The sequence below is a fragment of the Pseudomonas sp. H1h genome (assembly GCF_000633255.1).
In the GTDB taxonomy this organism is placed as follows: Bacteria; Pseudomonadota; Gammaproteobacteria; order Pseudomonadales; family Pseudomonadaceae; genus Aquipseudomonas.
The window spans coordinates 113,199-170,004 of the sequence record NZ_AYMJ01000017.1; the positions used below are offsets into that span (position 1 = coordinate 113,199).

Here is a 56,806-nt window from a genome sequence, read left to right on the forward strand (position 1 = left end):
GGCAACGGCGAAGTGTTCGCCGGCAGCTGGGCCGACAGTTTTTTTGGCGCCCGGGCGGCGCTGCAGATCCCCACGGAGCTGTTCGACGGCTACCAGGGCAACCAGAGCGCAATGGTGGCGGCCCTTCCCGGGCTGCGACCAGGTGCAACGATCAACGCCGGCGAACGTGTCACCAGTGTGGCACTCGCCAATGACCAGATGGCAATCCGATGGAAGATGCAATCCGCCGCGCTGTAGAGCGCCAATTTCCCGAACTCACCGGTGGCTATCACCTACCGCGATTCGCCCAGGTCACCGCCGTGGCCGATGCGCCGGTGGACGCTGGACTGTGCGACGACTTCCGTCCGCGCTATGCCGTGGACATTGTTGTTCTCGGCCCCGACGACGAGCCAGACCCGGCCATCCCGCCGCTGACCGGCGTCCCGCTGCCACTGCCCACCGGTGGCGAGGAAATGGGCATATACGCTTTTCCGGAGGAAGGCACGCGGGTGGTGGTGTGTTTCGCCTACGGCTTGCCGAACAAGCCCTACATTCAATCGATCTTGCCTCACGGGCTGAGCATGCCGAAGGTGCCGAAGGGTGACCAGGTGTGGCAGCACAGCGGCACGGCACAGCAGCGCGTCGATGCGGACGGCAATTGGTTACGCCAGACCGATGGCAAGATCCGGGATCAAGCGATCGAGCGCGAGGTTGAAGCCCTGGACAACCGCGAGCAGTTCCAGAGCCACACGCGGGCGGTTGATGACCACTCAACTGAGTCGGTGGGTGGTGTGAAGACGATCGAGGCGCTGGGCGCGCTGAAGCTGCTGTCAGGTGGATCCGCGAGCCTGGCGGCGGTGGACGATCTGCACCAAGCGACCGGCCGGGATCTGAACATCGTCGTCGGACAGAAGTACAACGCCACAGTGGGCGGTGATATGCAGGAACGAATCGAGGGCTTGCGTCGGAGCGTAGCGGGAATCAGCCAGAGTATGCAGGCGCCAAAGAACTGGATCGGGTCTACTGATGTGAATCTGTTCAAAGTTGTTTGTGATGCGCTTGACCTTCTGCACGACATGAACACACAGCTTGCATTTCACACTCATGGGGCTACCCCTCCGCCAGCAAATGCTGCGGCATTCACAACAGCAGCAACTACTTCGACTTTGCTCGGAATGAAATTGAAACTAATAACGCAATAGCTGCCATCCTTTCAATGGTAGGAGGCCAGACCAAAGGCTGCTCGTATCTGAGGATTTTTTCTGTTTTTGAACCCTCGGCAGTTCAAGGCACCTAGGAAAAATAAAAAACTGATGGCAAAAAAAAGCTCGCATGCGGGCGAGCTAAAAAAGTAAAGGAGTAGGGATATCAGAATCAAGATGGTCGACCTCACCAGTACTACAGGGACGAGCTGAGGGCCGCACTGGCAAGGTAGACACGATCCGAAATATAGTCGGTTTTGCGCGATTTTCCACCTTCACACCAATCTTGAACGGATGGATCTATGAAATGGGAGCTCAAATTTTTCACGGTTTATTTCAGCATCTTGGCCGGGGCTGGGTGGGCGTTAATAAAAATCACGCCTTGGCTCGCTCACCATGTGCATTTGGCATGGATTCTATAATCATCGTCTAAAGGGAATAATGCTAAGACCGCCTGATCGAATTTGCGCAGCATCCTCATTTAATCGGCTGCACTGTTCTTCTGCATGAGCCTCATTTAGAAAGTTAGCCATTAGGGACTCACCGGTACGGGTGTCGACTATTCTGAAGTAGAAGCCCGCCTCTAGCCCGCCACACGGCCTTCTTTGCACGATGAACAATTCTTCCATGGCACCACTCCTTGCTGAATAACCCCTTAACATTAGCAGAGAATTATTATGTCGCTCAATTTTTAAGGAGTAATCGGCGCTTTTTTGAATAAATTAGCTGAGGGATATTTCAATGGTGCAGCTAAATCCATCTGCATCGAACCGGCGTTCTACTTTTGACTTTGGAATGCAGCGCTGAATCAATACGGATCCTAATCCCTTGCGAATGGGTGCCTGGACCTTGGGGCCTCCGCACTCCACCCAATCTACAATGATTGCTGAGGGATCATCTTGCAAGCGCCAGCTGAGTGCCACAGTGCCTATATCACTCGACAGCGCGCCATATTTCACGGCGTTAGTGGAAAGTTCATTGATGGCGAGCGAGAAAGGTAGGGCTGTTTCAGCGCTGACCGTCGCCGGCGGCCCTACAGCAAACAAGCGTCCAGCGGCGATGAACGCGGCAAGTTGTTCCTCAACTAGACTCTTAATATCAGTAGATATTCCCGTACCTTTCATAATGGCCTTGTTTGCGCTGGCCAGCGCAAGCAGTCGATCGCCGAATGTTTGGCCGAGTGACGCTAAATCTTCGCTCAATTTCAATGATTGGTAAAAAATTGCAGAAATTACGGCAAGGATATTATTGACTCGATGTGAAAGCTCGCCTGCGACTAGCTCATGCATTTTAACCTTAGCATCGCGGGCGCTGATATCCTGCATCACGCCGACAAACCGATTACCCACACCCATACTGTTGCGGATTATTGATCCACGATCCAAGACTACGATGTATGACCCATTGGCAGATCGGAAGCGGAATTCGTCCTGCCAAAATGTTGAGCCATTCTCAATCGCTTGCGCCATGCTGGCGGTTACCCGGTCGCGATCATGAGGATGGATATTATCGTGACGCCACTGTGTATTCTTGCCTATCTGATCAGCGCCGTAACCGAAAAGTTGTTGCGTGCCTTCGCTCCACCAAATGTGATTATTTGTTAGATCAATATCCCAGAGTGCATCGCTATTAGATTCAGTTATTGCTGTGAGTCTTTCTAGGCTACCGCGCTGTACAACTTCGTTTGCATACTGTTCAGTGATGTCTCTGGAGATAACCGCAAATGTAGGAGATGGCCCCGGGACGGCAGCGATCGTAACATCCCACCATTTCAGGTTTCCTTTTGCCGTAGGACAAGGTGCTCTGAAGGAGGCGACACCCTTCGCCTGGGCCGTTGCTAAGCCTTCGATCGCTAATGCTCTGAGATCTGCAGGCCAAAGATCGGGCCAGAAAAAACCCAGAACCTGATCGAGATGGTCGAACTCCATGATCCGCAGACCATCATCATTGAATGAGACAATCTTGCCGACCGTGTCCAACACTTTGACGCAATCTCGGGAGAATCCGCAGACGCTGAGATCGGGGCTATCGGTTTTTTCTGGAGTATCCATTGTTTTCTAGGAATGGTTGAGGTCTGTGTAGACTTTAGCAGCTTGCCTTCAGATGAGGCATGGTGGCACATCGAGTCTGTGAGCTTTCGAGTCGCCCGAGAAGACAAATGGCGGAGCCGCTATCGGCCTGAGGCGGGGTTTATGAACCGAAAATCAAGGTCAATTGGCAGTTTGAGATCTACTTTTAGGGCTTTTTACCCTGTTCAAGGTATTTTCCGCACAGAGTGATTGTCGTGAACGAGGCTGCCAGCACGAGTGCGTAAATTTCGTACGTTCCTTCGACCTCCAGACCCCAAAGGATCGCTAGCCCTAGTGCGCAGAATACGCACAGTATTTGAGTGTCGTAGATAATATCGGCTAGTGATTTAACCCGCATAATTTCCCCTCGAAGACTCCTGGTCTTGCTGTCCGTAGGATAGCTGAGCAAGACCAGCGTCCTTCAACGTGACGCCCCTGCTTTCAATGGAGCGAGAGTTCGCCTGACCTACTTAGGCATCAAAACGGTATCGACGACATGTATGACGCCATTCGCCTGCATGACATCGGCGATGGTGATCGCTGCTTTACCGCCTTTGGCGTCCTCAACCCATAACTTACCCTCGTGAAGCCATACGGTCAGGGGCTCACCCTGGACACTTGTAAGCATGACCTTACCGCCGTGCATTTTGGCGTCATCCATCAGTTGCTTGGCGGTATGAGTACCGGGTACGACATGGTAGGTGAGGATCTTGGTCAAGTCGGCTTTGTGTTCTGGCTTGACCAGCATATCGACTGTCCCAGCAGGCAACTTGGCGAAGGCTTCGTTGGTGGGAGCGAAGACTGTGAACGGCCCTTTACTGTTCAGCGTATCGACCAGGCCGGCGGCTTTGACTGCTGCAACAAGCGTCGTATGGTCTTTAGAGTTGACGGCGTTCTCTACGATGGTTTTGTTTGGATACATGGCAGCTCCGCCGACCATCACGGTATCGGCAGCAAAGCTAAGTCCGGTGTTGAGGCACAGAAGGGTGAAGCATGCAATCGCAAAGCGTTTGATGAGCGTGTGCATGATGCGTCTCCTTGATTAGTAGCCCCTTCAAATGAGGGGTGATGGATTTACGTAGGAGACAGCGAACCGGATGCGCTCAAGCGAAAATAATTTGGAGGCTGCTCTCTCTGAAAAGCGCCTTAAGAAAAAAAATTGATGGAAAAAGCACTTATCCCCCTCCCGCCGACGGGCTCCACGTCATGTTCTTATGCAAAGGAGAGGGAGGTGCAAACGATGTCGCGATCTACGCCAGCGGTGGCGTCGACGTTGGAAGAGGGTATTGCATTAAGTGCAAAGTTTTGAAAAGAAACGTAGTTCTGGCTTTAATCGATCCGGTAATAAACCATTTGAAGATATGCCGAAACACCCCCTGTTTACGGCATGAGAGCCATAGAAAATCATGATTTTTCGGGCTTTTTCGATTCTGAAATCGTCTTGGCGGGGAGTTCGAAGTGCCGCTGAGCAGGGCGGGGCCCGCACCTCAATCCCACGTAACGCTTGGCAGGGCTGCCTACTGAACCTGTTTCATGTATTTCAAAATCCGGGTCAAGGCGTCAGGCACTGAGATTCCACTGGAAGGCCGCGTTCCACGCAACTATTGGGACGCGACCTGGGTATGAATCCTCAATTTTCCTCAGTTGACGCCTTTGTAGCTTCTATCCGAGTGACCAAATACGAAGTTAGGCTCAGGATATCTAAGCAGTCTACCTCGGAGAAAGTATTGGGAACGAGCGTGTCAATAGGTGAATGGTTCAGAGGGTTTCTAAACCCCATGAAAAGTCCCCTAGATAACTGATCCTGCCCTTTCTGGATGTTATCTCCAGACTCGGTAGTTAAATCGGCAACCTGAATTGCCGGAGGTCGTGTGCCAAAGGCTTTGCCTATTAGATCTGCGCCATCCACCTTGAGGCCAGAAATTTTTCGAATGGTTTCAAAGTAGATTTTGACCCCTTGGTCAGCGGCATCTCCATATTGTTCATTCTCGTAATAGCTGCGAACGCGGTCTCTAAGTACGGAATGCAGGTGCCGCCAATGTAGTTGCGGGTATTCTGGGACTAGCTCGTGCAGTGCTTCAACGATGGGGACGTACTTTGTAATGGACTCATCGTTATTCAGAGTGTCAAGGATTATAGAAGTCTGCTCCCTGACTTTTTGGGGCATCGTAGACATCCACTTTTCAGTATCGATGCCGGTGGCCTCTTTAATTGTCGTCCCCTTTTTTTCTCTTCTCTTTTCACGCCAGCTGCTATTGACTTTGGAAATGGTGTCGGAAAGAAATTCCCGAAACTCCGCCATCTCAATGTTGTCCCAGTTTATAGATTGGCGATTGGTTGAGATTACGTCCTCGTCAAGCTCGTCAATGAAGTCAGCTCGAATCCAGCCTGTGAGGTACTGATAAAAGTGGCTAGACGTGCTGCTTGAGAAAAATTCGGGAGCATTCACAAGTTTTCCGCGCGAAAAAATAGAAATGCCGCGCAAACCAGAGTTAGGACGTATTGGAGTTTCAGCGGTAAAGAGCTTGCCAATTACATCCTTGTATTTCGAATCGTCGTCTATGTAGTCGTTAAGATCCCATTCGAACTCTTTGTTGAAGTTTTTGTATCTCCGTTGTTCGTTGACAATTGCGCGCTCTGTTCCTTTATTTAGGATGATATTAAAAGTTGTGTCGGATACAAATATCTTAGACAAGCTGTCAGCCAGCGCTTCAAGGTCGAAGCTCGATTGACGTTTTAATTTTGATAGCGTAATGGTGGTGCCGGATGTGCGAGTGGTTTTTTTGTTGTTGATTTCACGAGTGGGTGAGTACTCACCTTCAGAAGTCATTAGTGTGTCCCAGTTTAAACTAAACCGGTTCTGCAATCCGTCCTTAACCGTATCGATAGTTATGTGTTTCGATAGCCCAAAAAGAGCAAGTTTCCCTAAGCCCTTTTTACCCGTTGCGAGCCGATTGAATCGGGTTGTGGGCTCATCGCCTTCTTTCTGTCGGCGGTTTCTGCCAATGACCAGAAATTTTTCCTGAATGTCGAGGGCACTCATTCCATGCCCGTCGTCTGTAACGCTGATAGATGATGGCCCTGACGCGGTCTCGGTGAGCTTTATTTTCACCTCTGACGCATCCGCGTCATATGCGTTAGAAATCAATTCAGCCAGAGCCGGGGGAAGCGTAGAGTACATTCGAACCCCCAAGTGTTCGATTGTCTTGGGGTCAAATTTCATCACAAAGCGCTTGGTCATTTTACATTCCCTGTCTCAACCGACTTTAAATGCTGTATATATTTTTTTGCGTGGGCCTTAATCAACAAGGGGGGGAGCGCGTTACCTATCATTAGCGCGGCGTAATCTTTCCCTCGCTTCAGTGAAAACTTATAGTCTTCGGGAAAAGTCTGGAGCAAAGCGGCTTCGCGAAGTGTAATTGATCGGTTCTGATCTGGATGAATAAATCGCCCTTTAGACGGGTTGGTACAACCACCTGTGATAGTTGGCGCCACGTCATTCCAAGACATTCGCCCATATACGTCTTTGTAAGAGCCTGGTCGTTTGATATGGCATGGTAGCCAAAGCTCAAGCGGAAGATCACTTCTCGAGCCGCCGTCGGTAGGGACGTTCTCGATTATCGTGGATACTTTTTTGCTTCTCGAAACAGGTAGATCGTGAAGTTCGTCACCTGAAAAGCCAGGTAAAGGTAATGCGCCGATCGATTGCTTTACCGTTGTTCTGGTTTTTATCTTTTCAGGCTCATTGATAATGCCGAAAAGTGAGGCCTGTAGAATCATGCGCTTTCGGCGTTGTGGTACGCCGAAGTCAGCAGCATCTAAGACTTTGACGGTGTTGTCATTTATTACGTAACCAAGAATCTCAAGTTCGGCTTTAAGTTTTGACATGCGTTGGTCTTTGGCAAGCCCAGGCACGTTCTCCAACATAATGGTTTTCGGTAGAAATACTTTGATGTAACGCAGTACCTCGAAAACTAAGTCATTTCTTATGTCTTCTACCGAGCTTGATCTGTTGCGTGTTTTGTGGGTGGAGAAACCTTGACATGGCGGGCAGCCTGCGAGGAGATCTAATTGTCCTTTATTTAATCCCAAACTATCCATGACTTCCTTAGGATCTATTTTGGAAAGATCACCAATGAAAAGCCTTGATTTTTTATGGTTTAGTTTGTAGGTGGCTGCCGCAGTTTCATTAAGTTCGAACCCTGCAAGGACTGAGAATCCAGCTGCCTTTAATCCAGTTGTGAGTCCACCTGCTCCACAAAACAGGTCGATTGCGCTTGGTTTCTTAAGGGTCATATAAATGGACTAAAGCTCAAAAAATAAAAAAACGTCAGTGTATTCGGCTAAACAACGTGCTCGCTGAACGCTAGCAGAAAGCCATCCTTTGAGCCAGAGACCCAGAAATGAACCTCGGCTACCACGCTTCCTTTCGTAAAGAAGGTCGTCGATTCTTGCATAGTCGTGTTGATCATGCACGGGGCGAGGGGCCCCTACGCCGGTGATGGCCCTACCCCGGTGATTGTCAGTTTGCTGGCGGGCTCATCTGTTGGAGCAACCAAGCGCCTATTTTTTTTCTATTGATCTCAGGCGGGCCAAGCCCTGTTTGATGAAGCCTGCGTTTTCGCCGATCCGATCTAATGCGCCCCTGGCGTTATCACCAGCTTCAGCAAAGCCTTGCTGCTCTGCTAGCAGGGTCAGCTCCATCAGAGCCGCTTCAATCGCAATTTGGTTCTCATACATCCTTTCGAGCGTCGAGGAGAGGGAATACTCGTCGGCCATATCTTTGACTCCATTCGGAAAGGAGGAAGCATAGCAGGCACCTGGGCGGCTGATTTTCAGTTCAAGGCTGGGAAAAAGGTAATTTTGGTAAGACGGTGCGAAAAACGGGCTGCAGCCCTTATAGACCATGGCGTTGAGGGATTACCTTTGAAGGTAATATTTGGTAAGGCTGGAGGTAATATTTCACCAAGTGCCTGATTTTAAAGGGGTTCGTAGGTGGGCGAAATTACTACGACTAAGGGTAATTTTCTAACCTCCCTATTACCCTATTATTACCTTTGCTAAATCGATCTAACCTACTGATATTATTGGTTTTTTACGGTTGTAAAAAACAAAATTACCAAAATTACCTTTTTCCCAGGGGTCAACCTGAAAACGGGAGTGAAGCACAGACGGGGCGATTCGCTGGCCTTTCGTGCGCTCGGTTTTAACACTCACGAAACACGCCTGAGCCGACGATAGACAGTGCCAGGATTGGAGCCGAGAACCGCTGCTTAAAATTTGCTAACGCAGTCGGCAGAGGCGATGGGAAAAGGAGGGAGGAGAACAGAGCTGGTACGCAACTGGTACGCGGGTTGGTGGCGAGGCGTTTGGGCCTTTATTTGCGGGAGGTAAAAGAAGGGTCAGTTCGATCCATCATCGGAGTGACGGACAGCGACTCAAAAAGGATCGCAGTGGTCTTTGCAGTGGTGACAGTAGGCGGTTCTATCAGCGTGCCCGCAGAGCCTTCCCAAACAGAAAAAACACGTTCGTTTAAATAAATCCTGCGATTGCAGACTCGCTCCTATACCACCTTGCGCGACTCCCTACACCTAAGACAGAATCCGCCGGCCTGTGCGTCTAGCTCGCGGGTTCTATCGTCCCTGTGTCACTGCAAACCAGTGATCGGGTTTGGTAGCCCGCTTCGTTTCTAGACTCATGGCGTCACCGTGTGCAGTCCTTTCCAGGACTTCGATGTCATGGTGGTCATGCGTGGGGCTCATTCGTGGGCGCCGGGTTCTAGTGCGACCGGTCTACCAACCTGCGTATGGCCTCCACCCTTCGTTTGGTAGCGAGAGTGATGGCTCCTTTTCGTTTATCCGTCAGGAGTTACACCATGTTCAAACCAACCCCAACCCCCCCAGAAACCGACCCCGCATCCCCCTACGAATTCCTCGATTCCCGCAAACTCCACGAAGCCGCCGAGCGCGCCCTCGATCACTACCTCACCCCGGCCAGCCAGATCATGGCCAGCGGTGATCAATCCAAACCGATGTTCCTCGCCAACGCCAGCGAGTCCCTGGGTTCCGCCACCACCATGCTCAACGATTTCGCCGCGTTGCTGGATGTCCCGCACCGCAAGACGCTGCTGGGCATTGCGCAGGTGGTGATGTTGGGGGAGTTGGCGGTGAATCAGGCGTTGGATAACGTCGAGCTCAAGGCGTAGATCGTTGCCCTCCGTGGCGAGCGGCGAGGTCGTGGTTGCGGAGGGCGCTGTGTCGATTCTCGAAACAACCACTCAAGACGGCGGTTTTTCAAGGCTTTCGTCGCCAGTAGCGATGTGCCACAAAAAATGATGGCAATACGTCATCACGCACGCGAAAAAGTTCACTGATTGTACAAAAATATAAAGTTGTACAACTTTTCCCAAAATTTATAGCATCTGTTCCAACACCTTTGCTGAAACGATAAATCCAGCGTGAAATCTGGATTTGGTCGCTGATGCCTGCGCCGTCGTTACGGCTTTTCGCATCAGCCTGTTGCAGCCGGGACAGTTGGAGCTGTCCGCCACTTGCTCAGGATGACGCCCCCCGAATATGCGCGGCAACCTCGGTTGCCTGAGATGAATTTTTTTGCCTGGCGTTGAACGGCGTCAGGGCGTTAGAGGCTGAACATGGCAGAAGCATCGAGTTTCCTGGGCGACATCAAGGTGTCCCGAAAGTTGGGGGCCGGGTTTGGTGTTCTTTTGCTGGCGGTGGGGGCGGTGGCCTTCATTGGCTATAGCAGCAGCAATGTGCTGGTGGATCGTCTGGATACCACGCGTTTGATCGGCACGCTCAACGATGCGTCGCAGGACATGCGGCTGTCGGAGAAGCAGTACGAAGCGGCGGCGGATGCGGCGTATGCCGAGTCTTATCAGTCGCAGCTGACGGTGTTGCAGGGGCTGATCGCCAAGGCGTTGCAGACCCTGACTCGGGCGGAAAACCAACAGGCTTTGAAGCGCTTGCAGGACACTACGGTGGCCTACGATCAGCAGGTCAAGCGTTTGGTCGAGGCTGACAAGGCGACCACCGATGCGCTGAAACCGTTGGGGGCGATGTCGGACAAGTACGCCGAAACGTTCACCCGGATGTTCGAGAGCACCACGGCCAGTGCGCTCGCGTCGGCCGATGTCGCGCGCGTGGCGGACTTGCGCACGGTGGCAGATTTGCGCAACGGCATGACGATGTTTCGTTTGATGTTGCGACGTTACATCGCGGTGCCAAACGAGGCGAACAAAAAGGTGCTGTTGGGCACCACCGATGCGTTTCTCAGTGACATGAGCAAGGCGCAACGCAGTTTGCCTGCAGGCCTATCGAGTCAGTTGGAGGAGGCGCAGGTTGGTATCCGTCGTTATCGCGACGTGCTGGTGCAGGTAGCCGCGCTGTTCGAGCAAAAGCACAGCCTGCGTCAGCAGGTGGATCAGCAAAGCCAGGCGATGGACAGCATCATGACCGGCCTGATGGACACTCAGCAGCGTCTGGCGCGGGATGATCAACATCGGGCGTTTATTCAGATTGCGGTGTTGACGATGTTGGCACTGGTAGTGGGTTTGGTGGCGTCGGTGTTGATCTCGCGACAGATCACCGGGCCGCTGGCGCTGACGGTGGAACTGGCGCGACGGATTGCCAAGGGCGATCTGACGGTGCAAGCCAAATCCAGCCGCAAGGATGAGTTGGGCGATCTGCAGAATGCGATGCAGGACATGGCGCAAAGCCTGAATACGCTGGTGCAGGGGATCGGTAACGGCGTGACGCATATTTCGACGTCGGCCGAGAAGCTCTCGGCGATGAGCGAGCAGACCAGCGCCGGTGTGCGCCAGCAGAAAGTCGAGGTGGATCAGGTCGCCACGGCGATGCACGAAATGGCCTCGACGGTGCAGGAGGTGGCGCGCAACACCACCGACGCATCCGCCGCCGCAACACTGGCCGATCAGCAAGCACGTCACGGCAGTGCGGTGGTCAAGCAGGCGACCGTGCAGATCAGCGAACTGTCGGTGGCGATCGAGGATTTGGGCGCGGCGATGAACGTGCTGTCCCAGGACAGTGAGCAGATCGGCAAGGTTATCGACGTGATCAAGGCTGTCGCCGAGCAGACCAATTTGCTGGCGCTGAACGCGGCGATTGAAGCGGCGCGGGCAGGTGAGCAGGGCCGTGGTTTTGCGGTGGTTGCCGATGAAGTGCGCTCGCTGGCGCAGCGCACACAGGATTCGACCAAGGAGATCGAAGCGCTGATCGTCACCTTGCAACAGGGCACGCACGCGGCCTCGGCGCTGATGACCTCCAGCCGCGAACGCACGCTGGACACCGTGGTGCTGGCGCAGAAGGCCGAACAGGCGATCACCGAGATCAACCATTCGATTGGCACGATCCAGCAGATGAGCCTGCAGATTTCCGCCGCCGCTGAGCAGCAAAGTGCGGTGGCCGATGAGATCAATCGCAGCATCGTCAGTGTGCGCGATGTGGCGGATCAGTCGGCCGTCGCCAGCGAAGAAAGCGCCGCCGCGACCATTGAGCTGGCGTCGCTGGGACAGGACCTGCAACGCATGACGGCGCATTTCCGTACCTGATGGCACTTCGCAATGAACTTGGCCGCAATTGTCCGGTCAGCCTGTATAAGCGGGGGCCGCCAAGCGGCGCCACCCGGTCCGTGCAGTCATTTTTTCTGGGCCATGGATGGTTGCAACCCGCTCTCAGGGGGCGTCATGACCAATACACCCATTTTCCCCCAGCCCAGCGGGGGGTGCCAAGGATGCCGGCAAAAAGGCGAGGCCGATATGGCGTTCTCCTTTGCTTTCCAGCCGATTGTCGATGTGCGTGATCAATCGACCTTCGCCCACGAGGCGCTGGTCAGGGGCGTGCAGGGCGAAGGTGCGCTGTCGGTTTTGCAGCAGGTCGATGACCAGAACCGCTATCGCTTCGATCAACTGTGCCGCGTGCGGGCGATCTCCACGGCAGCGCAGTTGGGGCTCACCGGGTTTCTTTCGATCAACTTCCTGCCGAACGCCGTTTATCGTCCGGACATGTGTATTCGCAGCACGCTGGAGGCGGCGCGCGCGCACGCGTTCCCGCTCGATCGGCTGATCTTCGAGGCGGTCGAGGGCGAGCACGTCGAAAGCAACAAGCACCTGATGAACATCCTGCGCGAGTACCGTGAGTTTGGCTTCAAGACCGCCATCGATGATTTTGGCGCCGGCTACTCCGGGCTGAACCTGTTGGCGGACTTTCAGCCGGACCTGATCAAACTGGACATGGCGCTGATTCGCGATATCCACCGTGATCGCGTGCGTCAGGCGATTGTCCGTGGCGTGGTGGGCATGTGTGCCGAGTTAGGCGTCGAGGTGATTGCCGAGGGCATCGAGCACCCGGAGGAGCGGGACTTTCTCGCCGATTGCGGGATTTATCTGATGCAGGGTTTCTGGTTCGCCCAACCGGCGTTTGAGGCGATGGCGCAGATTCCTGCGCAGGCGTGGCAGCCGATTTGAAGGGGGCGGGTCGTCGAACCTGAACCCGTGCTGTCGAACGTAAAAGTTTCATCTTGCCGCGCGCGGCGAAGGCCTACGATGCTTGCACAAGATCATCCCAAGGGGAGCCGTACCATGCGCACCAATGTCGTCAAAGTGCTGTTGATCGCTGCAGCTGTCTCGGTATTGAGTGCCTGTTCGGGCTCCGGTGGGTTGACCACCACCAGTTGTTTTTCCTCTGATTGTCAATCGCCGGAGGGGCGCACTAATGCAACGACGCTCAAGTTTGGTGGCAACAGTATCGGTAGCAGCTTGAACCAATACAGCTCCGGGATGTTGCATGACGACTGAATGCCGATCAGTCAAGCGAACTCAACGCTCAAGCAACGAAGATCAATGGTGGGAGCGGGCTTGCTCGCGAAGACGTCGGCCCCGCAAACATTGATCTTGACTGCCACATCGCTTTCGCGAGCAAGCCCCCTCCCACAGGGGATCTGCGCTTAACTGATCGGCGTTAGCCCATCTCGGACGCCTTTTTTGTGCCTGCCGCGTTACTGGTAGTGCTTGGAGAACCCCATCATTTTCTTTCTGAAGGAACGGGTGTCGGCTTCAGGGCGGGCGCTGTCGTCATGACCGCCGCGCCGGACAGCCAGGCCAGTGAAACGCTGAAAACGCTTACTGCGGCAGCGCCAGCCACTCGCCAATGACCTTCTGATAAGCGCCGGTGACTTTGCTCAGGTGCAGCCACTGATCGACATACAGTTTCCAGCTGATGTCATCGCGCGGCAGCAGGTAAGCCTTCTCGCCGTATTGCATGTACTGGTGCGGATTCACCGCGCACAAACCGGGTTTGAGTTTCTGCTGGTACAGCGCTTCGGAGGCGTCGGTAATCATCACGTCAGCCTTGTTGTCGAGCAGTTGCTGGAAGATCGTTACGTTGTCGTGCAGCGCCAGTTGTGCCTTGGGCAGAAAGGCGTGGACGAAGGCTTCGTTGGTGCCGCCGGCTGGCTCAACGAGGCGCACGTTGGGCTGGTTGATCTGCTCAATGGTCTGGTATTTGGCCTGATCGGCGCAGCGCACCAAAGGGATCTTGCCATCGCTGTCGAGGGTGTTGCTGAAGTAGGCTTTTTTCTGCCGCTCCAGCGTGACCGAGATGCCGCCCATGCCGATGTCGCACTTGCCGGCCTGCATGTCTGGCATCAGGGTTTTCCAGGTGGTCTGCACCCATTCGACTTTGACCCCGAGGCTGGCGGCCAGCGAGCTCGCCATGGCGATGTCGATGCCTTCGAAGTCGCCGTCGGTGCGCTTGAAGGTGTAGGGCTTGTAGTCGCCGGTGGTGCAGACGCGCAGTTGGCCTTGTTGCTGGATGCTGTCGAGGTGCGAAGGCGTTTCCTCGGCCTGCACGCCCGCGGCCAAGCTCAGCGCGGCGCAAAGGATCATCGTGCTTTTTAGAGTTGTCATCGAAATCGGGCTTCTGCAGAGGACGGTGAGCCAGTGTAGTGAAAGGCCTTCGCGGGTGTCATCCCGCGTCCGGGCTCAACGTGCCGAGCCACGCCACCAAGGCGACGATCAGCAGGGCCATGCCCAGTTCCAGCAGCACGCTGCGTCTTAGCGCATTCGCCGCGACGACGTGCTGCCCATCGCGTACTGACCGCTCCAGCGCAGGCCCAAGGTGAAAGCGGTTCAGCGCGGCCAGCACTAGCATCCCGGCAAACAGCAGAACCTTGATCGCCAGCAATATTCCGTAGGTGCCGGGCAGCACGTCATCCAACCTGGGGCCGACGATGAACAGGTAATTCACCACGCCGGTTATCGACAGCGTCAGCACTATCGCCGCGCCGACCCATTCGAAGCGTTTCACTGCATCAGCCAACAGGCGAATCCGCGTTTCATCCACACGGCCACGGGCCAACAACACCAGCGCCAGCATGCCCCCCAACCATGCACCCGCCGCCAGCAAGTGGAAGATGTCGCTGAGGAAATGCCAGACCCGCAGCAGACCTTCATCCATCGCCCCATGCCCGCTCCAGGCGAGGGAGGCGAGGGCGATCGCGCCGGCACTCGACGCGACCCACCTCCTTGGCCGGATCAGCACCACGATCAGCGCCATCAGACGCACCGTCCACGCCATACCGACATCCGTTTCAAGCAGCATCATCTGCAGGTGCGGCCACAGCGCGGCGAGTTCGGTTTCGCCGCTCATGGCGCTAGTCATCAGCAGCAATCCGCCCACTGACAGCAGCCCTCCGAGCAACGACAACCCACGTAACATCCGGCCAAACCGCTGGACGGCATTACTGCTGTACAGCGCAAACGAAGCGACTCCGAACAACAGCAGCAAATCCACATACAACGCCAGACGCAGGATGATGTTGCTCAGCTCGATCATCGCTCACTGCACTTTGAACGTGACGTTGCCGGTGATCGGGTGTGTGTCGGACGACACCGCGCGCCACTCGACCTTGTAGGTGCCGGCGGGCAGTGGGTCAAGCGGGGTGACGAGCATGGTTTTCGGGTCGCTGCCGGCGCTGATCCTGGCCTTCATCGGCATCGGCGAATGGGCCATGCCGGGCATCTCGGTCATCACCAGTTTGGCGCCGGAAAACCGGGCCAGCAGGTTCTCGGAAAAGTGCAGTTCGATCTTGCCGGGCGCCGCGCCGTCGGTGCCTTCGGCCGGGGTCGAAGACAGTAGTTTCGGGTGGGCCTGGGCGAGGGTGCTCAAGAGCAATCCGCTGGCGAGTACAAGGGTGATAGTCAACGTGCGCATGCAAGACCTCTGGGTTATTGGCTAATGGAATTCAGAACCACATCCGCACACCGAGCACGAGGCGCGCTTCGCTGCGATCCTCGCCTTCTTCGCGGGCGTAATCGGCGGTGTTGCCGTAGGTGCGGTTCCACGTCACGCCGATGTACGGCGCAAATTCGCGGCGGATTTCATAACGCAGGCGCAGGCCGGCTTCGGTGTTCGACAGACCGGAGCCGAGACCCCTTTGCGGGTCGCTTTTGCCGTAGACGTTGAGTTCGGCGGTGGGCTGCAGGATCAACCGGTTGGTCAACAGAATGTCGTAGTCGCCCTCCAGCCGCAGCGCGCTTTGCCCGCCCTCGCCGATAAACGCGGTGGCCTCGGCCTCGAAGTTGTACAGCGCCATGCCCTGCAAACCGAACGCGGCCCAGGTTTGCGGCGCGCCGGGTTTGAAGTCCTGGCGCACGCCGCTGACCACGTCCCACCACGGCGAAATGGCGTGGCCCCACAAGGCCTGGATCTCGGCCTCTTCAGTCTTGCCGTTGCTGCGTTCGCCTTCGGAGCGCAGCCACAGGCGATCGATGTCGCCGCCAATCCAGCCGGACAGATCCCAGGCGAGCGCGCTGCCGTCAGCGGCGTCCTGCCATTCGAGTTTGTCGGCGAGGAAGTAGCCGTTGATTGCGCTGTCGTGTACCTGATGGCCGCCGGGGCTGGTGAACACCGCGGCGCGGTCGGCGTCGGTCAGCACCGGGATCGGTGTGCGGCTTTCGGTGGGCGCGGCGGGCTGCATCATGCCGTCGTCCATGCTTTGCATCGAGTGATCCATGCCGGACATCTGGCTGTGATCCATGCCCGGCATGTCGTTGGCCGCCATGGCGCCAGTGCCGATGAGCAACACGCAGAGCGCTGCGATTGGAGTCATGATCGGCCCCTTCATTCTTCCACCCGCACTTCGCGGAACATGCCCGTTTCCATGTGATACAGCAGATGGCAGTGATAGGCCCAGCGGCCCAGCGCATCGGCCGTCACCCGGTAACTGCGGCGGGTGCCGGGGGGCATGTCGATGGTGTGTTTGCGCACCTGGAAGTCGCCGTTTTGGTCTTCCAGATCGCTCCACATGCCGTGCAGGTGGATGGGGTGAGTCATCATCGTGTCGTTGACCAGCACCAGGCGAATGCGCTCGCCGTACGTGAGGCGCAGCGGCTCGGCGTCGGAGAACTTGATGCCGTTGAACGACCAGGCGAACTTCTCCATGTGCCCGGTCAGGTGCAACTCGACCGTGCGGCCGGGGTCGCGGCCATCCGGGTCTTCGAAGGTGCTGCGCAGGTCGGCGTAGGTCAGCACGCGGCGACCGTTGTTGCGCAGCCCCAGGCCTGGGTCATCGAGTTTGGGCGCGGTGCTCATGGCTTGCATGTCCACCAGCGAATTGTCTTTCTCGCTGGCGGGGTGCGATTGCATCGGGCCCATCGCCGAGTGATCCATGCCCGCCATGTCGCGCATGCCCATCGAGCCGTGATCCATACCGCCCATGCCCATGTCGTCCATGGTCACCAACGGACGTGGGTCCAGCGCAGGCACCGGGGCTGACATACCGGCGCGCGTGGCCAGGGTGGCGCGGGCGTAACCCGTGCGGTCCATGGCCTGGGCGAACAGGGTGTGGGCCTCGGCGGCGGGTTCGACGATCACGTCGTAGGTTTCCGCCACCGCGATGCGCAGTTCATCGACGCTGACCGGTTTGACGTGCAAGCCGTCCGCCGCCACCACGGTCATTTTCAGCCCGGGAATGCGCACATCGAAATAGGTCATGGCCGAGCCATTGATCAGGCGCAGGCGCAGTTTTTCGCCGGGGCGAAACAGTCCGGTCCAGTTGGCGTCGGGAGCGTGGCCGTTGATCAGGAAGGTGTAGGTGGCGCCACTGACGTCGGCGATGTCAGTGGGGTTCATCTTCATTTGCGCCCACATGGTGCGGTCGGCGACGGTGGCGCCCCAGCCTTTTTCGCTGACGTCGTCGATGAAATCGCCGACGGTGCGCTTGTGGTAGTTGTAGTAGTCGGACTGCTTTTTCAGCGTCTTCATCAGGCTGACCGGGTCTTCGTCGGTCCAGTCGCTGAGCATCACCACGTAGTCGCGGTCGTACAGGAACGGCTCCGGCTCCTTGGCGTCGATCACCAGCGGCCCGTAGACCCCGGCCTGTTCCTGCAACCCGGAATGGCTGTGATACCAGTAGGTGCCGTGCTGCCGCACCTTGAATTGGTAGACGTACACGCCGCCCGGTTCGATGCCATGGAAACTCAGCCCCGGCACGCCGTCCATGTTGGCCGGCAGCAGGATGCCGTGCCAGTGAATCGAGGTGCTGTCCTTGAGCCGGTTGCGCACCCGCAGCGTCACCGTGTCGCCCTCGCGCCAGCGCAGCAGCGGTCCGGGCAGGCTGCCATTGATGGTCAGCGCGGTGCGTGGGCTGCCGGTGAAGTTGACCGGGGTTTCGCCGATGAACAGCTCGAACTCACTGCCGCTCAGTTCATTGATCGGCCCCGGCCCGCTCAGCGCCCAGACCGGCGCGCGCCACAGGCCGAGGCCGCCGAGCAGGCCGCTGGCGGCAAGACCTTTGACGAAGGTGCGTCTTGAAGTGTTGGAAGGCATGCGCTGGAAGTCCCCGTTTGACACATGACGGGGAGGCTAACCAGCGCTGGCTTTCAGTTGGCTGAGAGGGGGATTACAGTTTTGACAGGTTCAGCCGTCTGCTCACTCAAGCGTTTGGACTCCAGCGCTCGTGGTGATGCGTGAATGGGTTTTAAAACAGCTGAGCGCAAATGCTCCCAGCCCAGAACGTGCTCTGCGCGCTGTTGCCAGGTGAGCGTACGTGCAAGCCCGGGGCGCCATGGTTTTTGGGTCACCTTGCTGCTGCGTGTGGCGATGCAGAAACCTGTGTAGCGAGGCAGGTCGTACAGGTTCAAGCGCAACAAATCTCTGCTGCACAACAGCAAAATGTCGCCGAAGGCGAACAACGGAAATGCCGTGACTTCGATCTTTTTCTTGTCAATGAGTGTGGTGCGCCACTGTCTGTTATCCACATCGCTCAGGCTGATGTTTTCATCCAGAATGAAACGCGCCGGCATTTGACGGATAGCCAGGTTTCCGGCGGCTGCGTAGGTGATGCTTGGCATAGCTCCAGGTGATAGAAGAAGAAACGCGCTGAACAGCACCAGTGCTGTTGCGATGCCATAAGCGATACGCGCAAAGACATGACCTTTGCTGATGTAAAAAATGAAAACCGGTACGAGGCTGAAAATCAGTGTACCGAGGGAAAACAACCCGACAACCGCTACAGCCTTCGCGTTATCTTCGCCAACGTAGGTCGAGATAATCAGCAATGTGGGTAGCGATGCGCACAAAACGGCAAGGCCGATGATGCTACCGATTAGGAGTCGGAACCCGTTTTTCTTCCAGCCTCCCATTCGTAGGGTGTTTTTGTTGAAAATCTTTCGAAAGGGTTTGAATAGGAAAAGTGCAAGGTAGGCAAGCAGGGTCAACAAAAAAACAAACAGCATCGAAAATCCGGCACTGAATTTGTTCGGGAACGTGAAAAGCAGAAAAGTGAACGTACAAAAGCCAAAACACAAAGGAAGCAGTAACCAGGCAGCGATCCGGCTGTGCCTTTTTGGCACCTTTTCGAACATCGATACGGTAATGCCGTAGAACCATGCGCTGGCGGAGAGTACGCCGAGGTAGCCCACCATGATCAGCACGATCAGTAAAAGCCAGATAGCAAGTGCTGACTTGGCATCGCTACCTGCCAGGAAAAGGTCGGTACGACCAATTGCCCGCGTATAGACGTATAGCCCAAGGATTGCCAACCCTGCGCCCAGGAAGCCCAGTGTGACGGTGATCTGGCTCCAGTAATTAAGAACACGTTTGAAATTGCGCTTGAAGAACTGCGTAAACGTAGGTGCGGTCGAAGCGTCCATGCGGTCAGGTTTTCCATCGGGTTCGGTTAGTGGTCCTGTAACGACAAACGGCCAGAATTCTTTAGGGAATCTGGCCGTTGAGTGTGGCGGATCGAGCACTCGGTCTTGATGGTGACAGGGAATACCTAAAGCCCCAGACCTTCCTGCACCACCTGCAACAGGTTGTTCTCGGTCAGCGCAATCGCATCCAGCTCCTGACCGGTTTCAACCGTCTGCAACCACCAATGACTTTCGTGGTGTTCATCGACGGTGCGCAGCAGATAGGTGTTGCGTTCGGGCAGGGTGATCTGCACGCGCCCGGCGCCGTCCTCGGTAAAACGCGCGATGGGATCAAATGTCAGGGTTTGATCGTTGGCTTCTATCACCAGTTGGTCGATCGCGTAATCGTGGCTTTCGCCATCGGGCGAGCTTTCGCAAACGTGGGTCGGATTGCGGCGGATTTTCAGGCCGACTTCGGTGACTGGCTGCAGCCAGGCCTCGATGCGGTGGTACAGGTCATAGACCTGCGCCGGCCAGCAATCGATCTCCAGCGCGGCATCCGCATGGGCGTGCCGGGTTTGCTTGAGTTTGGCGGCCAGTTCGTCTGCTTTACTCATTTCGGATCCCTTGGTTTGATGTCTGCCTGTTAATCGTAGACCTTTCAACGGCGTACGGCGTTGCCTTGCGTCATGAAGGTAACGACAAAACCACAAGAGGACACTCTGGGCGTCCCCCGTGAGTTCTGGACTGCGTTCAGGTGGATGACCTTCTCAGGAAAGGGCTGCTTTGGGGAAATAGAAAAACCGAAACATTAGTCTCGGTCTTTCTTTTTTTGCCTGGAATTTATTAAGAATTACAAGAGGCGCGTACGTAGTCTATGTATTCGGATCTTGAACTGATTATGATCTGCACGAACGTTTCGCTATGAAGGTTGTTGTGCGTGAATACTCTGCTGAGATAGGTCTTTATCGACATTCTGTCTTTGTAATGATTGTAGCCATTAAGTATGTTGTCCAGTGTGATGTCATAATTGCAGGAAATGATTTTTAACAGGACTTCATATGCCTCGATGTTCATCGAGAAAAATGATGAGCTGATGTCTTCGCCGGATGGGCCAGTGAAGACAATGTTTTCCAGTATAAGCGGGAAGTCATTCATTGTGACTGCAAGGAACTGATAGTATTTGCTGTCAGTCAGATCCGGATGAGCCTTGCGCTGAACAATTTCCCCTATGCGAGTGCGAGCTTGCATCAGGGGGCGCGCTTTAGTTTTCTCGAACGAACTGTCGACCGCTTTATCATCGCGTTCGGTTGAAAACACCCGGTCGAGAACCCGAGCTGACTTTATTTCGATCACGGTTACTGAATTGTTCTCCGGGCAGGAAATCATCAAGTCAGGAGACATGCGTTGAGGTTTGCCGAAAGGAAATTCGGGGATGATTTTGTATTGCTCTTTCTTTTCTGAGAACGCTGTGTTGGATAGATTGACGGCATACGCCTCGAAGGCACCTCCAAAATCATCCATGAATGGTGATTTTCCAACATAAAGATCTTTGATTTTGTAATACAGATTGTTGAATAGCAGATCTTCGACAAGCTTGCCTTCGATAGGGATATATCGAGTTTCGCTCAGTTTTATAAAAGGACGGTTTCGGAACAGTGTGAAGTTGTTTTGTTCGTTTGTCGTGCTTTTTGCAAATGACTGGCTTTCTTCAAGGGTGCTGGAAATGAGGCCCAGCACGTCGGTAAGCGTTTTTCGATTGATCGGAACGCTGGCGCAAACGTGGTCAATATCGAAGATCCAACGATCAAGCTGGGTGGGGTTAAGATAATCGATGTCGTCCTTCAAGTGGTAGTTGTTGACTATTAAATAAATGATATTCAGATAGTCAACAAGCTTTATGTTGTAGTGGTTTTCAAAGTCTGAAATGTAGGGGGCGAGGGTTTCGTTTTCCAGAAAGATTTTTTTCGCTCGAATAAACTGAAATTCCCAGCTGTCTCTGGAAAATGCGGTTGTCGTCGTCAAAAAGTGCTGTTGCGGGTGTTGTTGCTCGCCATCGGAGTCGTTTAGTTTGCAAAAGGTACGATGTAACGTCGCTAAGCTATCCTGCAATGATTGTTGCGATGGGGTCTGATTAAAATGGGAAAGATAGTGTTTCCAGCAGGCCCAGATCTGCAATCTGCCATAAGGGGTGTATTGTTCAAGTAGTTGCTTTTGAGCGTTGTTTTTTCCGAGTCTGGAAATGGACCATTCTTTGAAGGAGTTAGCTTGATGATGTTTGAATGAAAGAGAGGAAAGCAACGTCAGAGAGTTTTCATCTGCTTTTTTATCGAGGATCTCTTCGATGCTTTCTTGTGTTTTGTAAAAGTCCTTGTGCATTAACAAGTACTCGGCATTCGCCATGTTTTTAATGTCCATTGGTTTGGCTGTCCATATGTTTTAGTGATCAGGGCGCGCGAGGTGCGTATTGAGTTTTAGGGGGGGGCGTGGCTTTTAAATTAGTGGGTTGTTGCTTAGATAGCGGGTTATGAAAAACATCAATACCGCGCCGGCAACCATAAACACCGGAGTTTTGAGCTTTGGTGCGTCTTTTTTGCCTTGGGCATGTTCTATTGCATGCTTGAGATATTTGTAGGCTTTAAACGCGGAGAATATGGCTATCAACGCCGCTGCGATCTTTATAAATATAGGCTGTTCTCTCAAGTAGATTAGATAGCCACTGGCGAATAAAGTAAAAGTGATTCCTGTGACGCCTGTTGCAGCAAGAATTCTTATGAAGATTTTTTTCATTATTTACAGCTCCTTGGCGAATTGGTCTCTGACCGCATCAGACTTTTACTTCGGATCCAATTTTCCCCCACTTTTTAGAGGTGTCACGGAGTGATGTCAAGGTGATATCGCTGCTTCCCCGTTGTGCTGTGCTTTTCACGCATATTCCAGCTCGCAGCCGACGGTTCTCGTCACAGGGTTGAAATTTCTTTATGAAAAAATGTTTCTGGCTGTTCAAATCAGCCATAACCGGAACAGGTAATCAAACGCAAGGAGCGGGTACATGAAAAAACTGTTTACAATTCTGGCGCTGATCGCGCTGACGGCCGGTAGCATCGGCTTGAGTTCGGCGCGTCAGTCGCACGCCAGCAAGGTGCAAACGGAAGCGGTAGCGGGGCAGTTCGATTACTACCTGCTGACGTTGTCCTGGTCACCGACGTTCTGCCTGACCCATAAAGATGACGTGCAATGTTCCGGCAAGGGCTACGGCTTCGTGCTGCACGGTTTGTGGCCGCAATACGCCAACGGCGGCTGGCCGGAATCCTGCCCGCCGCTGACCACGCTGTCGGCGGCGGAAACGACCAAAGGCCTGACGTTGTTCCCGACCAAGAAACTGCTCGACCACGAATGGTCCAAGCACGGCACCTGCAGCGGTCTGGGCGCGATGGGGTATCTGGACGAAGCGGACAAAGCCGTCGGCGCGGTGAAAATCCCCCAAGAGCTGCAACCGTTCAGCAACTCCTACTACTTTGAAGCCCAGGAAATCGCCGACCTGTTCCGCAAGGCCAACCCGGGGATTCCAGCGGATGGTATCGCGGTAGTCTGCAGCGGGCCGGAACTGTCGGAAGTGCGGGTGTGCATGGGCAAGGATCTGCAGTTCGGCGCGTGCGGCAAGGGCGTGAAGACGCAGTGCCGGGCGGGGGATATCCGGGTGCCGCCGTCGCGTTGATGTCGTCAGCGGTTTCCACGAATAGAAAAAAAGGCGCCCGATCGGGCGCCTTTTTTTGTGAAGGTTTGAAGCTCCTGAAAAATTCACGCATGCTTGCGCCCCATCAAAAGGATGACCCCGCAACACTGCAAGGAGCTGTTCATGAGCGGAAAACCCGCCGCCCGCGTCACTGATCCAACCGCCTGCCCACTCCCGGGACACGGCACCAATCCGATTGCCAATGGCTCCCCGAATGTAAATTTTGATGGTCTGGCGGCTGCGCGGATGACTGATAAATCAGCGTGCGGTAGCCCCATTACTGGCGGCGTTTCCTCGACGGTGTTGATCAATGGCTTGAACGCCCCGATCCGATTGCTGCCGACTGGATCAATGTCAAAGCGATGCCAACTAAAAGAGATTCGTCAGATGGGGTCGCTGATTTTGGTGAAAAGTGGCTTATCTCCTGCGGCCCTTCATTGAACGTCAATGTAGACACAAATCATGCAAATGCATTGGGGTTGTTTACTGCCCGTATTGCCGGGAGCAATTCGGCAGGCGATATGCTTTTTGATTCAATCATGAAGGAGTTTCCATGATGTACAGGCTACTCCTTTGCGGTTTACTCGCTATGTGCTCTGGTTGTGCGAAGGACCACGTAAAGCCTCCCGCAAACCTGAGCTTCGAGTCTGCGGAAAGAGAAAAGTCGCTGCTCTACGTCATCCGTTATCAGTCAGACGTTGATGTGTTGGATTTTTTTGGTCGGGGAGAGCGAGTCGGGATGATTTCGGGCATGCTTCATTGCGCCTTGGCGGATGATCATGATTTCTCAGTAGGCAAAGCCATACAGTTTTCCGCATCGGGTTTGATACGGTCGGATAAAAATGAAGACAGGAAGGCAAAGTTTTCCTACTTCACCCGCGCATTCCTGAGTGAAACCTCCGACAACCGAAGTTCTGAAAGAAATCTGTCAGCAACAGAACTGAACCAGCTTCTCGCCAACAAACAACAAATCCCCTGCAAAGTCGTCGTCACCGCCTACGGCTACAAACCCTACTACTCAAACACCATGAACCTGCCGGTCGCGGAGCTTCTGCGGGAAATCAACAAACCCCTTTAGCTGTAACGGGTGCCCCACGCGATTGCCCTGCGCAGGTACGCGAGGGCGATCCGCAAAGCGCGATCCGTGGCTTGACCAATCGCCGCTGATCACGCGCAAAACGGCAACTGAAAATAAATCGCCGCGCAGCGTTCATCCAAATCCCTCACGCGCCGATACAACTGGGCAGGAATGTGTTGGCGCTGCGGTTTGCCGTGCGCATTCCGGTGGGCTACGCTCACGAAAAGTAAGGGTTTCGGGCTGCGGCCCCTGTCGTACCTGCCCAGGACACGTTTTTGCCAATCCCCATTCACGACCCGCATCAGACTCCCGGCACGCTTAAACGCCTGCCGCTGCGCAAGGCGGCAGCGCTGTTCATCGTTGCGGTGTGCCTGTGCCTGTCCGGCTTGCTTTATTTGCAGCTGGAACAGACGCGGCGCCAGGATCTGGCGAACGCGCAGATCGCCTCCACCAACCTGACCCGGGCCATGGCGCAGCAGGCCGAAGACACGTTTCTGGCCGCCGACCTGGTGCTTACCAGTCTGGCCGACTGGGTCGAGGACGATGGTTACGGTGCCGCGCAACGCCCGCGCCTGCAAAAGACCTTCGCCCGTCGGGTGCAGCAACTGGAACAACTGCACGGCATGTTCCTGTTCGACCGCGAGGGCCAGTGGGTGATTACCTCGTTTCCCGACTTGACCCGTGGCGACGGCGTGGCCGACCGCGAATACTTCAAGTTTCACCAGCAGAACGTCTCCACCGTGGCGCACATCGGCCCGGCGATTCGCAGCCGCAAGAATGGCGAGTGGATTATCCCGATCTCGAAACGCATCAATGACCGTGCCGGCAATTTTCAGGGTGTGCTGATGGCCGGGATCAAGATGGCGTACTTCGACCGGTTCTTCAAAAGCTTCAGCCTCGATGACAACGGCATCATGTTTCTCGGTCTCAAGGACGGCACCCTGCTGGCGCGGCGGCCGTTTGACGAAAGCCTGATCGGTTCATCGCTGGCGCGAGGCAGGATTTATCAGAAACTGCTGCCTGAAGCCCCGGCCGGCACCGCGATGATCCGGTCGGTGGTTGATGGCGTGGTGCGTTTGTACGGCTACCGGCAGTTGGCGTCGTACCCGCTGGTGGTCGCGGCGGCGTCATCGCGCGACACGATACTCAAGGGTTGGTATGAGCGGGCCTTTCAGTCCAGCGTGATCGTCGCGCTGGTGATCCTTGGCGTCGGATTGTTTGGCTGGGTGTTCATTCATCAGGTGCGCGACGGCGAGCGCATCGAGAGGAATCTGCGCAAGGCGCAACGGGCGCTGGAGCAGATCGCTACCCACGACAGCCTGACGGGGCTCGCCAATCGGAGATTGTTCGAGCGTTCGCTGGAGATCGAGTTTGCCCGCGGTGCACGGCAGTCGAGCCCGGTCGGCCTGATCATGCTCGATATCGATTTCTTCAAGCGCTACAACGATGCCTACGGGCATGTGGCGGGCGACCATTGCCTGACTCAGGTGGCCCAGGTGTTGAAAAATTGCTGCCAGCGCAAGGCCGACCTCGCGGTGCGTTACGGAGGCGAGGAGTTCGCGGTGCTGCTGCCGGACACTGACATCAACGGCGCGCTGGCGATTGCCGGGCAGATTCGTCGCAGCGTGATGGACAAGCGCATCACCCACAGCGGATCGCCGACCGGGTATCTGACGGTGAGCCTGGGCTGTTACTCGTTCATTCCCAGCGGCAATGACAGCCTGGAAGTATTTATCCAGCGCGCCGACGCGGCGTTGTACCAGGCGAAAAATGCCGGGCGCAATCGCGCGGCGGTGTTGTCGCTGGACGCAGGCTTCGCCGAGCTGATTCGTTCGGATCGCTGAAGCATCCAGGCTTTAACTGTGCGAGGTGAGTGCGCTCCCTCGCACAGGATGTGTCTCATCACCAACCGTCACGCCGGTTCATTCAGCTGCCCGAGCCACCGCCCGCGCCGCCAGTCCCGCCGCCCGCCGCACCGGTGCCGCCGCCAGCTCCCGAGCCCGAACCCATGGCGCCGCCGTTGGTGCCAGTGCCATTGCCCGAACCGGGGCTGCCAGCGCTGTTACTGCCGGCCGGCGCGCCCGGGGTGTTGTCCGGTGGCTTGGGCGTGCTTTTGTTGACATCGGGGTTGGTGCCGGAGGTGGCGGAACTGTCGTTGGCCGCGAAGCTGGCAGCCGAGGCGCTGGCGAGCAGGCCGGCGAGCAACAAAGAGGTGAGTGTGCGCATTGTCATGTTACGTCTCCAGAAAGGGTCGGTTACCTGACTTTGGTCTGACAGCGCTCGCCGTTGGTGCCGATTGGCTGACGAGCGGTTACCGAGCTTCAGCGTCGCTCGTCAGCCAGTTTCTGCTCCAGCGCCAGTCGTACCTGCGGCCACTCGTCATCGATGATGCTGAAGCGCACCGAGTTGCGCTTGCGCCCGTCCGGCATGATCCGCTCGTGGCGCACGATGCCTTCCTGCTGCGCACCGAGGCGTAAAATCGCATTTCTTGACTTCTGGTTGTTCTCGTCGGTGGTGAACTGCACCCGCACGCAGTCGAGCACTTCGAAGGCATGGCGCAGCATCAGATACTTGGCTTCGGTGTTGACGAAGGATTTCTGCCAGCGTGCCGAGATCCAGCTGCTGCCGATTTCCAGTTTGCGATTGAGCGGATCGATCTTCCAGAAACGCGTCGAGCCGATCACTTCGCCGCTATCCTTCAACACAATCACAAACGGCATGACAGTGCCTGCGTCGCGGCCGTCGAGGGCTTTTTTCAGGTAGCTGTCGACGGTGCTCGCCGACGGCACCACGGTGACGGTGAGGTTCCACAGCTCGCCGTCGGCGGCAGCGTGGAGCAGGGCGTCGGCGTCGCTGTACTGAAGCGGGCGCAGAAGGATGCGCGGGCCTTGCAGCGTGGTGGGCATGGGATCGGGTCTCGGCAGGTCAGGCGGATGGCGAGCGCCTATTACGCCGCAGCCAGCCGATCCGATGCAACCACCGTCGCCAGCCCAAGGTCACAATTTTCACACCTTGTTCGCCGGAGCCTGGCCGATGAAAAAACTGCGGATCGCCACCTTCAACGTCAATGGCCTGCGCGCACGATTGCCGAACCTGCTGGCGTGGCTCAAGCGCGAGCAACCGGACATCGCGTGTCTGCAGGAACTCAAGTCGGTGGACAGCGCATTCCCCGCCGCCGAGCTGGAGGTGGCCGGTTACGGCGCGATCTGGCACGGTCAGGCGTCATGGAACGGGGTGGCGATCCTCGCCCGCGATGCGCAACCGCTGGAGAGTCGTCGTGGCCTGCCGGGCGATCCCGAGGACAAGCACAGCCGTTATCTGGAGGCGGCGGTGCACGGTGTGCTGGTCGGGTGCCTGTACCTGCCCAACGGCAACCCGCAACCGGGGCCGAAGTTCGACTACAAACTGGCCTGGTTCGAACGCCTGATCCGCTACGCGAAAGACCTGCAAAGCAGCGATCATCCGGTGGTGCTGGCCGGTGATTACAACGTGGTGCCTACCGACATGGACATCTACAACACCCGCTCCTGGCTCAAGGATGCGTTGCTGCAACCCGAGAGCCGTGAGTGTTATCAGCGATTGCTGGCGCAGGGCTGGACCGATTCGTTGCGCCACCTGTATCCGGAGGATCGTCTCTACACGTTTTGGGATTACTTCCGCCAGCATTGGCAAACCAACTCCGGCCTGCGCATCGATCATCTGCTGCTTAACCCTGCACTCAGTCCATATCTGCACGAGGCCGGGGTTGACGCGTGGGTGCGTAACGAGCCGCACGCCAGCGACCATGCCCCGACCTGGATTCGCATCGGTTCACGCAAGCGGCGATAGTCTTGATTGGCGAAATCAATTGTCGGAGTCCGGGGGCGATCCCGTATACATGTCGGCCATCGGCGCAGCGATCCGCGGCCACATGCAAAAGGACTGAGCAATGAGCGAGTCACGTCTGGCGAATCCGGCGTTGTACCTGCAACGCCTGGGGTTCGACGCTCCACCGGCACCGACCCTGGAAACCCTGCGGCAATTACAGTTGCGCCATACCGGGGTCTTTTCCTTCGAGAATCTGTCGACGATCACGGGTGCACCGGTGTTGATCGATCTGCCATCCGTCGAGCAGAAAGTTCTACACCATGGCCGGGGCGGCTACTGCTATGAACTGAACAACCTGTTTCTGGCGCTATTGCTGGAATTGGGTTTCGACGCCCGTGGCATCTCGGGGCGGGTGGTCTTGGCGCAACCCGAAGGCACGTGGACGGCGCGTACTCATCGCTTGAGTCTGGTGATTATCGACGGCGAGCGCTATATCACCGATGTCGGCTTCGGCGGCATGGTGCCAACCGCGCCGCTGCGTCTTGATACCGAAGCTGAACAGCCGACACCGCACGAGTCTTACCGTATCGAGAAACAGTCCGACGGTTACATGCTGCGTGCCAATGTCGCGGGCGAGTGGCGTTCGATGTACCTGTTCGACCTGCAACGCCAGGAAGACATCGATTACACCCTCGGCAACTGGTACGTCTCGACCCATCCCGAATCACCGTTTGCCAAGCGCCTGATGATCGCGCGTACTGGTGATGGCTGGCGCCGGACACTGAACAACGGCAGCTTCGCGATTCATCGCATGGGCGCCGACAGTGAGCGGCGCGAGGTGGCAGATGTCGATGAACTGATTGCAGTGCTGGAGCAGGAGTTTGATCTGCGTGTGCCAGACCAGCCGCACGTGCGCCAGTCGCTGGCGCGGATGCTCGTGCCCGTCTGATTTCAGGGTTTGGCTTCCGGCTCCAGTACCCGGCGGATTTCCCCGACCGCCGCCGACAGCTTTTTTTCCAGACTCTTGAGGTCGGCGGCGGTAATCCCCTGCTTGAATTGCCCGACGTGGGGCAAGGCGTCCTGCTGCGGTTTGCTTTCAGCCTCCAGCAGGGCATGGCGCAGGGTGTTGTTGATCACCGTCTGATAACCGAACCCTTCGTTTTCCGCCACATTGCGGGCGGCCTCGATGACGGCGTCGTCGAGCATGATGGTGATGCGGGTCTTGCCCTTGTTGGGCGCCAGGGCCCCGCGTTTGCCCTGCGAGAAATCGTATTCGTCTTTCATCAGTCAAGCCTCCAGAAGGTAAGCGCAACGTTCGCTCGGTGTGGCGACACGTGCAGAAATGATTCGAACGACATTGGCTTCGCGATAACTGTACGCAACCACCAGCAAACGCCCTTTGCCGTCGAGACCGAGGGTGATCCAGCGCTGTTCGTCATGGTCGTTGTCCTTGATCGTCAGGGCGCGTTCGTCGTGAAAGAACGGCTCGGTCTCGGCAAGGCTGACGCCCCTGTGCTTGAGTTTGTTGGCTGCGTTCTTGCTTTTGTCGAACTGAATCTGGAATGACTTCATTATGCATACTTTATATGTATAAAAAAGAGCGGCGGTGCACCGCTGGTCGCCATGAACACTTCAGCCTGGTGCGATAGAAACCGGGGGCAGGAGGGGATGTGTTGCCGGATTTGTGGGCGATGGAGAAGGCGAGATAGAAGGTTGGGTGGCTACCTATCCATTATGTGACTGACAAGTTGTATACAACTCTATGGACATTTGTCACGAGTATTGAATACAGTGTGCGCATAACAAAAACCAGGGAACCCCCCACCATGAAAACGCCCCATGTTTCACACCAACGGCCCGAGGACGAAAATCTCGGGGTCGGCGCGAATATGGCTTACGGCCTGCAACATGTTTTGACCATGTATGGCGGTATCGTCGCGGTGCCACTGATCATCGGTCAGGCAGCCGGGCTGTCGCCGGCGGACATTGGTCTGTTGATTGCTGCTTCATTGTTTGCGGGGGGGCTGGCGACACTGCTGCAAACCCTGGGTCTACCGTTTTTTGGCTGTCAGTTGCCGCTGGTACAGGGTGTGTCGTTCTCGGGTGTGGCGACCATGGTCGCGATCGTCAGCAGTGGCGGGGAGGGCGGCTTCCAGTCGGTGCTGGGCGCGGTGATTGCCGCCTCCCTGATCGGCTTGCTGATCACGCCGGTGTTCTCGCGAATCACCAAGTTCTTCCCGCCGCTGGTGACCGGCATCGTGATCACCACCATCGGCCTGACGCTGATGCCGGTGGCCGCACGCTGGGCCATGGGTGGTAACAGCCACGCGCCGGATTTCGGCAGCATGCAGAATATCGGTCTGGCGGCCGTCACGCTGGTGCTGGTGTTGCTGTTGAGCAAGGTCGGCAGCTCGACCATCTCCCGTCTGTCGATCCTGTTGGCCATGGTGATCGGCACGATTCTGGCGGTGTTCCTTGGCATGGCGGACTTCTCCGGTGTCACGCAAGGGCCGATGTTCGGCTTCCCGACACCGTTCCACTTCGGCATGCCGACCTTTCACTTCGCTGCCATCCTGTCGATGTGCATTGTGGTCATGGTGACCCTGGTGGAAACCTCGGCGGATATTCTCGCAGTCGGTGAAATCATCGGCACCAAGGTCGACTCCAAGCGCCTGGGCAATGGTCTGCGCGCAGACATGCTGTCGAGCATGTTTGCACCGATCTTCGGTTCGTTCACTCAGAGCGCGTTCGCCCAGAACGTCGGGCTGGTGGCGGTGACCGGGATCAAGAGCCGTTATGTGGTGGCCACCGGCGGTATCTTCCTGGTGATTCTCGGCCTGCTGCCGTTCATGGGCCGGGTGATTGCGGCGGTGCCGACTTCGGTGCTCGGCGGCGCCGGTATCGTGCTGTTCGGCACCGTGGCGGCGAGCGGGATTCGCACGCTGTCGAAGGTGGATTACCGCAACAACGTCAATCTGATCATCGTCGCGACTTCGATCGGCTTCGGCATGATCCCGATTGCCGCGCCGAACTTCTACGATCATTTCCCAAGCTGGTTCGCGACCATTTTCCATTCGGGCATCAGTTCGTCGGCGATCATGGCGATCGTGCTGAACCTGACCTTCAACCACTTCACTGCCGGCAACTCGGATCAGCAATCGGTGTTTGCTGCGGCGGAAGAGCGGACCTTGCGTTATCGCGATCTGGCGGCGCTGCGTGAAGGTGATTACTTCAGCGATGGCAAGCTGCACGATTGCGATGGCAATGAAGTGCCGGTGATTGAGGTCGATTCGGATCATGACCATGGTCACGGTACGCCGAAGCCCCACGTGAAGAGTAGCGAACACGTCTGATTGCTGAGGGTATGAAAAAGGCCGATCTGGGGACAGATCGGCCTTTTTCGTTGTGCCGCGGGATTTCCAGTGCCCACAAAAAAGCCCCTGAATCTTTCGATTCAGGGGCTTTGCTATTTGGCTCCACAACCTGGACTCGAACCAGGGACCCAATGATTAACAGTCATTTGCTCTACCAACTGAGCTATTGCGGAATTGGTGCGTATGTTACTGATTCAAAAAGAGAAGTCAAGCGTCGGGTATGAACTTTTTCGATTTGTCAGGACGGACGGTGATTTGTCAGTGATTAGCGATGACCGGAACCGCCTCACAGGTCTACCATGGTCGCCCGGAAGTGGTCACACGCGCTGCCGGCCATTCGCCGAAAAGGTACGCGCCATGAATCAATCCGTTCTCAATTCCCGCCCAAGCGAGGTGCTCGCATGAGCGTTGCACAGATCAGCCTGCCCAAAGGGGTGGGACCGCACGCCGAGAAACTCTTCGACGCGATCACCCAGGCCAGCACTGCTGAAGAATTGAACCGCGCTGGCGGCAAGGCTGAAGGGTTTGTTCTCGGTCTTGAAAGCACCAAGGCGATCAAGAGTCAGATCGCCGAATCGCTCTACGTCGCCTATGACGATGCCGCCAGTCAGCGCGCGAGCGAACTGGCTTAACTGCCGAAGGTGATGGTGCCCAGCATCAGTTTGGCGTAGGCCGCGGTCGCCGCCAGTTGCACCAGCCACAGGACCAGTCCCCCCAGGAAGACGCCAGCGGCAATTTGCAGCACCAGGCTTTTTTCACGTTTGGCCGAGGCGCGGGGGATGAAATCATCCAGATCGTCACGGTCGGCGCGCAGGTTGTCGTTTTTCATTTGGCTTCTCACAAAATTCTTGGATGTATACGAAACCTGTGGGAGCGAGCCTGCTCGCGAATGCTGTCAGCCACCCTCAATGGCGACTGACCCACCGCATTCGCGAGCAGGCTCGCTCCCACAATTCAGATTTGTGTGCAGTTTAGAGGGAATGTTGCATTTCCTCGGACAAATAAAAAACGGGAAGCCCTCAGGCTTCCCGTTTTTCATCACGCGGCGAAATCAGATGACCTGAACGATCGCGTCTGTCACAGCCTTGATGTTGCTCTGGTTCAGTGCGGCCACGCAGATACGGCCGGTGTCCAGCGCGTAGATGCCGAACTCGTTACGCAGGCGATGCACTTGTTCAGTGGTCAGGCCGGAGTAGGAGAACATGCCGCGCTGACGGCCAACGAAGCTGAAGTCACGCTGCGGGGCTTTTTCGGCCAGCAGGGCAACCATCTGCTCGCGCATGCCGCGAATGCGCAGACGCATTTCAGCCAGTTCGGCTTCCCACTGGGCGCGCAGTTCCGGGCTGTTGAGCACGGCGGCGACAACACTGGCGCCATGGGTCGGCGGGTTGGAGTAGTTGGTGCGGATCACGCGTTTGACTTGCGACAGCACGCGCGCGCTTTCTTCTTTCGATTCGCTGACGATCGACAGGGCGCCAACGCGCTCGCCGTACAGCGAGAACGACTTGGAGAACGAGCTCGATACGAAGAAGGTCAGGCCCGATTCAGCGAACAGACGCACAGCCGCCGCGTCTTCGTCGATGCCGTCGCCGAAACCCTGGTAAGCCATGTCGAGGAACGGCACGTGACCTTTGGCCTTGACCACGTCCAGCACGTTTTTCCAGTCGGCCGGGGTCAGGTCAACGCCGGTCGGGTTGTGGCAGCAGGCGTGCAGCACAACGATCGAGCCGTTCGGCAGGGCGTTGAGGTCGTCGAGCATGCCTGCACGGTTCACGTCGTGGGTGGCTGCGTCGTAGTAACGGTAGTTCTGCACCGGGAAACCGGCGGTTTCGAACAGCGCGCGGTGGTTTTCCCAGCTCGGGTCGCTGATCGCCACGACGGCGTTCGGCAGCAATTGCTTGAGGAAGTCGGCACCGATTTTCAGTGCGCCGGTCCCGCCGACGGCCTGGGTGGTGACGATGCGACCGGCAGCGATCAGTGGCGAGTCGTTACCGAACAGCAGCTTTTGCACCGCCTGGTCGTAGGCCGCGATGCCGTCGATCGGCAAGTAGCCACGGGAGGCGTGCTGAGCAGCGCGAATGGTTTCGGCTTCGATCACGGCGCGCAGCAGGGGAATTCGCCCCTCTTCGTTGCAGTACACACCGACGCCCAGGTTGACCTTGGTGGTCCGGGTATCGGCGTTGAATGCTTCGTTGAGGCCCAGGATTGGATCGCGGGGTGCCATTTCGACAGCGGAGAACAGGCTCATTATTACGGCGGCTCTGAATGGATAATGGAGGGACGTGTGGCGCTCCAGCCGAATGCACTAGAGCGGTGCACAAACGGGGAGCTAGTATAGAGGCCATCAGCGAGCAATGGCGACAGGCGATTCAGCTTTTCAGGCAAGTTTCTCCGATTATTTCTTGACCGTTAGTCGATTGGTCTTGTCGGAGACTTTACCGGATGTAGGACGTTTGCCTTGAAAGGCGAGGCAATCGACTCCACATTGAGCACAATCTTCGTTTTTCCTTGGGCGACAACGGTCGTTTGCGGTCATCCCCGTGGCTCGGCTGTTTTCTGCGCGAGCCGCGATCCCAGAGGTGTGTATGTCCGAATTCCAGCTAGTCACCCGCTTTGAGCCCGCCGGCGATCAGCCGGAAGCCATCCGCCAACTGGTCGAGGGCATCGAAGCCGGGCTGGCCCACCAGACGCTGCTCGGTGTGACCGGCTCGGGCAAGACCTTCAGCATTGCCAACGTCATCTCGCAGATACAGCGTCCAACCCTGGTGCTGGCGCCGAACAAGACCCTGGCCGCGCAGCTGTACGGCGAGTTCAAGGCGTTCTTCCCGAACAACGCCGTTGAATATTTCGTTTCCTACTACGACTACTACCAGCCAGAAGCCTATGTGCCGTCGTCCGACACCTTCATCGAGAAGGACGCGTCGATCAACGACCACATCGAGCAGATGCGCCTGTCCGCGACCAAGGCGCTGCTTGAGCGCAAGGACGCAATCATCGTCACTACGGTGTCGTGCATCTACGGTCTGGGCAGTCCGGAAACTTATTTGAAGATGGTGTTGCACGTCGATCGTGGCGACAAACTCGATCAGCGTGCGCTGCTGCGACGCCTGGCCGACCTGCAATACACCCGCAACGACATGGACTTTGCCCGCGCGACCTTTCGTGTGCGCGGCGATGTGATCGACATCTATCCGGCGGAATCGGACCTTGAAGCGATCCGTATCGAGCTGTTCGACGATGAGGTGGAGAGCATTTCCGCGTTCGATCCGCTGACCGGCGAAGTCATCCGCAAGATGCCGCGCTTCACCTTCTATCCGAAGAGCCACTACGTGACGCCGCGTGAGACCCTGCTCGACGCGATCGAGCACATCAAGGTCGAATTGCAGGAACGCCTGGAATACCTGCGCAGCAACAACAAACTGGTGGAGGCCCAGCGCCTCGAGCAACGCACGCGTTTTGACCTGGAGATGATTCTCGAGCTGGGCTACTGCAACGGCATCGAAAACTACTCGCGCTACCTGTCCGGACGCCCGGCCGGTGCCGCGCCACCCACGCTCTACGATTACCTGCCGGCCGACGCCTTGCTGGTGATCGACGAATCCCACGTCAGCGTGCCGCAAGTCGGCGCGATGTATAAGGGCGACCGTTCGCGTAAAGAGACGCTGGTGGAATACGGTTTCCGTCTGCCCTCGGCACTGGACAACCGGCCAATGCGTTTTGACGAATGGGAAGGGGTGAGCCCGCAGACCATTTTCGTCTCGGCCACCCCGGGCAACTACGAAGCCGAGCATGCCGGGCGCGTGGTCGAGCAAGTGGTGCGTCCGACCGGTCTGGTCGACCCGCAAGTTGAAGTGCGCCCGGCGCTGACGCAGGTCGATGACCTGCTCTCGGAAATCACCAAGCGCGTGGCGGTCGAAGAGCGGGTGCTGGTCACCACGTTGACCAAGCGCATGGCCGAAGACCTCACCGATTACCTCGCTGACCACGGCGTGCGCGTGCGTTATCTGCACTCGGACATCGACACCGTCGAGCGGGTCGAAATCATCCGCGACTTGCGCCTGGGTACCTTCGATGTGCTGGTGGGGATCAACCTGCTGCGCGAAGGTCTGGACATGCCGGAGGTGTCGCTGGTGGCGATCCTCGATGCCGACAAGGAAGGTTTCCTGCGCTCCGAGCGCTCGCTGATCCAGACCATTGGCCGGGCTGCACGGAACCTCAACGGGCGAGCGATTCTCTACGCCGACCGCATCACGGGCTCCATGGAGCGGGCGATTGGCGAGACCGAGCGCCGTCGCGACAAACAGATCGCCTTCAACCTGGAAAACGGCATCACCCCCAAAGGTGTGTTCAAGGACGTCGCCGACATCATGGAAGGCGCCACCGTGCCCGGCTCGCGCAGCAAGAAGCGCAAGGGCATGGCCAAGGCCGCCGAAGAAAACGCCAAATACGAAGCCGAACTGCGCTCGCCGAGCGAAATCACCAAGCGCATTCGGGCGCTGGAAGAGAAGATGTATCAGCTGGCGCGGGATCTGGAGTTTGAGGCAGCGGCGCAGATGCGCGACGAGATTGCCAAGCTGCGTGAGCGGCTTTTGGCGGTTTGATCTTCATCGTCTGATCGGGCCTCTTCGCGAGCAAGCCCGCTCCCACAGGGGATTTGTGAATGCCACAGATCCAATGTGGGAGCGGGCTTGCTCGCGAATGGGGCGACGCGGTCTCAATGAGATTCCCCAGCCTTGAGTCCCTGTGGCAGTTTCTTGGTCAACAGAATTGCCAACATGCTGATCCCCAGCGCAATGCCAACAAAGTGAAACGCATCGTTGTAGGCCATGATCAGTGCCTGCTGATGCACGATTTCACTCAACTTGCCCAGCGCCGCCGTATCGCTGCCAAACCGGTCGGTCATCGACGCCAGGCGCTCGGCCACCTGCGGATTGGTCGGCACCACCGCCTCACGCAGGTAATCGAAATAGGTCTTGGTGCGTGCATCCAGCAGCGTGGCGAGCAGGGCGATGCCGATCGCGCCGCCGAGGTTGCGCAGGATGTTGAACAGGCTCGACGCCGAGCCGGCGTCCTGCGGCAGGATGTAGGCCGTTGCGATCAGTGAAATGGTCACCATGATCAACGGTTGACCGAGGGCGCGGATGATCTGGATCTGGTTGAACTGCGGCCCGGCGAAATCCGGGTTGAGCACCCCTGACGAAAAACTCGCCAGCCCGAACAAACCGAAGCCCAGCGTGCACAGCCACTTTGGCGAAACGAATTTCATCAACTTCGGCACCAGCGGAATCAGGAACAGTTGCGGCACGCCCATCCACATGATCACTTCGCCGATCTGCAGGGCGTTGTAGTTCTGGATCTGCGCCAGATAGAGCGGCAACAGGTAAATCGAACCGTACAACCCGACGCCCATGCCCAGGCTGGAAATGCTCGACAGGCCGAAATTGCGATTGCGCAGGATGCCGAGGTTGATCAGCGGATTGGGTTTGGAGATCTGCACGATCACAAAGGTGATCAGGCTGATGAGGGCAATGCTGCCCAGGGTCACGATCAGATTCGATTCGAGCCAGTCCTTGCGGTGGCCTTCCTCGAGAAACACTTGCAGGCAACCGAGGCCGACACCGAGGGTGAGGATGCCGGTGTAGTCGGTGCTTTTCAGCAGTTCCCAGTGCGCCTCTTTCTTTTCCAGGCCATACATCAGCCCGGCGATCATGATCAGCCCCGGCGGGATGTTGATGTAGAAGATGTATTCCCAGCCCCAGTTTTCCGTGAGCCAGCCGCCGAGGGTGGGGCCGATGGAAGGGGCGAAGGTGGCGGTCATGGCGAACATCGCCATGCCTTTGGCGCGGTGGTGTTCGGGGAGTTTGATCAGGGTCAGGGTGAACGCCAGCGGGATCAGGGCACCGCCGGTGAAGCCCTGCATGGCGCGAAACACGATCATGCTTTCGAGGCTCCAGGCCATCGAGCACAGCAAGGACGAAACCAGAAAACCCAGCGACACCCACACCGCCAGCCGCCGTGCCGAGAGCAGCTGCACCAGCCACGCGGTCAGCGGAATCATGATGATTTCCGCGACCAGGTACGAGGTGGAAATCCACGAGCCTTCTTCCAGCGTCGCCGACAGCGCGCCCTGAATGTCTTTCAGGGAGGAGTTGGTGATCTGGATGTCGAGCACTGCCATGAACGCGCCGAGCATCACGCTCATCACCGCAATCCAATCGCGCCGGGTCGGTTCGCCAACCGGGCGGATCAGCGAATCACCGGCCATTGTCTGGGGCGTCTTTGATGTTCACGGTGGCGGTGACCGACATGCCCGGGCGGATTTTGCCGTGCAGCGGATTGTCGGCCTTGAACGTCAGTTTCACCGGAATCCGTTGCACGACTTTGGTGAAGTTGCCGGTGGCGTTGTCCGGCGGTAACAGGCTGAACTGCGCGCCCGAGGCGGCGAACAGACTGTCGACCCGCGCTTCGATCGGCGTGTCACTGTAGGCGTCGAACGTCAGCTCGGCTTTTTGTCCGGGAACCATGTGGCCGATCTGGGTTTCCTTGAAGTTGGCCTGGACCCAGATGTCTTCGTCCGGGACGATCGACAGCAGATAGGCGCCGGCCTGCACCACCTGACCATTGCGCGCCGCGCGCTGCCCGACCAGGCCGCTGATCGGTGCGTGGATTTCACTGCGGGTCAGGTTGAGTTCGGCTTGCGCCTGGTCGGCGCGGGCGTTGGCGATCTGCGCGTCGAGGCGTTTGATCTCGGCGGCGAGGGCATTGACCTGTTGGCGTTGGCTCTGGGCGTCGGCCTGGGCCTTGGCCACTTGTGAGCGAGCGATATGGGTGTCGGCGGAGAGGGTGGTGACCCGCTCTTCAGAGACATAGCCGGGTTTGCGCAGGGTCTCTGCCCGCGACAAGTCGATCTGCGAACGGCCGAGGGTGGCCTGGGTGGTTGCCACTTGTGCATCGCTGGCGGCGATCAGGCTCGATTGCTGGGTAAGCTTGCTCTGGGCTTGCAGGCGCTCGGCCTCGCGGGTGGCAAGCGCGGCGTTGGCGCGATCCACGGCCAGGCGGAAATCGTTGGGTTCAAGGCGTACCAGCAACTGGCCTTTTTCCACGTGCTGATTGTCCTGTACCAGCACTTCGTCGATGCGCGCGCTCAGCTGGCTCGACACACGAGTGATCTCGCCCTGGACATAGGCGTTGTCGGTGCTTTCATAAAAGCGTCCCTTGAAAAACCAATGGGCGAAGAAGCCCCCGGCAATCAACAGAACCAGCAGCAAGAAAATAAACAGGCGACGCTTGAGTTGGGCAGGCATGGGCAAACTGTAGTCGAGGAATTGTAAGGAAAGTTATCAGGAGGCGAATCTGGCACGAAGCCGATAAACGGTAAATGCCGTCGGCCGATATTCCGCCATTCACCGCGCTCTATGGGCGTTCCAGCCGCAAACTTGGCTTATATGCCCTGCCCGCTGGAGCGGGGCGGGTGTCGCCTGTTACCATTCGCCGCTTGATTGTTCTGCTTTTCATTCTTTTCGAGACATGCCATGACCACCGTCCGTACTCGCATCGCGCCATCGCCTACCGGGGACCCCCACGTAGGTACCGCTTACATCGCATTGTTCAACTACTGCTTTGCCAAGCAGCATGGCGGTGAGTTCATCCTGCGCATCGAAGACACCGATCAGTTGCGTTCGACCCGCGAGTCCGAACAGCAGATCTTCGACGCCTTGCGCTGGTTGGGTATCGACTGGAGCGAAGGCCCGGACGTCGGCGGCCCGCACGGTCCGTACCGGCAGAGTGAGCGTGGCGATATCTATCAGAAGTATTGCCAGCAACTGGTCGACATGGGCCACGCGTTCCCGTGCTTCTGCACCGCTGAAGAGCTGGACCAGATGCGCGCCGAGCAAATGGCGCGTGGCGAAACCCCGCGTTACGACGGCCGCGCACTGCTGCTGTCCAAGGAAGAAGTCGCCGCGCGTCTGGCGGCCGGCGAACCGCACGTAATCCGCATGAAGGTGCCGACCGAAGGCGTCTGCGTGGTGCCGGATATGTTGCGTGGCGATGTCGAGATCCCGTGGGATCGCATGGACATGCAAGTGCTGATGAAGACCGACGGCCTGCCGACTTATTTCCTCGCCAACGTGGTCGACGACCATCTGATGGGCATCACCCACGTACTGCGCGGCGAAGAGTGGCTGCCGTCGGCACCGAAACTGATTCTGCTATACGAATACTTCGGCTGGGAACAGCCTGAGCTGTGCTACATGCCGCTGCTGCGTAATCCGGACAAGAGCAAGCTGTCCAAGCGCAAGAACCCGACCTCGGTGACTTTCTACGAGCGCATGGGCTTCATGCCGGAAGCGATGCTCAACTACCTGGGCCGCATGGGCTGGTCGATGCCGGACGAGCGCGAGAAGTTCTCGCTGCAGGAAATGGTCGACAACTTCGATCTCAAGCGCGTATCGCTCGGCGGGCCGATCTTCGACATCGAAAAACTGTCGTGGCTCAACGGCCAGTGGCTGCGTGATCTGCCGGTGGAAGAATTCGCCGCGCGCGTGCAGAAGTGGGCGTTCAACTCCGATTACATGATGAAGATCGCGCCGCTGGTTCAGGGCCGCGTGGAAACCTTCAGCCAGGTTGCACCGCTGGGCGGCTTCTTCTTTGCCGGTGGCGTGAGCCCGGATGCCAAGCTGTTCGAATCGAAGAAGCTTTCGGGCGATCAGGTACGCCAGTTGATGCAGCTGATTCTGTGGAAGCTCGAAAGCCTGCGTCAGTGGGAGAAGGACAGCATCACCGCAACGATTCAGGCGGTGGTCGAATCCCTCGAGCTGAAACTGCGTGATGCGATGCCGCTGATGTTTGCCGCGATCACTGGGCAGGCGAGTTCGGTGTCGGTGCTCGATGCGATGGAAATCCTCGGTCCCGACCTGACCCGTTTCCGTCTGCGCCAGGCGATTGATCTGCTGGGCGGCGTGTCGAAGAAAGAAAACAAAGAGTGGGAAAAGCTGCTGGGCGCGATCGCCTAAGCACACTTGACTCTGCAAGAACCGCCGAAGGCCGGGATCGTTTGATTCCGGCCTTCGGCGTTTTTCCCCCGGATTTTCGGGGGGAGGGCGGTAAGTGATTGTTATGCCGACAAAAAACTTTGAAATTTTTCAAAAATAAGTTTGACAGGCTTTCGATACGCCCTTAAGATTCGCCCCGTCCTCAGCGATGACATCAACGATGAGGGGCTATAGCTCAGCTGGGAGAGCGCTTGCATGGCATGCAAGAGGTCGACGGTTCGATCCCGTCTAGCTCCACCAATTTACACTTCGAAGCCTGGCCACACCGGCTTCGAAGCGATCAACACTCAGCGTTGATCAGTTGTATAGAAGGGTTTGCGTCCCCTTCGTCTAGTGGCCTAGGACACCGCCCTTTCACGGCGGTAACAGGGGTTCGAGTCCCCTAGGGGACGCCAGTTTTACAGAAGTGATGTTGCAAAATGTCACTCCGCCGCGAGGCGAAAAATCCGGGGCTATAGCTCAGCTGGGAGAGCGCCTGCATGGCATGCAGGAGGTCAGCGGTTCGATCCCGCTTAGCTCCACCAATTTACACTTCAAGGTCTGGCCACACCGGCCTTGAAGCGATCAGCACTCAGCACTGATCAGTTGTAGAAGGGTTTTGCGTCCCCTTCGTCTAGTGGCCTAGGACACCGCCCTTTCACGGCGGTAACAGGGGTTCGAGTCCCCTAGGGGACGCCACGATTACCCGCTCTGCGGGATTTATAAGGGTCATTCAATTATTGAATGGCCCTTTTGTTTGTCTGGCGTTTGGCCAACTCTCCTTTTTCCTTACACTGTGCTTCAGACCAGCGGTCATATCCTCGACTTGCAGAATATTATTATGCGAATAATATTCTAGTCGTAATATTCGGAGGCAACGATGAACGATAAAAAAGCTCAAACCCGCGAACGCATCCTCAAGGCTGCCAGTGCCGCACTGATCCAGCGTGGCCCGGCAGACCCCAGCGTTGGCGAAGTAATGGGCGCCGCCGGCCTGACTGTCGGTGGTTTCTATGCGCACTTCGAAAGCAAGGACGCGATGATGCTTGAGGCGTTCAAGCAACTGCTTGGCCGCCGACGCGACCTGATTGCCGACATGGACTCCGAGCTGACCGGTGAAGAGCGTCGTGCGCTGGTGGCTGCGTTTTATCTGTCGCGCAAACACCGTGATTCCAGTGAGTCGGCGTGTCCGATCCCGGCGTCGATCGGCGAACTGGGTCGTTTGCCGGAGTCATTCCGTATCGCGCTGAACGAGCACTTGGAACTGATGATTGCGCAGTTGGCGTCCAGCCCCGAGGACACCGACAAAGCGTTGGCCGATGTGGCTTTGATGGTTGGTGGTCTGGCGCTGGCTAGAGCGCTGGGCCCGGGTGATTTATCCGATCGATTGCTGCGCGCGGCCAAGTCGGCGGTGCGTTGACCTGAAGGCCACAGCCTGAGGAGAGAGCGATGAGCACGTTGAAGTGGGTTCGTGGCGTTAATGGCACCTTGGGCTGGTTTGCACCGAAATTGGTGGCGAGCAAAATGCGTCTGGCGTTCATGACGCCGCGCGCACTGCCACTGCGTGATTGGGAGTTGCCGCTGCTGGCGAGTTCCGAGCGGATCACCTTGCGCTTTGGTCTGTCAGCCCTGCGCTGGGGTCAAGGCCCGACCGTACTGCTGATGCACGGTTGGGAAGGCCGGCCAACCCAGTTTGCGGCTCTGATCACCGCGCTGGTCGAGGCCGGCTACACCGTCGTTGCGCTGGATGGTCCGGCTCACGGTCGCTCCCCGGGGCGTGAAGCCAATGTCGTGCTGTTTGCTCGGGCGATGCTTGAAGCCGCTGCCGAGTTGCCACCGCTGCAAGCGGTCATCGGCCACTCCATGGGCGGCGCCAGCGCGATGCTCGCCGTGCAATTGGGATTGCGCACCGAAACCCTCGTCAGTATCGCCGCGCCCGCAAGGATACTCGGCGTGCTGCGTGGTTTCGCCCGCTATGTCGGCATGCCGCCGAGGGCGCGTTCTGCTTTCATCCGGCAGGTCGAGCGGGATGTCGGCATGCGCGCAGCCACGCTGGATGTCGCGCACTATCAACTGGATATGCCCGGGCTGATCGTGCATGCCGAGGACGACAGCTTCGTCTCGGTCAAGGAATCGCAACTGATCCACGAATCCTGGTTCGACAGCCGTTTGCTGCGCCTGGAAAGCGGCGGTCACCAGCGCGTGCTGGCCGACCCCCGGGTGGTTGATGGCGTGTTATCACTGTTGGCGGGGCGCAGTCTTCAAGCGCGGCAATCGGCCTGAGCATCCGTTACACTGCCCCGGTTGAATAATCTGACCGGGAGTGGGGCATGGGCTGGGATCGGGCAACGCCGTTCACCATTGATCTGCAAGTAGGCGCCGAGGATATCGACGGGCTGGGCCACGCGAACAACGCGGTGTACGTGACCTGGCTTGAACGCTGCGCCTGGCGCCACTCGCAGCGTCTTGGGCTGGATCTGGTCGAGTACCGGCGCCTGGATCGGGCGATGGCGGTGGTGCGTCACGAAATCGATTATCTGGCGGCCGCCTACGAAGGCGATGAGCTGCAATTGGCAACCTGGATCGTCGATTGGGACCAGCGCCTGAAAATGACCCGGCATTTCCAGCTGATTCGCCCCAGCGACAACACCACCCTGTTGCGCGCGCAGACCACCTTCGTCTGCATCGAACTGTCCACCGGCAAGCCAAAACGCATGCCGGCGGAGTTTATCGAAGGTTACGGCCCGGCGATCCAGTCTCTCGAGTCAGCGAATATCTGAATGTGGAAGCGGGCTTGCTCGCGAAAGCGGTGGATCAGCTAAATGAATGCTGACTGACACGACGCCTTCGCGAGCAAGCCCGCTCCCACAGGGATCTGCGATTTCTTGCGATATCCAGTAAACTGCCGCACGTTTTTTCCTTGAGTAGTGTTTTCCCCATGCAAATTGCTCTGGCGCCCATGGAGGGGTTGGTCGACGATATCCTGCGCGACGTGCTGACCCGCGTTGGCGGCATCGACTGGTGCGTGACCGAATTCATTCGGATCAACGATCAGTTGCTCACCCCGGCCTACTTTCACAAGTTCGGCCCGGAGCTGCTCAACGGCGCCCGCACTCGGTCCGGCGTACCGTTGCGCGTGCAGTTGTTGGGTTCCGATCCGGTGTGCCTGGCGGAAAATGCTGCGCTGGCCTGCGAACTCGGCTCCGAAGTGATCGACCTGAACTTCGGCTGCCCGGCCAAGACCGTCAACAAATCCCGGGGCGGGGCGGTGCTGCTCAAGGAGCCGGAGCTGCTCAACAGCATCGTCGAGCACGTGCGTCGTGCCGTGCCGGCGCACATCCCGGTGACTGCGAAGATGCGCCTGGGCTTCGACAGTCCGGACGGCTCGCTGGTCTGCGCGACTGCGCTGGCCGAGGGTGGCGCCGAACACATTGTGGTTCACGCCCGGACCAAGGTCGATGGCTACAAGCCGCCGGCGCACTGGGAGTGGATTCCGCGGGTGCAGGAGGTGGTCAGGGTGCCGGTGTTCGCCAATGGTGACATCTGGAGCGTCGAAGACTGGCGGCGTTGCCGCGAGATCAGCGGCGTGGAGGACATCATGCTCGGGCGCGGCCTGGTGTCGCGGCCCGACCTGGCCAAACAGATCGCTGCCGCCCGCGCCGGCGAGGAAGTGGTCGAGATGACCTGGGCCGAACTGTTGCCGCTGATCCAGGACTTCTGGCTGCAGGCCAAGGCGCAGATGACTGCGCGGCAATCGCCGGGTCGGTTGAAGCAATGGCTGGCGATGCTGACGCGCAATTATCCCGAGGCTACCGAGCTGTTTACCGTGCTGCGTCGCGAGACAGAACCGGATCAGGTCTCGCGTTTGCTGGGGTTGCCGGTCGCCGAAGCGGCCTGAAAAAAACTGCAAATAATCTCTTGAAATCATTTCAGCGGTCCCTATCTAAGGGGTACGCGATGCCGAATTCGGGTCGCGGAGACACAAAAACTTGCTGATTGTTTTCAGGAGATTTGAACCATGAGTACTGCATTTTCCCTCGCTCCACTGTTCCGTTCCTCGGTAGGTTTCGACCGCTTCAACGATCTGTTCGAAACCGCCCTGCGCAACGAGCCAGGCAGCACCTACCCACCCTACAACGTGGAAAAACACGGTGACGATCAATACCGTATCGTCGTAGCGGCAGCCGGTTTCCAGGAAGAAGACCTGGAGCTGCAAGTCGAGAAGGGTGTGCTGACCATCAGTGGCGGCAAGCGTGATGCCAACGAAGGCGTGACCTTCTTGCATCAGGGCATTGCCCAGCGTGCTTTCAAGCTGTCCTTCCGCCTGGCCGATCACATCGAGATCAAGGCCGCCGATCTGAGCAACGGTCTGCTGAGCATCGACCTGTTGCGGGTGATCCCGGAAGAAGCGAAAGCCAAGCGCATCCCGATCAACGGGGTGCAGAAGCCGGCTCTGCAATAAGGCCGAGCAAGAAAAAGGGCGCCAATGGCGCCCTTTTTTGTGCCCGTCATTCGAGCATCGTTTTCAACGCCTCCAGCGCCACCGGGCGACTGTGCAGATAGCCCTGATACAAATGGCAGCCCAGTCCCTGCAAAAACGCCAGTTGTTCCGGTGTTTCCACGCCTTCGGCAATCACCTCCAGTTCCAGGCTGCGGGCCATGGCGACGATGGCGCGGATGATCTCGGCGTCGTTGGGGTCGGTGGTCGCGTCGCGGATGAACGACTGGTCGATTTTCAGGGTGTCCACCGGCAGGCGCTTGAGGTAGGTCAGTGACGAGTAGCCGGTGCCGAAGTCGTCCATCGCGAAGCTCACGCCGAGCTTTTTCAGGCGGCGCATCTTGCTGATGGTGTCTTCCAGGTTCTGGATGACGATGCCCTCGGTAATCTCCAGTTTCAGCAGCGAGCAGGGCAGGCCGTGGCTGGTCATGCTGTGTTCGATGCGTTCGACGAAGTCGTTCTGGCGGAACTGCCGTGGGCTGATGTTCACACAGAGGCTGAAATTGAGAGGGTCGATCAGCTTCAAGGCGATCAGTTGCTTGAACGCTTCGCAAGCCTCGTCGAGGATCCAGGTGCCGACTTCCAGAATCAGCCCGCTTTCCTCCAGCACCTTGATGAACTCGGTGGGCGATTGCGCGCCGAGTTCCGGGTGATTCCAGCGCACCAGTGCCTCGGCGCCGATGATGCGGTTGTCCCGTGCGTCGACTTGCGGCTGGAAGTGCACGTTGAATTCGCCGCGAGACAGCGCCAGACGCAAGTCGGTCTCCATGCGCAGCCGTTCGCTGGCGGCTTTCTGCATGGTGTTGTGGTACATCTGCGTGGTGTTGCGCCCGGAATCCTTGGCCCGGTACAGCGCGATGTCGGCGCGCTTGAGCAGGTCGGTCGGGGTCGAACCGTGATCGGGAATCAGCGCCACGCCGATGCTCGGCGTCACTTGCAGGCGCTGGCCGTCGAGGAACATCGGTTCCGACAGCAGTTCGCGAATGGTGTCGGCCAACTCGCGCACTTGCACACTGACCTCGTTGCGCGTGCCCTCCAGGCCACTGAGCAACACTACGAATTCATCGCCGCCCAGGCGTGCGACGGTGTCTTCCATGCGTACGCTGGCTTCGAGCCGTGCGGTGATGATTTTCAGCACGGTGTCGCCGACCGGGTGACCCAGCGAGTCGTTGATGTGCTTGAAGTGGTCAAGGTCGAGGAACAGCAGTGCGCCGCGCAGATTGTGTCGTTTGAGCAGGGCGATCTGCTGGCTCAGGCGATCCATCAGTAAGGCGCGGTTGGGCAGGTTGGTCAGCGGGTCGTGATAGGCCAGGTGACGGATCTGCGCTTCAGCGTTCTTCAGCAGACTGACGTCCCGCGCTGTCAGCAGCAGGCATGCGGTTTCGTTGAGGGTGATCGGTTCGATCGACACTTCGACCGTCAGCAGTTCGCCACGCTTGTTGCGCCCGAGCATTTCCTGATGATGCACGCGGCCCTTGATCTGCAGTTCGGCGAGCAGCGCCGAGCGTTGTTTTTCCTCGGCCCAGATGCCGATCTGGTAGACGGTTTTACCCACCACTTCTTCGGCGCGATAGCCGGTGAGGCGGCAGAAGCCGTCGTTGACCTCCAGATAGCGCCCGGTGTCGCGCTCGGTGATGGTGATTGCATCGGGACTGGAGTGGAACGCTTTGGCGAATTTCTCTTCGCTGGCCTTGAGTGCGGCCTCGGAGCGCTGCTGTTGGGTGATGTCGCGCAGGGTGGTGACGATACACGGCTGATTGCCGACGCTGATCTGCCGGCTGGAAATCACGCAAGTCAGCGACTGCCCGTCCTTGTGCTGGACGATGATCGCGACATTGCTCAGGCCTTGTTCACGGATCACCCGTTCGATGCGTTGCAGGCTCTTCGCCGAGGCGTCCCACAGACCGATGTCTTCGGCGGTGCGGCCGATCACATCGGCGGCGCTCCAGCCGAAGGTCTGGGTGAAACTGTTGTTGATTTCGATGAATTCGCCGCTGTCCTGACGGGTCACGCAGATCGGGTCGGGGCTGACCTGGAACAGCGTGGCGAACTTCTCTTCCGAGGCAACCAGGCGCTGCTCGCGCTCGACCTGATCGGTGATGTCCAGCAAGGTCCCGGCCATGCGCAGCGGGGCGCCTTTTTCGTCGCGGTAGAGGCGGGCGCGGCTTTCCAGATAGCGCGAGCTGCCATCCGGCAGTTGCACGCGATAAGTCAGTTGATAATTGCCGGCCGGGCCTTCACGCAGGCTGCGATAGGCATCGCGCATGCTGTCACGTTCCTCGCCGGGCACGCCTTCGAAAAACTCCTCGAACGACTCGTGAAACGGTATCGGCTCCAGCCCGTGCAGTTGCGCCGCTCGCGCCGAGCCGTAAAGCATGCCGCTGGGGATGTGCCAGTCCCAGGTGCCGAGCTGTGCCGAGTCCAGCGCCAGGTCGAGGCGTTCCTGACTGTCTTTCAAGGCGTGTTCGGCGGCTTTGCGTTCGGTGGTGTCGAGGAAGGTGCTCAGCAGGTAGGGCTGGCCCTCGAGTTCGACCTTCTGCGCGCTGAGGATGCCGTCATGAATCTGCCCGTTGCTGGCGCGAAACTGCACTTCCATGCTGATCAGTTCGCCTTTGGCCTTGGTCTTTTTTACCAGTTCGGCGCGTTGTTCCGGGTGTACCCACAAACCCAGCTCCAGCGTGGTGCGGCCAATGGCGCTCTGCACCGGCCAGCCGAACAGGCTTTCGAAATACTGATTGGCCTCGCTGATCAGGCCGTCTTCCTGGCGCGTCAGCAGCACCATGTTCGGGCAAAGATGAAAGAGGGTGGCGAAACGTTTCTCGGAACTGCTGAGGGCCTGTTCGCGCTGGCGCTGGTGGGTGATTTCGCGAATCACCCCGATCATTCGGGGGCGGCCGTGTTTGTCCGGCAGCAGGCTGCCGCTGATCTCCAGCCAGTGCAGGCTGCCGTCGGGCCAGCGGATACGGTGGTGCATCGCCTGTTCCAGTGGCGCGCCGGCAATCACCGCGTGGAAGGCGCGAACGGTTTTCGCCCGGTCTTCGGGCGGCAACAGGTCGAGGTATTCCAGATCTTCGGGCAGCGGTTGCCGTGGATCGAAGCCGAACAGCGCCTGGGTGCCCCGTGACCAACTGATCTGCCCGCGCTCGATGTCCCAGTACCAAGCGCCGAGCCGGGCGCCGTTGAGCGCGGCCAGCAATTGCGGCGCACTCTCCCAGCTCTGCTCGGAACGTCGCGGATCAATGGCCTGAATACGCGGCATCGGCGGAATTCGGTCAACAGATTTCGGCATTGTTAACGGGCCTTGAGCTGATGGTGGCGTTAGGCACAGGGACAGCGGCTCTATAGGAGTAGCACAAGTTAGCCTGGAGTCCCTGGCAGATCGATTTGCGCATCCAGCAAGGCCATGAAAGCCCTTGCCGCATTCGACAGCGTCCGTTCGGTGTGCACGATATAGCCTAGCTGGCGACTGAGCTGTATGCCCGGCAAAGGTATGCGCGCCACCTGTTCATCGAGCATGGTGCGGGGCAGAACACTCCAGGCCAGACCGATGGAGACCATCATTTTGATGGTTTCCAGATAGTTGGTGCTCATGGCGATGTTCGGCGTCAGCCCTTGGGCCTCGAATAAGCGTTGGACAATATGGTGAGTAAAGGTGTTGCCCCCGGGGAAAACTGCCGGATGACCGGCAATGTCCGCCAGACTCACCGCGCCGTTGCTGATCAATGAATGCTCCGGCGCCACCACGAAATCCAGCGGGTCGTCCCACACTGGCGTGGCTTTGACCAGTGTGTGCGGCTCCGGGGCCAGGGTGATCACCGCGAGTTCGGCGCGGCCGTGGAGGATCTCCTCGTAAGCCACTTCCGAATCGAGGAACTGAATATCCAGCGCCACCTGCGGGTAGCGGCGGGTGAACTCCCTCAATAGCGGCGGCAAACGATGCAGGCCGATGTGGTGACTGGTGGCCAGCGTCAGGCGGCCGCTGACTTCGCCGGTCAGGTTGGTCAGGGCGCGGCGAGTGTCGTCCAGCACGTTGAGAATCTGATAAGCCCGGGGCAGCAAGGCGCGGCCAGCCTCGGTCAGACCGACTTCGCGGCCCAGCCGATCAAACAGGCGCACCTTCAACTGTTGCTCCAGTCCGGCGATGCGTTTGCTGATCGCTGGCTGCGTCAGGTGCAGTCGCTCGCCGGCGCCGGAGAAGCTGCCGGTCTCGGCAATCGCGATAAAAGCGTTGAGATTGGCCAGATCCATGATTCGTATTCCAGTTGGTTATCCAAAGCATAAAAAATATGAATTTGAGTTATTTAATCTAACCCCATAGGATCGGCCTCACAAGCCAAAGGGTTATTGATAAGCCCAGGGCATAGAAACAAGCTGATGAGGAACCGTCTGATGGCCGGCAAAACGCTCTACGACAAGCTCTGGGATTCGCATTTGGTCAAGCAGCGCGACGATGGCTCTGCGTTGATCTACATCGATCGTCACATCATTCACGAAGTGACCTCGCCGCAAGCCTTCGAAGGCCTGCGTCTGGCCGGGCGCAAGCCTTGGCGCATCGATGCCAACATCGCGACCCCGGACCACAACGTACCGACGACCCCGGAACGCAAGGGCGGTATCGCTGCCATTGCCGATCAGGTCTCGCGTCTGCAGGTTCAGACCCTCGATGACAACTGTGATGAGTACGGCATCGTCGAGTTCAAGATGAACGACATCCGTCAGGGCATCGTTCACGTGATCAGCCCGGAGCAGGGCGCGACCTTGCCGGGCATGACCGTGGTCTGCGGCGACTCGCACACCTCGACCCACGGCGCGTTCGGTGCGCTGGCGCATGGTATCGGCACCTCCGAGGTCGAGCATGTGCTTGCCACCCAGTGCCTCGTCGCCAAAAAAATGAAGAACATGCTGGTGCGCGTCGAAGGCCAGTTGCCGTTCGGCGTGACCGCCAAGGACATCGTCCTCGCGGTGATCGGCAAGATCGGCACTGCCGGCGGTAATGGCCATGCCATCGAGTTCGCTGGCAGCGCGATCCGCGACTTGTCCGTCGAAGGCCGCATGACCATCTGCAACATGTCCATCGAAGCCGGCGCCCGTGTGGGCCTGGTGGCTGCCGACGAAAAGACCGTCGAGTACGTCAAGGGGCGTCCGTTCGCACCGAAAGGCGCGCAGTGGGATCAGGCTGTCGAGGCCTGGAAAGACCTGGTATCCGACGCTGATGCCCAGTTCGATACGGTGGTCGAACTGGACGCTGCGCAGATCAAGCCGCAAGTCAGTTGGGGCACTTCCCCGGAAATGGTGCTGGCCGTTGATCAGAACGTGCCGGACCCGGCCAAAGAGATGGACCTGGTCAAGCGCGACTCGATCGTCCGCGCCTTGAAATACATGGGTTTGAGCGCCAATCAGGCGATCACCGACATTCAACTGGATCGCGTGTTCATCGGCTCCTGCACCAACTCGCGTATCGAAGACTTGCGCGCCGCCGCCGTGATCGCCAAGGGCCGCAAAGTCGCCTCGACCATCAAGCAGGCCATCGTGGTGCCGGGCTCGGGTCTGGTGAAGGCGCAGGCGGAAGCCGAAGGTCTGGACAAGATTTTCCTCGAAGCCGGTTTCGAGTGGCGTGAACCGGGTTGCTCGATGTGCCTGGCGATGAACCCGGACCGTTTGGAGTCCGGCGAGCATTGCGCCTCGACCTCCAACCGCAACTTCGAAGGCCGTCAGGGCGCCGGTGGCCGTACCCACCTCGTCAGCCCGGCCATGGCCGCTGCGGCGGCGGTGAACGGTCGTTTCATCGACGTTCGTGAATTGATCTAAAGGAGCGCAGCATGAAAGCTTTTACCCAGCACACCGGTCTTGTCGCGCCTCTGGATCGAGCCAACGTCGACACCGACCAGATCATTCCGAAGCAGTTCTTGAAATCGATCAAGCGCACCGGTTTCGGCCCGAACCTGTTCGACGAATGGCGTTACCTGGATGTCGGCCAGCCGTACCAGGACAACTCCAAGCGCCCGCTGAACAAGGATTTCGTCCTCAACGCCGAGCGTTATCAAGGCGCCAGCGTGTTGCTGGCCCGCGAGAACTTCGGTTGCGGCTCCAGCCGTGAGCACGCGCCATGGGCGCTGGAAGAATACGGTTTTCGCAGCATCATCGCGCCGAGCTACGCCGACATCTTCTTCAACAACAGCTTCAAGAACGGCTTGCTGCCGATCATCCTGAGCGACGCTGAAGTCGACGAGTTGTTCAAGCAGGTCGAGGCTGAGCCGGGCTATCAATTGCAGGTTGATCTGCAAGCGCAGACCGTGACCCGCCCGGATGGCAAGGTTTACCGCTTCGAAATCGACGCGTTCCGCAAGCATTGCCTGTTGAACGGTCTGGACGATATCGGTTTGACCTTGCAGGACGGTGATGCGATTGCCACGTTCGAAGCCAAGCACCGCGTGAGCCAGCCGTGGTTGTTCCGCGACGCATGAGCAAGATTTGAGATTGATGCAGTCAGGGCTGACCTCTTCGCGAGCAAGCCCGCTCCCACAGGGGAATGCATTTCAAAGGTGGGAGCGGGCTTGCTCGCGAAGGCGGTAGCTCAAACAACACAAATGCCAGGAAATGACTATGACCAGCACCGCCCAGCACACCCAGGTTGTCCAGAAGCAATTCGGTGAACAGGCCGCTGCCTACCTGAGCAGCGCCGTTCACGCTCAAGGCACCGAATTTGCGCTGCTACAGGCTGAACTGGCCGGGCAGGGCGAGGCTCGGGTGCTGGATCTGGGTTGTGGCGCCGGTCACGTGAGTTTTAATGTCGCGCCGCTGGTCAAGGAAGTGGTGGCCTACGACCTGTCGCAGCAGATGCTCGATGTGGTCGCCGCCGCTGCCGTTGATCGCGGCATCAGCAACATTGCCACGGTCAACGGTGCTGCCGAGCGCTTGCCGTTTGCCGATGGTGAGTTCGACTTCGTGTTCAGCCGTTATTCGGCGCACCATTGGAGCGATCTGGGCGTGTCCTTGCGCGAAGTGCGCCGGGTGCTGAAACCGGGCGGCGTGGCGGCGTTCATCGACGTGTTGTCACCAGGCAGTCCGTTGTTCGACACTTACCTGCAAAGCGTTGAAGTGCTGCGCGACACCAGTCATGTGCGCGATTATTCCGCCGGCGAGTGGTTGCGCCAGATCAGCGAGGCCGGGCTGCATACCCGCAGCACCACCCGTCAGCGCCTGCGTCTGGAGTACAGCAGTTGGGTCGAGCGCATGCGCACGCCTGAGGTGATGCGCGCGGCGATCCGCCAGTTGCAGCAGTCGATGGGCAACGAAGTGCGCGAATATTTTGAGATTGATGCCGACGGTTCGTTCAGTACAGATGTGATTGTGCTCTGGGCTGAAAAATAGTTTTCGAACACCAAGAATTTTTCCGGGCGTGCCACCCGTGGCGCACCGACTGAAGACACGAGGAAAGCATGAGCAAGCAGATTCTGATTCTCCCAGGTGATGGTATTGGTCCGGAAATCATGGCCGAAGCGGTCAAGGTGCTGGAACTGGCCAACGACAAGTACAGCCTGGGCTTCGAGCTGAGCCATGACGTGATCGGTGGCGCGGCCATCGACAAGCACGGCGTGCCGCTGGCCGACGAAACCCTCGACCGTGCCCGTGCTGCCGACGCCGTACTGCTGGGGGCAGTGGGCGGCCCGAAATGGGACACCATCGAGCGTGACATCCGTCCTGAGCGCGGTCTGCTGAAAATCCGTGCGCAACTGGGCCTGTTCGGTAACCTGCGTCCGGCGATCCTCTACCCGCAACTGGCCGACGCTTCGAGCCTGAAACCGGAAATCGTTGCCGGTCTGGACATCCTGATCGTCCGTGAGCTCACCGGTGGCATCTACTTCGGCGCGCCGCGCGGCACTCTTACCCTGGAAAACGGCGAGCGTCAGTCCTACGACACCCTGCCGTACAGCGAGAGCGAAATCCGTCGCATCGCCCGTGTCGGTTTTGACATGGCCATGGTTCGCGGCAAGAAGCTGTGTTCGGTGGACAAGGCCAACGTGCTGGCGTCCAGCCAATTGTGGCGTGAAGTGGTCGAGCAAGTCGCCAAGGATTACCCTGAAGTCGAACTGAGCCACATGTACGTCGACAACGCCGCCATGCAACTGGTGCGCGCACCGAAGCAGTTCGACGTGATCGTCACCGACAACCTGTTCGGCGACATCCTCTCCGATGAGGCGTCGATGCTCACCGGCTCCATCGGCATGCTGCCGTCGGCCTCGCTGGATTCGAACAACAAGGGCATGTACGAGCCTTGCCATGGTTCGGCCCCGGACATTGCGGGCAAAGGCATTGCCAATCCGTTGGCGACCATTCTGTCGGTGTCGATGATGCTGCGTTACAGCTTCAATCTGCACGATGCGGCCGATGCCATCGAGAAAGCTGTCAGCGTGGTGCTGGATCAAGGCCTGCGCACCGGTGACATCTATTCGGCCGGTTGCACTAAAGTCGGTACGCAGGAAATGGGCGACGCAGTAGTCGCCGCGCTGCGGAATCTGTAATCTCTCGGGCCCGCTGCGAAATTCAATACAAAGCAGCGGCCCACTTTTCAAGAAGGTGTAGTTGCGATGAAACGTGTAGGTCTGATCGGTTGGCGCGGCATGGTCGGTTCCGTGCTCATGCAGCGGATGCTGGAAGAGCAGGATTTCGATCTTATCGAGCCGGTGTTTTTCACCACTTCCAATGTCGGTGGCCAAGGCCCGTCCGTGGGCAAGGACATTGCTCCGCTCAAAGACGCGTACAGCATTGAAGAGCTGAAAACCCTCGACGTGATTCTGACCTGCCAGGGCGGCGACTACACCAGCGAAGTGTTCCCGAAGCTGCGCGAAGCCGGCTGGCAGGGTTACTGGATCGACGCGGCCTCGAGCCTGCGCATGAACGATGACGCGGTCATCATTCTCGATCCGGTCAACCGCAAGGTCATCGACCAGCAACTGGACGCGGGCACCAAGAACTACATCGGCGGCAACTGCACCGTCAGCCTGATGCTGATGGGCCTGGGCGGTCTGTTCGAAGCCGGTCTGGTGGAGTGGATGAGCGCCATGACCTATCAGGCGGCCTCCGGTGCCGGCGCGCAGAACATGCGCGAACTGATCAAGCAGATGGGCGCGACCCACGCCGCGGTCGCCGATCAACTGGCCGATCCTGCCAGTGCGATCCTCGACATCGATCGTCGTGTCGCCGAAGCCATGCGCAGCGACACGTACCCGACCGAGAATTTCGGTGTGCCGCTGGCCGGTAGCCTGATCCCGTGGATCGACAAGGAATTGCCGAACGGCCAGAGCCGCGAAGAGTGGAAGGCCCAGGCCGAGACCAACAAGATCCTCGGCCGCTTCAAGAGCCCGATCCCGGTCGACGGCATCTGCGTGCGCATCGGCGCCATGCGTTGCCACAGCCAGGCGCTGACCATCAAACTGAACAAAGACGTGCCGATCGCCGATATCGAAGGGTTGATCAGCCAGCACAACCCTTGGGTCAAACTGGTACCGAACCAGCGCGAGATCAGCATGCAGGAGCTGAGCCCGACCAAGGTCACCGGTACCTTGAATGTGCCGGTGGGGCGTCTGCGCAAGCTGAACATGGGTTCGCAATTTGTCGGTGCCTTCACCGTCGGCGACCAACTGCTGTGGGGCGCGGCCGAACCGCTGCGTCGCATGCTGCGGATCCTGCTGGAGCGTTGATCGCTTGAAGCTGTGAAAAACCCGCGCCTTGTGAGAGGTGCGGGTTTTTTTATGCCTGAGGTTTCACGGTGTCTGGTCTGGCGCCTTCGCGAGCAAGCCCGCTCCCACCCTCAAATGCATTCCCCCTGTGGGAGCGAGCCTGCTCGCGAAGAGGCCAGAACAGACCCTGCAAATCCCGGCAGAAATTGCCTGCATCTCACTCACCCGGTAAAGTGCCGCTCCCCCCGTTTCGCCAGAGGCTCGCACCATGACCCAGACCCTAGATATTGCCGTGATCGGCGCCACCGGTACTGTCGGCGAAACCCTCGTACAGATTCTCGAAGAGCGCGACTTCCCGGTCGGCAACCTGCACCTGCTGGCCAGCAGCGAATCCGCCGGCAGCTCAGTGCTGTTTCGCAACAAGAACGTGCGCGTACGTGAAGTCGACGAGTTCGATTTCAGCAAGGTCAAACTGGTGTTCTTCGCCGCCGGCCCGGCCATCACCCTGAGCTATGCGGCGCGGGCCCATGCGGCCGGTTGCTCGCTGATCGACCTGTCCGGCGCGCTGCCGGCCGAGCAGGCGCCGCAAGTGGTGCCGGAAGCCAATGCTGAGGTCGTCGCCGGTTTGACCGCACCGTTCCAGGTCAGCAGCCCAAGCCCGTCGGCCACCGCACTGGCTGTGGTGCTGGCGCCACTGCTCGACTTGATCGACCTGCAATACGTCAACGTCACCGCCAATCTGGCGGTTTCCGCACAAGGTCGCGAGGCCGTGACCGAGCTGGCGCGGCAGACCGCCGAGCTATTGAACATGCGCCCGCTGGAGCCGACTTTTTTTGATCGGCAAATGGCCTTCAACCTGCTGGCCCAGGTCGGCACGCCGGACGCCCACGGTCACACGCTGCTGGAAAAACGTCTGGTGCGCGAGCTGCGCCAGGTATTGGTTCAGCCTTTATTAAAGATTTCCGCAACTTGCGTTCAAGCCCCGGTGTTTTTTGGCGATAGCTATAGCGTGACCTTGCAGTCAGCGAGCGCGGTCGACCTGGAAAAGGTCAACGCTGCGCTTGAAGATGCGCCGGGCATCGAGCTGGTCGAAGCCGGCGATTATCCGACTGCGGTGGGTGACGCGGTGGGGCAGGACGTTGTCTATGTCGGTCGAGTGCGCAGCGGCGTCGATGACCCGGCGGAACTTAATCTGTGGCTGACGTCAGATAACGTACGTAAAGGCGCAGCCCTCAATGCTGTGCAGGTCGCTGAATTGTTGATAAAAGACCTGCTGTAAAAGATACTTGGCAACAATTTGTCGACTGATTCTAGGTGAGCGCTATGCTTGCCCGGAGCACTTGATAACGTGTCACCCTCCGGGACTTTCCGGGGCATCAAAGAAATGATCGCGCGCGGCATTGTGTCGTCGTCGCGCGCAATGCCTTACGGCAGCGGCAATCAACATCTTCTCGCTGGCCGAGGAACGTTCAAACAAAGGATGAGGCTATGGTTCAAGTTCGCAAACTGGTGTTAGCAATAGCGGCCGCCTCGGCGCTGTCCTCCGGTATGGCGCATGCCCTCGGGCTCGGGGAGCTGACCCTGAAGTCGACCCTGAACCAGCCGCTGGTGGCCGAAATCGAGCTGCTCGACGTCAAGGATCTCACCGCTGCCGAAGTGGTGCCGAGCCTGGCCTCGCCGGAAGATTTCGCCAAGGCTGGCGTCGATCGCCAGGCCTTCCTCAACGACCTGACTTTCACCCCGGTGCTCAACGCCAGCGGCAAAAGCGTGCTGCGCGTGACCTCGAGCAAACCACTGTCGGAACCGATGGTGAAATTCCTTGTGCAGGTGATGTGGCCCAACGGCCGCCTGCTGCGCGACTACAGCGTGCTGCTGGATCCGTCGAAATTCTCGCCGCAGACCGCTGACGCCGCCGCGCAACCGGCGCCGTCGCAGACCATCACCGCGCCGACCACCGGTGCCACGCACCCGAATCAATACACCACCACGCCGCGCGATACCCTGTGGGAAATCGCTGCGAAGGCGCGCACGGGCGGCTCCGTGCAGCAAACCATGCTGGCGATTCAGGCGCTGAACCCGGACGCCTTCATTGACGGCAACATCAACCGGCTGAAGACCGGCCAGGTGCTGCGTCTGCCGGACTCGGTGGAAAGTGCCGCGCTGCCGCAGTCGAAAGCGATTGC

General features: G+C 58.1%; 52 protein-coding genes, 5 tRNA genes and 2 pseudogenes (2 of these 59 only partly in view). 33 read left to right on the top strand and 26 right to left on the bottom strand.

Going from position 1 to position 56,806, the window contains the following annotated elements; all coding sequences use genetic code 11:
* Together U862_RS0114975 and U862_RS0114980 are read left to right on the top strand one after the other, a co-directional pair.
* On the top strand, positions 1-237 hold the final stretch of the coding sequence (locus U862_RS0114975; protein ID WP_025111137.1) for a hypothetical protein. It extends 468 nt beyond the left edge of the window; the window shows 237 of its 705 coding nt (coding positions 469-705); the start codon falls outside the window, past its left edge; the stop codon is at positions 235-237.
* The gene (locus U862_RS0114980; RefSeq protein WP_025111138.1) at positions 210-1,181 is read left to right on the top strand and encodes a hypothetical protein; all 972 of its coding nucleotides are present in this window, start codon (positions 210-212) and stop codon (positions 1,179-1,181) included. Before U862_RS0114975 ends, U862_RS0114980 begins: the two co-directional genes overlap by 28 nt.
* Positions 1,182-1,603: 422 nt before the next feature.
* On the opposite strand, the gene U862_RS0114990 is transcribed toward U862_RS0114980, so the two are convergent.
* The 6 genes from U862_RS0114990 to U862_RS0115020 all read right to left on the bottom strand — a co-directional run bounded on the left by U862_RS0114990 (position 1,604) and on the right by U862_RS0115020 (position 8,029).
* Complete coding sequence (locus U862_RS0114990; RefSeq protein WP_025111139.1) at positions 1,604-1,810, bottom strand: hypothetical protein; 207 nt, start codon at positions 1,808-1,810, stop codon at positions 1,604-1,606.
* A 93-nt stretch (positions 1,811-1,903) separates the two neighbouring features.
* Positions 1,904-3,232: a PAS domain S-box protein gene (locus tag U862_RS0114995; protein ID WP_025111140.1), complete on the bottom strand. Its 1,329-nt coding sequence runs from the start codon at positions 3,230-3,232 to the stop codon at positions 1,904-1,906.
* A gap of 484 nt (positions 3,233-3,716) precedes the next feature.
* Positions 3,717-4,277, bottom strand: a complete 561-nt coding sequence (locus U862_RS0115005; RefSeq protein WP_025111142.1) for a fasciclin domain-containing protein — start codon at positions 4,275-4,277, stop codon at positions 3,717-3,719.
* 603 nt (positions 4,278-4,880) lie between these two features.
* Entirely contained in the window at positions 4,881-6,491 is a 1,611-nt protein-coding gene (locus U862_RS0115010; RefSeq protein WP_025111143.1) for a TIGR02391 family protein, read from the bottom strand.
* A complete protein-coding gene (locus U862_RS0115015; protein WP_025111144.1) occupies positions 6,488-7,546 on the bottom strand; it encodes a DNA cytosine methyltransferase in 1,059 nt (352 codons plus the stop codon). Before U862_RS0115015 ends, U862_RS0115010 begins: the two co-directional genes overlap by 4 nt.
* 267 nt (positions 7,547-7,813) lie before the next feature.
* Positions 7,814-8,029, bottom strand: a complete 216-nt coding sequence (locus U862_RS0115020; protein WP_025111145.1) for a hypothetical protein — start codon at positions 8,027-8,029, stop codon at positions 7,814-7,816.
* A gap of 1,096 nt (positions 8,030-9,125) precedes the next feature.
* Between U862_RS0115020 and U862_RS0115025 the strand changes: the two genes are divergently transcribed.
* The 5 genes and pseudogenes from U862_RS0115025 to U862_RS29650 all read left to right on the top strand — a co-directional run bounded on the left by U862_RS0115025 (position 9,126) and on the right by U862_RS29650 (position 13,082).
* Positions 9,126-9,455 carry a DUF6124 family protein gene (locus U862_RS0115025; protein ID WP_025111146.1) on the top strand — a complete coding sequence of 110 codons (330 nt, stop codon included), beginning with the start codon at positions 9,126-9,128 and terminating at the stop codon, positions 9,453-9,455.
* 447 nt (positions 9,456-9,902) lie between these two features.
* Positions 9,903-10,979: pseudogene (locus U862_RS31490) on the top strand (methyl-accepting chemotaxis protein); the annotation flags it as partial.
* Positions 10,980-11,057: 78 nt separating this feature from the next.
* On the top strand, positions 11,058-11,837 hold the full coding sequence (locus U862_RS31495; RefSeq protein WP_371262578.1) for a methyl-accepting chemotaxis protein: 780 nt from the start codon (positions 11,058-11,060) through the stop codon (positions 11,835-11,837).
* A 135-nt stretch (positions 11,838-11,972) separates the two neighbouring features.
* Positions 11,973-12,752 carry an EAL domain-containing protein gene (locus U862_RS0115035; protein ID WP_025111148.1) on the top strand — a complete coding sequence of 260 codons (780 nt, stop codon included), beginning with the start codon at positions 11,973-11,975 and terminating at the stop codon, positions 12,750-12,752.
* 114 nt (positions 12,753-12,866) lie between these two features.
* Positions 12,867-13,082 (top strand): hypothetical protein, encoded by a 216-nt coding sequence (locus tag U862_RS29650; protein WP_081794889.1) that lies wholly within the window; start codon positions 12,867-12,869, stop codon positions 13,080-13,082.
* Positions 13,083-13,406: 324 nt separating this feature from the next.
* On the opposite strand, the gene U862_RS0115040 is transcribed toward U862_RS29650, so the two are convergent.
* The 9 genes from U862_RS0115040 to U862_RS0115080 form a co-directional block, all read right to left on the bottom strand.
* The gene (locus U862_RS0115040; protein ID WP_025111149.1) at positions 13,407-14,192 is read right to left on the bottom strand and encodes a transporter substrate-binding domain-containing protein; all 786 of its coding nucleotides are present in this window, start codon (positions 14,190-14,192) and stop codon (positions 13,407-13,409) included.
* A gap of 58 nt (positions 14,193-14,250) precedes the next feature.
* Positions 14,251-15,120: a copper homeostasis membrane protein CopD gene (copD, locus tag U862_RS0115045; protein ID WP_025111150.1), complete on the bottom strand. Its 870-nt coding sequence runs from the start codon at positions 15,118-15,120 to the stop codon at positions 14,251-14,253.
* Positions 15,121-15,123: 3 nt separating this feature from the next.
* Positions 15,124-15,498, bottom strand: coding sequence for a copper homeostasis periplasmic binding protein CopC (copC, locus tag U862_RS0115050; RefSeq protein WP_025111151.1), 375 nt, complete (start codon positions 15,496-15,498; stop codon positions 15,124-15,126).
* Between the two features lie 31 nt (positions 15,499-15,529).
* Positions 15,530-16,396 (bottom strand): copper resistance protein B, encoded by an 867-nt coding sequence (locus U862_RS0115055; protein ID WP_025111152.1) that lies wholly within the window; start codon positions 16,394-16,396, stop codon positions 15,530-15,532.
* Between the two features lie 11 nt (positions 16,397-16,407).
* Positions 16,408-18,114 (bottom strand): copper resistance system multicopper oxidase, encoded by a 1,707-nt coding sequence (locus tag U862_RS0115060; RefSeq protein ID WP_025111153.1) that lies wholly within the window; start codon positions 18,112-18,114, stop codon positions 16,408-16,410.
* Between the two features lie 53 nt (positions 18,115-18,167).
* Complete coding sequence (locus U862_RS0115065) at positions 18,168-19,439, bottom strand: hypothetical protein (RefSeq protein WP_025111154.1); 1,272 nt, start codon at positions 19,437-19,439, stop codon at positions 18,168-18,170.
* Between the two features lie 125 nt (positions 19,440-19,564).
* Positions 19,565-20,035, bottom strand: a complete 471-nt coding sequence (locus U862_RS0115070) for a hypothetical protein (RefSeq protein WP_025111155.1) — start codon at positions 20,033-20,035, stop codon at positions 19,565-19,567.
* Between the two features lie 229 nt (positions 20,036-20,264).
* Positions 20,265-21,836 (bottom strand): hypothetical protein, encoded by a 1,572-nt coding sequence (locus U862_RS0115075; protein WP_025111156.1) that lies wholly within the window; start codon positions 21,834-21,836, stop codon positions 20,265-20,267.
* A 75-nt stretch (positions 21,837-21,911) separates the two neighbouring features.
* On the bottom strand, positions 21,912-22,208 hold the full coding sequence (locus U862_RS0115080; RefSeq protein WP_025111157.1) for a hypothetical protein: 297 nt from the start codon (positions 22,206-22,208) through the stop codon (positions 21,912-21,914).
* A 262-nt stretch (positions 22,209-22,470) separates the two neighbouring features.
* Between U862_RS0115080 and U862_RS0115085 the strand changes: the two genes are divergently transcribed.
* The 4 genes and pseudogenes from U862_RS0115085 to U862_RS0115095 all read left to right on the top strand — a co-directional run bounded on the left by U862_RS0115085 (position 22,471) and on the right by U862_RS0115095 (position 26,076).
* Positions 22,471-23,136, top strand: coding sequence for a ribonuclease T2 (locus U862_RS0115085; RefSeq protein WP_025111158.1), 666 nt, complete (start codon positions 22,471-22,473; stop codon positions 23,134-23,136).
* Between the two features lie 141 nt (positions 23,137-23,277).
* Positions 23,278-23,478: pseudogene (locus U862_RS29655) on the top strand (PAAR domain-containing protein); the annotation flags it as partial.
* A 229-nt stretch (positions 23,479-23,707) separates the two neighbouring features.
* A complete protein-coding gene (locus U862_RS0115090) occupies positions 23,708-24,232 on the top strand; it encodes a hypothetical protein (protein WP_049828014.1) in 525 nt (174 codons plus the stop codon).
* A 275-nt stretch (positions 24,233-24,507) separates the two neighbouring features.
* Positions 24,508-26,076, top strand: coding sequence for a diguanylate cyclase (locus U862_RS0115095; RefSeq protein WP_025111160.1), 1,569 nt, complete (start codon positions 24,508-24,510; stop codon positions 26,074-26,076).
* 82 nt (positions 26,077-26,158) lie between these two features.
* On the opposite strand, the gene U862_RS0115100 is transcribed toward U862_RS0115095, so the two are convergent.
* Positions 26,159-26,464 carry a hypothetical protein gene (locus U862_RS0115100; RefSeq protein WP_025111161.1) on the bottom strand — a complete coding sequence of 102 codons (306 nt, stop codon included), beginning with the start codon at positions 26,462-26,464 and terminating at the stop codon, positions 26,159-26,161.
* Positions 26,465-26,553: 89 nt separating this feature from the next.
* Positions 26,554-27,138: a GNAT family N-acetyltransferase gene (locus U862_RS0115105; RefSeq protein ID WP_025111162.1), complete on the bottom strand. Its 585-nt coding sequence runs from the start codon at positions 27,136-27,138 to the stop codon at positions 26,554-26,556.
* Positions 27,139-27,265: 127 nt separating this feature from the next.
* Here U862_RS0115105 and U862_RS0115110 point away from each other — a divergent pair, with 127 nt between their 5' ends.
* Together U862_RS0115110 and U862_RS0115115 are read left to right on the top strand one after the other, a co-directional pair.
* Entirely contained in the window at positions 27,266-28,060 is a 795-nt protein-coding gene (locus tag U862_RS0115110; protein ID WP_025111163.1) for an exodeoxyribonuclease III, read from the top strand.
* A gap of 100 nt (positions 28,061-28,160) precedes the next feature.
* Complete coding sequence (locus U862_RS0115115) at positions 28,161-28,988, top strand: arylamine N-acetyltransferase (protein ID WP_025111164.1); 828 nt, start codon at positions 28,161-28,163, stop codon at positions 28,986-28,988.
* A 2-nt stretch (positions 28,989-28,990) separates the two neighbouring features.
* On the opposite strand, the gene U862_RS0115120 is transcribed toward U862_RS0115115, so the two are convergent.
* Positions 28,991-29,323, bottom strand: coding sequence for a BrnA antitoxin family protein (locus tag U862_RS0115120; RefSeq protein WP_025111165.1), 333 nt, complete (start codon positions 29,321-29,323; stop codon positions 28,991-28,993).
* Between the two features lie 3 nt (positions 29,324-29,326).
* Entirely contained in the window at positions 29,327-29,611 is a 285-nt protein-coding gene (locus U862_RS0115125) for a BrnT family toxin (RefSeq protein WP_025111166.1), read from the bottom strand.
* A 254-nt stretch (positions 29,612-29,865) separates the two neighbouring features.
* Here U862_RS0115125 and U862_RS0115130 point away from each other — a divergent pair, with 254 nt between their 5' ends.
* Positions 29,866-31,392, top strand: a complete 1,527-nt coding sequence (locus U862_RS0115130; protein WP_025111167.1) for a nucleobase:cation symporter-2 family protein — start codon at positions 29,866-29,868, stop codon at positions 31,390-31,392.
* Between the two features lie 118 nt (positions 31,393-31,510).
* On the opposite strand, the gene U862_RS0115135 is transcribed toward U862_RS0115130, so the two are convergent.
* Positions 31,511-31,586: transfer RNA gene (locus U862_RS0115135), tRNA-Asn, on the bottom strand.
* Between the two features lie 228 nt (positions 31,587-31,814).
* Between U862_RS0115135 and U862_RS0115140 the strand changes: the two genes are divergently transcribed.
* Complete coding sequence (locus tag U862_RS0115140) at positions 31,815-32,045, top strand: hypothetical protein (protein ID WP_025111168.1); 231 nt, start codon at positions 31,815-31,817, stop codon at positions 32,043-32,045.
* Here the strand turns inward: U862_RS0115140 and U862_RS0115145 are convergent.
* Together U862_RS0115145 and U862_RS0115150 are read right to left on the bottom strand one after the other, a co-directional pair.
* On the bottom strand, positions 32,042-32,242 hold the full coding sequence (locus U862_RS0115145; protein ID WP_025111169.1) for a hypothetical protein: 201 nt from the start codon (positions 32,240-32,242) through the stop codon (positions 32,042-32,044). The two genes, U862_RS0115140 and U862_RS0115145, sit on opposite strands and share 4 nt — an antisense overlap.
* Before the next feature lie 222 nt (positions 32,243-32,464).
* The gene (locus tag U862_RS0115150) at positions 32,465-33,661 is read right to left on the bottom strand and encodes an amino acid aminotransferase (RefSeq protein ID WP_025111170.1); all 1,197 of its coding nucleotides are present in this window, start codon (positions 33,659-33,661) and stop codon (positions 32,465-32,467) included.
* Positions 33,662-33,998: 337 nt separating this feature from the next.
* Here U862_RS0115150 and uvrB point away from each other — a divergent pair, with 337 nt between their 5' ends.
* Complete coding sequence (uvrB, locus tag U862_RS0115155) at positions 33,999-36,014, top strand: excinuclease ABC subunit UvrB (protein WP_025111171.1); 2,016 nt, start codon at positions 33,999-34,001, stop codon at positions 36,012-36,014.
* A gap of 113 nt (positions 36,015-36,127) precedes the next feature.
* Here uvrB and U862_RS0115160 read toward each other — a convergent pair whose 3' ends face one another.
* Both U862_RS0115160 and U862_RS0115165 read right to left on the bottom strand, forming a co-directional pair.
* Positions 36,128-37,618 carry an MDR family MFS transporter gene (locus tag U862_RS0115160; protein WP_177327344.1) on the bottom strand — a complete coding sequence of 497 codons (1,491 nt, stop codon included), beginning with the start codon at positions 37,616-37,618 and terminating at the stop codon, positions 36,128-36,130.
* A 49-nt stretch (positions 37,619-37,667) separates the two neighbouring features.
* Positions 37,668-38,717, bottom strand: coding sequence for an HlyD family secretion protein (locus U862_RS0115165; protein WP_025111173.1), 1,050 nt, complete (start codon positions 38,715-38,717; stop codon positions 37,668-37,670).
* A 228-nt stretch (positions 38,718-38,945) separates the two neighbouring features.
* Between U862_RS0115165 and gltX the strand changes: the two genes are divergently transcribed.
* From gltX to U862_RS0115215, 10 genes are all read left to right on the top strand, one after another.
* Positions 38,946-40,427 carry a glutamate--tRNA ligase gene (gene gltX, locus U862_RS0115170; RefSeq protein WP_025111174.1) on the top strand — a complete coding sequence of 494 codons (1,482 nt, stop codon included), beginning with the start codon at positions 38,946-38,948 and terminating at the stop codon, positions 40,425-40,427.
* 203 nt (positions 40,428-40,630) lie between these two features.
* Positions 40,631-40,706: transfer RNA gene (locus tag U862_RS0115175), tRNA-Ala, on the top strand.
* A 79-nt stretch (positions 40,707-40,785) separates the two neighbouring features.
* A tRNA-Glu gene (locus tag U862_RS0115180) sits at positions 40,786-40,861 on the top strand.
* 53 nt (positions 40,862-40,914) lie between these two features.
* A tRNA-Ala gene (locus tag U862_RS0115185) sits at positions 40,915-40,990 on the top strand.
* A gap of 78 nt (positions 40,991-41,068) precedes the next feature.
* Positions 41,069-41,144: transfer RNA gene (locus U862_RS0115190), tRNA-Glu, on the top strand.
* Between the two features lie 181 nt (positions 41,145-41,325).
* Positions 41,326-41,865 carry a TetR/AcrR family transcriptional regulator gene (locus U862_RS0115195; RefSeq protein ID WP_025111175.1) on the top strand — a complete coding sequence of 180 codons (540 nt, stop codon included), beginning with the start codon at positions 41,326-41,328 and terminating at the stop codon, positions 41,863-41,865.
* A 29-nt stretch (positions 41,866-41,894) separates the two neighbouring features.
* Positions 41,895-42,728: an alpha/beta fold hydrolase gene (locus tag U862_RS0115200; RefSeq protein WP_025111176.1), complete on the top strand. Its 834-nt coding sequence runs from the start codon at positions 41,895-41,897 to the stop codon at positions 42,726-42,728.
* 47 nt (positions 42,729-42,775) lie between these two features.
* Positions 42,776-43,225, top strand: a complete 450-nt coding sequence (locus tag U862_RS0115205) for a thioesterase family protein (RefSeq protein ID WP_025111177.1) — start codon at positions 42,776-42,778, stop codon at positions 43,223-43,225.
* Positions 43,226-43,383: 158 nt separating this feature from the next.
* Positions 43,384-44,343, top strand: a complete 960-nt coding sequence (locus tag U862_RS0115210; RefSeq protein WP_025111178.1) for a tRNA-dihydrouridine synthase — start codon at positions 43,384-43,386, stop codon at positions 44,341-44,343.
* 120 nt (positions 44,344-44,463) lie between these two features.
* Complete coding sequence (locus U862_RS0115215; RefSeq protein WP_025111179.1) at positions 44,464-44,907, top strand: Hsp20 family protein; 444 nt, start codon at positions 44,464-44,466, stop codon at positions 44,905-44,907.
* 46 nt (positions 44,908-44,953) lie between these two features.
* Here the strand turns inward: U862_RS0115215 and U862_RS0115220 are convergent, their stop codons facing one another.
* Together U862_RS0115220 and U862_RS0115225 are read right to left on the bottom strand one after the other, a co-directional pair.
* A complete protein-coding gene (locus tag U862_RS0115220; RefSeq protein ID WP_025111180.1) occupies positions 44,954-48,232 on the bottom strand; it encodes a PAS domain S-box protein in 3,279 nt (1,092 codons plus the stop codon).
* A 68-nt stretch (positions 48,233-48,300) separates the two neighbouring features.
* Positions 48,301-49,191: a LysR family transcriptional regulator gene (locus U862_RS0115225; protein ID WP_007969232.1), complete on the bottom strand. Its 891-nt coding sequence runs from the start codon at positions 49,189-49,191 to the stop codon at positions 48,301-48,303.
* Positions 49,192-49,332: 141 nt separating this feature from the next.
* Here U862_RS0115225 and leuC point away from each other — a divergent pair, with 141 nt between their 5' ends.
* The 7 genes from leuC to U862_RS0115260 form a co-directional block, all read left to right on the top strand.
* The gene (gene leuC, locus U862_RS0115230; protein WP_025111181.1) at positions 49,333-50,751 is read left to right on the top strand and encodes a 3-isopropylmalate dehydratase large subunit; all 1,419 of its coding nucleotides are present in this window, start codon (positions 49,333-49,335) and stop codon (positions 50,749-50,751) included.
* An 11-nt stretch (positions 50,752-50,762) separates the two neighbouring features.
* Positions 50,763-51,407 (top strand): 3-isopropylmalate dehydratase small subunit, encoded by a 645-nt coding sequence (gene leuD, locus U862_RS0115235; protein WP_025111182.1) that lies wholly within the window; start codon positions 50,763-50,765, stop codon positions 51,405-51,407.
* Positions 51,408-51,546: 139 nt separating this feature from the next.
* Positions 51,547-52,314: a class I SAM-dependent methyltransferase gene (locus U862_RS0115240; protein WP_025111183.1), complete on the top strand. Its 768-nt coding sequence runs from the start codon at positions 51,547-51,549 to the stop codon at positions 52,312-52,314.
* Between the two features lie 68 nt (positions 52,315-52,382).
* A complete protein-coding gene (leuB, locus tag U862_RS0115245; protein WP_025111184.1) occupies positions 52,383-53,465 on the top strand; it encodes a 3-isopropylmalate dehydrogenase in 1,083 nt (360 codons plus the stop codon).
* Between the two features lie 66 nt (positions 53,466-53,531).
* Entirely contained in the window at positions 53,532-54,644 is a 1,113-nt protein-coding gene (gene asd, locus U862_RS0115250; RefSeq protein ID WP_025111185.1) for an aspartate-semialdehyde dehydrogenase, read from the top strand.
* A gap of 247 nt (positions 54,645-54,891) precedes the next feature.
* Entirely contained in the window at positions 54,892-55,902 is a 1,011-nt protein-coding gene (locus U862_RS0115255) for an aspartate-semialdehyde dehydrogenase (RefSeq protein ID WP_025111186.1), read from the top strand.
* A 209-nt stretch (positions 55,903-56,111) separates the two neighbouring features.
* Positions 56,112-56,806, top strand: the beginning of a protein-coding gene (locus U862_RS0115260; RefSeq protein WP_025111187.1) for a FimV/HubP family polar landmark protein. Its footprint extends 1,987 nt past the window's final position; the window shows 695 of its 2,682 coding nt (coding positions 1-695); its start codon is at positions 56,112-56,114; the stop codon falls past the right edge of the window.

Coding starts and splice junctions, on each gene's coding strand:
- U862_RS0115040 (WP_025111149.1), bottom strand. CDS start 14,192: ATGACAACTCTAAAAAGCACGATGATCCTTTGCGCCGCGCTGAGCTTG.
- U862_RS0115075 (WP_025111156.1), bottom strand. CDS start 21,836: ATGGACATTAAAAACATGGCGAATGCCGAGTACTTGTTAATGCACAAG.
- U862_RS0114990 (WP_025111139.1), bottom strand. CDS start 1,810: ATGGAAGAATTGTTCATCGTGCAAAGAAGGCCGTGTGGCGGGCTAGAG.
- U862_RS0115100 (WP_025111161.1), bottom strand. CDS start 26,464: ATGACAATGCGCACACTCACCTCTTTGTTGCTCGCCGGCCTGCTCGCC.
- U862_RS0114980 (WP_025111138.1), top strand. CDS start 210: ATGGAAGATGCAATCCGCCGCGCTGTAGAGCGCCAATTTCCCGAACTC.
- U862_RS0115080 (WP_025111157.1), bottom strand. CDS start 22,208: ATGAAAAAAATCTTCATAAGAATTCTTGCTGCAACAGGCGTCACAGGA.
- U862_RS0115055 (WP_025111152.1), bottom strand. CDS start 16,396: ATGACTCCAATCGCAGCGCTCTGCGTGTTGCTCATCGGCACTGGCGCC.
- U862_RS29650 (WP_081794889.1), top strand. CDS start 12,867: ATGCGCACCAATGTCGTCAAAGTGCTGTTGATCGCTGCAGCTGTCTCG.
- U862_RS0115120 (WP_025111165.1), bottom strand. CDS start 29,323: ATGAAAGACGAATACGATTTCTCGCAGGGCAAACGCGGGGCCCTGGCG.
- U862_RS0115150 (WP_025111170.1), bottom strand. CDS start 33,661: ATGAGCCTGTTCTCCGCTGTCGAAATGGCACCCCGCGATCCAATCCTG.
- U862_RS0115125 (WP_025111166.1), bottom strand. CDS start 29,611: ATGAAGTCATTCCAGATTCAGTTCGACAAAAGCAAGAACGCAGCCAAC.
- copD (WP_025111150.1), bottom strand. CDS start 15,120: ATGATCGAGCTGAGCAACATCATCCTGCGTCTGGCGTTGTATGTGGAT.
- U862_RS0115140 (WP_025111168.1), top strand. CDS start 31,815: ATGAGCGTTGCACAGATCAGCCTGCCCAAAGGGGTGGGACCGCACGCC.
- U862_RS0115025 (WP_025111146.1), top strand. CDS start 9,126: ATGTTCAAACCAACCCCAACCCCCCCAGAAACCGACCCCGCATCCCCC.
- U862_RS0115105 (WP_025111162.1), bottom strand. CDS start 27,138: ATGCCCACCACGCTGCAAGGCCCGCGCATCCTTCTGCGCCCGCTTCAG.
- U862_RS0115090 (WP_049828014.1), top strand. CDS start 23,708: ATGATGTACAGGCTACTCCTTTGCGGTTTACTCGCTATGTGCTCTGGT.
- U862_RS0115225 (WP_007969232.1), bottom strand. CDS start 49,191: ATGGATCTGGCCAATCTCAACGCTTTTATCGCGATTGCCGAGACCGGC.
- U862_RS0115085 (WP_025111158.1), top strand. CDS start 22,471: ATGAAAAAACTGTTTACAATTCTGGCGCTGATCGCGCTGACGGCCGGT.
- U862_RS0115195 (WP_025111175.1), top strand. CDS start 41,326: ATGAACGATAAAAAAGCTCAAACCCGCGAACGCATCCTCAAGGCTGCC.
- U862_RS0115165 (WP_025111173.1), bottom strand. CDS start 38,717: ATGCCTGCCCAACTCAAGCGTCGCCTGTTTATTTTCTTGCTGCTGGTT.
- U862_RS0115020 (WP_025111145.1), bottom strand. CDS start 8,029: ATGGCCGACGAGTATTCCCTCTCCTCGACGCTCGAAAGGATGTATGAG.
- U862_RS0115255 (WP_025111186.1), top strand. CDS start 54,892: ATGACCCAGACCCTAGATATTGCCGTGATCGGCGCCACCGGTACTGTC.
- U862_RS0115215 (WP_025111179.1), top strand. CDS start 44,464: ATGAGTACTGCATTTTCCCTCGCTCCACTGTTCCGTTCCTCGGTAGGT.
- U862_RS0115145 (WP_025111169.1), bottom strand. CDS start 32,242: ATGAAAAACGACAACCTGCGCGCCGACCGTGACGATCTGGATGATTTC.
- U862_RS0115240 (WP_025111183.1), top strand. CDS start 51,547: ATGACCAGCACCGCCCAGCACACCCAGGTTGTCCAGAAGCAATTCGGT.
- U862_RS0115015 (WP_025111144.1), bottom strand. CDS start 7,546: ATGACCCTTAAGAAACCAAGCGCAATCGACCTGTTTTGTGGAGCAGGT.
- U862_RS0115060 (WP_025111153.1), bottom strand. CDS start 18,114: ATGCCTTCCAACACTTCAAGACGCACCTTCGTCAAAGGTCTTGCCGCC.
- gltX (WP_025111174.1), top strand. CDS start 38,946: ATGACCACCGTCCGTACTCGCATCGCGCCATCGCCTACCGGGGACCCC.
- U862_RS0115200 (WP_025111176.1), top strand. CDS start 41,895: ATGAGCACGTTGAAGTGGGTTCGTGGCGTTAATGGCACCTTGGGCTGG.
- U862_RS0115130 (WP_025111167.1), top strand. CDS start 29,866: ATGAAAACGCCCCATGTTTCACACCAACGGCCCGAGGACGAAAATCTC.
- U862_RS0115110 (WP_025111163.1), top strand. CDS start 27,266: ATGAAAAAACTGCGGATCGCCACCTTCAACGTCAATGGCCTGCGCGCA.
- asd (WP_025111185.1), top strand. CDS start 53,532: ATGAAACGTGTAGGTCTGATCGGTTGGCGCGGCATGGTCGGTTCCGTG.
- U862_RS0115070 (WP_025111155.1), bottom strand. CDS start 20,035: ATGAGTAAAGCAGACGAACTGGCCGCCAAACTCAAGCAAACCCGGCAC.
- copC (WP_025111151.1), bottom strand. CDS start 15,498: ATGCGCACGTTGACTATCACCCTTGTACTCGCCAGCGGATTGCTCTTG.
- U862_RS0115115 (WP_025111164.1), top strand. CDS start 28,161: ATGAGCGAGTCACGTCTGGCGAATCCGGCGTTGTACCTGCAACGCCTG.
- U862_RS0115065 (WP_025111154.1), bottom strand. CDS start 19,439: ATGGACGCTTCGACCGCACCTACGTTTACGCAGTTCTTCAAGCGCAAT.
- leuD (WP_025111182.1), top strand. CDS start 50,763: ATGAAAGCTTTTACCCAGCACACCGGTCTTGTCGCGCCTCTGGATCGA.
- U862_RS31495 (WP_371262578.1), top strand. CDS start 11,058: ATGAGCGAGCAGACCAGCGCCGGTGTGCGCCAGCAGAAAGTCGAGGTG.
- U862_RS0115005 (WP_025111142.1), bottom strand. CDS start 4,277: ATGCACACGCTCATCAAACGCTTTGCGATTGCATGCTTCACCCTTCTG.
- U862_RS0115010 (WP_025111143.1), bottom strand. CDS start 6,491: ATGACCAAGCGCTTTGTGATGAAATTTGACCCCAAGACAATCGAACAC.
- U862_RS0115035 (WP_025111148.1), top strand. CDS start 11,973: ATGACCAATACACCCATTTTCCCCCAGCCCAGCGGGGGGTGCCAAGGA.
- uvrB (WP_025111171.1), top strand. CDS start 33,999: ATGTCCGAATTCCAGCTAGTCACCCGCTTTGAGCCCGCCGGCGATCAG.
- U862_RS0115210 (WP_025111178.1), top strand. CDS start 43,384: ATGCAAATTGCTCTGGCGCCCATGGAGGGGTTGGTCGACGATATCCTG.
- leuC (WP_025111181.1), top strand. CDS start 49,333: ATGGCCGGCAAAACGCTCTACGACAAGCTCTGGGATTCGCATTTGGTC.
- leuB (WP_025111184.1), top strand. CDS start 52,383: ATGAGCAAGCAGATTCTGATTCTCCCAGGTGATGGTATTGGTCCGGAA.
- U862_RS0115205 (WP_025111177.1), top strand. CDS start 42,776: ATGGGCTGGGATCGGGCAACGCCGTTCACCATTGATCTGCAAGTAGGC.
- U862_RS0114995 (WP_025111140.1), bottom strand. CDS start 3,232: ATGGATACTCCAGAAAAAACCGATAGCCCCGATCTCAGCGTCTGCGGA.
- U862_RS0115220 (WP_025111180.1), bottom strand. CDS start 48,232: ATGCCGAAATCTGTTGACCGAATTCCGCCGATGCCGCGTATTCAGGCC.